The sequence below is a fragment of the Synechococcus sp. CS-1332 genome (genome assembly GCF_025127995.1).
Classification (GTDB): domain Bacteria; phylum Cyanobacteriota; class Cyanobacteriia; order PCC-6307; family Cyanobiaceae; genus Cyanobium.
Map to the genome: position 1 here is coordinate 1 of NZ_JAHLYP010000019.1, position 53,956 is coordinate 53,956.

The following is a 53,956-nucleotide window of genomic DNA, read 5'->3' on the forward strand; positions in this document are numbered from 1 at the left end:
CCGCCGCCGCCACCACCGCCGTAGCCGCCGCCACCGCCGGAGCGGCCGCCGCCGCCACCACCGCCGCCACCGGTGCGGGGCTCAGCCTTGTTGACGCGGATGCTGCGACCCATCCACTCCACATCCTGGAGATCGTCGATGGCCTTGGTCTCGTCGGCGTCGTTCGTCATCTCAACGAAAGCGAAGCCCCTCTTGCGGCCGGTGTCGCGATCCAGGGGAAGGGTGCACTGGCGAAGCTCGCCATACTGGGCAAAAAGATTTTTGACGTCTTCCACTTCGGCGTCGAAGGAAAGATTTCCGATGTAAATGGTCATGAACCTGAAAAAAACTTATGAACCGATCCTTCGACAGCCCTTTTAGAAAGTGATGAGCTTGCTGGAGAGAAATCTTGGAATCCCCCCAACCTTAAGCCCCCACGGGCCCAGAACCGGGGGTCGGGATGACCGTCCCTGATGCCGCCGCCACAGTGCTGCGGATATGCAGCCTCCAGGCCCACAGCGGCCCGACCTGTTGCGCCCTGCCACGGTGGCAGGCAGAGCGATCACCCCACAACAAAAATCCCCAGGCCCGAAGACATGGGGAAACCGAGGCTCAGACCAGACAGAACCTGGATGGGGATGGCCTTGCCCTGGCCCGTGAGCCGCTCTGTGCCAAGCCGATCACGACGCCGAGCATCGCGAGACGCCCAAGAAGTCTGGGGAAATAACTTCACTGAAGTTAACGCCTAAAATATCGTCGAGCGCCATGGGCTTTGAAAGGTAATCCGGCCTTGCCCAGGGCCATGGAGACCCGCCGTTCCATTCACATGCGGGACATGGCCGCAATCTTGGTGAGCTTCTCTTGATCCAGTCCTTCCAGTTCGTCCATCTGCAGCAATCCGTCTTTAACGAGGCTGGCAAACACGAACAGCAGACCAGGAAGACGGAAATCAAAGCGTCCTTCGATTTCGTGGCGTTGAATGCTAAGGAAATCATGAAGTTTCCAGCATTCCTCCACGCACTCCATGCGGCTGGCGTGGGCCTGGGCGGCCCGGATGATGCCCTGGGCGGCTCGGGAATGGGCCTTATCGAAGGCGCGACGGGCCACGTCCTGCTCCTGATCCGTCCACCCCAACACTGCTGTCACCATGGGTCTCAACATCTGATTTTTTGACGTTAACGCGCGACCTTGATCCGCCGCGAGCCGTTCCCCTACACGAGATCAAGAGAAACGCTCCGCCTCAACTCCGGCAGGCGAAACCAGGGCACCGCCGGGTAGGCATGGTGCTCCCAGTGGTAGCCGAAGTGATAACAAGCCAGCAGGGAAAGCAGGTGGGAGTACCCCAAACTTTGGATGGAATGGCTGCCGGCAGCGGCAGGTCCTCCGCTGCGATGGGGCAGATAGGTACCGAAAACGAACAGCTGAAACGAGCTCAGCACCAGCGGCAGGACCCAGAAAGCCATCACATTCATCGACCGCTGGGGTTCCACCACCATCAGCAGTCCTGCCACAGCGAACCAGCTGATCAGGAGCAGGGCCAGCTGGTTCAAGGAGAGGTAGTGGCCCATGAAACGCACATACCAAGGCAGGGGGCCGTCGCCGCTGGCCAGACGGAAATCAGGATCCCGGAGGCTGCCGGGGGAACGGTGATGGCGCAGATGGTGGCGGCGGCAACGGCCAAAGGGAAGGCCGGCGTAAAGCATCAAGGCCAGACGACCAAGACCGTCGTTGAGGCCTGGGATCCCGGGCACCAAGGTGCGGTGCATGGCGTCGTGACCAAGGATGAACAGACCCGTCTGCAGAAACGTGCGCACAGCAACGGCCAACACAATGGCCGACGGGGACCAGTGGGCTGGTTGGGCCAACAACAGGCCGACGAGGGTGGCAAACCACCCCCACAAGATCACCATTCCGAGCCAAAACCCCCTGCCCAGAAGGGCAGGTTGAATGGGAGAGCTCGTCAGCGTGCGAATTGGAGCAGCTCGGCCGGGGAGGCCAGCAGATCGATCGCCACGAAATAGATCTTGCCGTCGGGATCAAGCAGGAAGCGCCAAGCCACGTTCATGCCGACACCAGCGCCGAACCAGGGGGTCTGGACCTTTCCGGTGACTTTGATCTGGGTGAAGCCACCATCGGAGGGCTCGCTAACGCCACTCTCGGGGAGGAGTTTAAGGTTCTGGCAGTCTTCGCGGAAAAAGCGCAGCACAGCGTCGGTGCCGACGATGGGGCGCTGGAAGGGAGGCTGCAGAGCGCCGTCGGGAAGGAACAGCTTGATCAGCTGGTCAAAATCGTTGGCATTGAGAAGATCCATGTAGGACAGGATCGTGGAGTTGTCGATTCCCGCGATCGAGACCTTGGTGCGTTGCTCAGGAGCCGTGGGCAGCACGATCGGCTCAGCGATGCGCTCAGTCCCATCCACTTTGCTGGGATCGAAGCCCATGTCGACGACGAAGTTGCGCAGCACGGTGATCTGCTGACCCGCATCGATTCCCTTGAGGGAGGAGAGCACCGAAGCGGCGTTGGCCGAAAGCTGATAGCCCTCAGGGATAGGGGCGACGAGGCCTTCCTCCATCCACTCGCCCAAGCGATACCAGAATCCCAGCTTGATGTTGACCGACCAGATGGCGTAGGTGCGGCAGGTGTCGGTGTCGGCCCTGTTCGCCAGATCCACCATCACCTGGCTCTGCTCGGCGAAGGTCATGGCCTTGACCCGGTTGAGCACCGGCTCGGCGAACTGCATGCGGGCGGCTCCGGGCGCCGCGATGGTGATGGTCTTGCCCATCTCGAGGTAGGCGAACCAGATCAGCGCCAGCTGATCCTCCGCATTCAGCAAAGCAAAACGAGCGGTGAGGGCGGGCACCACATCGGCTGAAAGGGTGTCCGGAAAGATCTGGGACGCTTTTTCGAGCGTGAACATGACAGGAAAACTCCGGAGGTCAAGTAATCTTTACAAATCCTAATGCATGGTGGCGCCGGCACTGGCGCTGAAACCACCTGCTCCCAAGCCAAGCACGATTCCGTGTCTGTCAGCACAGCGGGCAATAAGCGGATAACCCATTACCAGACTTCGGGAAACGTCCTTGGGGGCGATCGCCCCCAGGGACCCTGAATCAATGCACGGCGGTGCTCAGCATGGCCGCCGCGGTCCAGAGCACCAGGCCCGTGATCGCAAAGCCACCGGCGGTGACCAACCCTTGCCAGAGCTGGCGCGCCAGGGGCGAGGGCTGTTCTCCAAGCCAGGCGGCACGTGGGGTGCCCGGCGACCAGGGACTGGAGCCACGGGGCGCCCGGCTGGCGACCACATCACGCCAGCGGCTGTCGTAGCGAGGAGCCTGCTGGTTGAAGGGGCGCTCGCCCTGCGCCCGACCCGGCAGCACCCGGGAGCGCTGATAGGGCACCGTGTCGTAACCGAAGGCGTCGAGATACTCGGCCGAGTCGAGCAGGGCGTCCACCAGGGTCACAAGTCCATGCTGGGCGATCAGGATCGAATAGCTGATGCGTTCCTGTTCGCCATAGACAGGCCGGCCCAGAAGCCTGCCAACCAGCTGCTCCACCAGGCGATAGTTGCTGTTGCAGTCATAGAAACCCTCACGGAATCGCCTGGAAAGCAGAAGTCCGCGGATGAAATCCCTCATGGTGATCTGTCCACTGCGAAGCTGGGATTCCAGCACGACTTCACGATCCACCTTGAAGGCGTGAAAGAAGATCTGGCGGTAGGCCTGCTCGATCTGAGCATCAAGATCCAGGCGGACCCCGGCGGCCTTGCCGGTCTCCAGGGAGGCGACGGCTTGGCGGGGAGATTCCTCACTGGCGATGGCGAAACTCGGCACCCTGGCGTTGAGGCTCGAGGGTCGGGCGGCGAGCAGGGGAAGGGCCATGAAGGGCTGCAGGGGGAATGACCCGGAAAGATACCGAAGATCAAAAGTGGCCCTGGGCAGGCGGCCCGATCCCTCACACAGCTTTACTTTTCTGGCCAGCCACGGGTGGTTCCTGCGGAGCCCGAGGCAGCAAAGGCGCGGCAAGCTCGGAAGGCTCACACTCCATTCTGAGCACCCGCTCGAGGGTCATGTTGCGGTAATTGCGCAGGCAGTATTTGCAGCCGCCGGTGGTCTGGAGATGGCGCTCAGGAGTGATCACGACCTCCCGGACGGGATGCTCCACGCAACGAATCTTGATTGGAGTGCGGAAGCTCTTGTAGATCATCTGGGAATAGTCGTATCGCGCGCCGAATCGGGAAATGGCTCTCTCCAGAAACGTGGCTTGATCAATCCGTAAACCCATTGTTCAGTGCGCGGGAATCTCTTCGTAAAGCCCAACGTATGGTGGCTCCTGAAACCCATCCCAAGGATGGGTCAGCGATGGGCTCCGTAGGGCGGAACGGTGCCTCTGCCGACTGTCATCGGAACGATCGACGGGTTCGACGGTCCCGGAACTGCCGGGATTCTGCCCCCTCAGCCAGGCGGGCAAGCCCAGCGCATGATTTCTCCACACTTGAACGCCGCCGCCGCTGAGGGCTGATCACTCCAGGCCTCAGTGGTGGGGGCTGTCGGAGGCTGCAAGCTCCTCGGTGACGACGCGAAATCCGGTGAGCTGGTGATCGCCGAAGGAGCGCAGGAAGGGCACATCCGCCGCGTCCCGGCCCCGGGCGATCAGCACCCGGCCGATCCGCGGAGTGTTGTAGCGGGCATCAAAGACGTGCCAGCGATCCTCGAGGAACGCCTCGAACCAGGCCGAGTAGTCAATCGGATCCGGCTGGGCCGCCACGCCCGAGTAACCCAGATAGCCGGTGCAATACCGCGCCGGAATGTTGAGGCAACGGCAGAGGCTGATCGCCAGGTGGGCGAAATCCCGGCAGACGCCGCGACCCTCCCGCAGGGCGTCGTGGGCGGTCTTGTCGCTGCGGGCGGCGCCGTAGTCGAAGCGGAGCTGCTCATGCACCCAGTCACAGATGGCCTGGACCCGCGACCAGCCGGGCCGGACCCCACCGAAGCGCCCCCAGGCGACCTGGGCCAGGCGATCGGTGTCGCAATAGCGGCTGGGGTTGAGATAGGGGTAGGTAACAATCGGCAGCGCCCCCACCGGGCACTCGCCCACATCCGCAGCCACCGGATCGGGATGGCCGTCATCGGCCACCACCACCTCGAACCCCAGCGTGGTGCTGCCGGCGGAGGCCATGAAGCGGCAGGCACGGTTGCCGTCGGCGTCGGTGAGCACCTCGGCGATGCGATCCGGGCTCAGCCACAACCGCTCCGGGCCACGCCGATCCTCCAGGCGGCTGCCATGGGGATGGACCAGGGCCAGCACCGGTGTCGGGGCCCAGCAGGAGAGGGTCAGTTCGCAACCAAGCCGGATCAGCATGGAGAAGGCATGAGGGACGGCAGCACCCCGATGGCTGATTGTGGCCCCCCGACGGAGTATCCGTGGCAGCCCGGCCAAGGTGTGCCAACACAGAGGGGCGCGCACCTTGGCTATGTCCACGGGCGCCGGAAGCAGCTGCTGCCCGGAAACCTCTGACCCCCTCCTTGAAGCGACGCCCTCGATAGGGTGGATTCCGCTCCCAAGCCCGTTCGCATGGCCATCGTCTGCGCGCAGGGCCTCGGCAAGACCTACCGGGTGGCCGACAAGCAACCCGGACTGGCTGGCACCCTGCGTCACTTCGTGAACCGCCGCGAGCGAGCGATCGAGGCCGTGCGGGATGTGAGCTTCTCGATCGAGCCGGGAGAGTTCGTGGGCTTCCTGGGGGCCAACGGCGCCGGCAAGACCACCACCCTCAAGATGCTCACAGGGTTGATCCACCCCACCAGCGGCACAGTGGAGGTGGCCGGTTGCCAGCCCCAGCGCCGCCAGGCGGACTTCCTCGGCCAGATCACCCTGGTGATGGGCCAGAAGCAGCAGCTGATCTGGGACCTGCCGCCGCTGGATTCCCTGCGGGTCAACGCCGCTGTCTACGGCATTCCCCCTGAGGAAAGCCGGCGTCGCATCGCCGAGCTGGCGGAGATGCTCGAGCTGGGGGACGAGCTGCGCCGGCCCGTGCGCAAGCTCTCCCTCGGCCAGCGGATGAAGGCGGAGCTCCTGGCGGCCTTGCTGCACCGTCCGGCGGTGCTCTTCCTGGATGAACCCACCCTGGGGCTGGATGTGAACGCCCAGGCCCGGGTGCGCAGCTTCCTGGCCGACTACAACCGCCGCTTCGGCGCCACCGTGCTGCTGACCAGCCATTACATGGCCGACATCACCGCCCTCTGCCCCCGGGTGCTGCTGATCCACGAGGGCCGTCTCTTCTACGACGGCGGCCTGGAGACGCTCACCCAGCGGCTGGCCCCCTGCCGGGAGGTGCGCCTCGAGTTGCACGCGCCCATGGGGGCCGACGCCTTCGCCAGCTACGGCGAGGTGGAGTCCATCGAGGGCCGGGAGGTGCGGTTGCTGATCCCGCGGGAACGGCTCACCGAGCAGGTGGGACGCCTGCTGGCCGATCACGCCGTGGTGGATCTCTCGATCTCCGACCCGCCGATCGAGGACATCATCGGGCGACTGTTCCATCAGGGGGCCCTGGCATGAGGCGCCCCCTCCTCCAGCGGCTGGCCCACGGCCGCCGCATCGCCGCTGTGCTGCTGTCCAGCCAGTACGCCTACATGCTCGAGTACCGGGCCGAGATCGTGCTCTGGGCCCTCTCGGGGGTGCTGCCCTTCATCATGCTGGGCCTCTGGAGCGCCATTGATGCCGGGGGCGGCCTGGGCATGAGCTCCCTGCAGCTGGCCCGCTACTTCCTGGCGGCGTTTGTGGTGCGGCAGTTCACGATCGTGTGGGTGATGTACACCTTCGAGGAGGACAACCTCACCGGCCGCCTGTCGCCCTACCTGCTCCAGCCCCTGCCCCTGGTGTGGCGCTATGTGGCCGCCCACCTGTCGGAGCAGGTCACCCGACTGCCGTTCGTGGTGCTGCTGGTGGGACTGTTCTTTCTCCTCTATCCCGCCGCCTTCTGGTGGCCCTCGCTGTCGTCGCTGCTGCTGGGGATGCTGGCCACCCTGGCCGCCTTCGCCCTGCGGTTCCTGATGCAGTTCACCCTGACGATGGTGTGCTTCTGGAGCGAGAAAGCCAGCGCCCTGGAACGCCTCCTCTACCTGCCTTACCTCTATCTCTCAGGGCTGGTGGCCCCCCTGGCGCTTTATCCGGAGGGGGTGCGGACCTTCGCCTTCTGGACCCCCTTCCCCTACATGGTCGATGTGCCCGCCAGGATCCTGGCCGGTGAGACGGTGCCGTTCGGCCCAAGCTTTGCGGCCATGGCCGCCTGGGCTGCCCTGTTCCTGCCCATCAACCTGCTGCTGTGGCGCCGGGGACTGCGCCACTATTCGGCGATGGGGGCCTGATGGGCCGCTATCTCTCCACCCTGCGCATCTTCTGGATCGCCTCGCTGACGGCGGAGCTGGAATACAAGGCCAACTTCGTGATTGAGCTGGTGGCCACGGCCGGCAATCTGGTCGGCAGCATCTTCGTGCTGTCGCTCTTCTACGGGCGCGGCCAGTCGCTGGGGGGCTGGAGCTGGGAAGGGGCCCTGGTGGTGCTGGGGGTTTACACCTTGCTGGAGGGGGTCACCAGCACGCTGCTGCAGCCCAACCTCAGCACGATCGTCGCCCACGTGCGCACCGGCAGCCTCGATTTCGTCCTGCTCAAGCCGATCGACAGCCAGTTCTGGCTGTCGGCCCGCACCTTCTCCCCCTGGGGTCTGCCCGGCATCGCCCTGGGGGCCGGCCTGATCGGCTACGCCGCCTGGAGGGCCGGCGCCAGCCCGGCCCCCCTCACCCTGCTGGCGGCAGCCCTGATGCTGGTTGCCAGCCTGCTGATCCTCTACAGCCTCTGGTTTGTGCTGGCGGCCAGCAGCATCTGGTTCGTGAAGATCTGGAACGCCACCGAGGTGCTGCGCAGCGTGCTGGTGGCGGGTCGCTTTCCGGTGAGTGCCTTCCCGGCCGGGTTGCGCGCCTTCTTCACCTTCGTTGTGCCGGTGGCCTTCCTCACCACCGTGCCCGCCGAGGCAATCCTGGGGCGGGCCTCCGGACCCTGGCTGCTGGCCGGGGGGGCCGTGGCCGCCGGCTCCCTGGTGGTGAGCCGTTGGTTCTGGCAGTTCGCCCTGCGCTTCTACACCTCCGCCTCCAGCTGAATGGAGCCGCTCTTCCCCCTTCCCCTGGACGCCCTGCCGGCCCTGCCAGCCCTGGCCCTGGCGGTGGTCGGCCATGTGGAGATGGTCAGCTTCATCGGCGTTGAGCACCTGCCGGCAGCCGGGGAGATCCTCCACGCCAAAGAGTTCTGTGAACTCCCCGCCGGAGGCGGCGCCGTGGTGGCGGTGCAGATGGCCCGCCTCACGGGACAGCGCATTACGTTCTTCACCGCCCTGGGCGACGACGCGATCGGGCGCCGGGCCGCCGCGGAACTCGAGGCGCTGGGGCTGGAGCTGCACATCGCCTGGCGAGAGGCCACGACCCGGCGGGGGATCACCTTCATCGACGCCGGCGGCGAGCGCACCATCACCGTGATCGGCGAGCGGCTGATGCCCACCGGCGCCGATGGGCTGCCGTGGCAGCGCCTGGGTCAGGCCGACGGCGTGTTCGTCACCGCCACCGATGCCGGCGGGCTGCGGCTGGCACGGCAGGCCCGGGTGCTGGCCGCCACCCCTCGGGTGCGGCTGCCCACCTTGAACGCGGCTGGCGTGAGCCTGGAAGCCCTGATCGGCAGCGCCACCGACCCCGGCGAGGCCTACCGGCCGGGGGATCTGGATCCAGCGCCATCGCTCTACATCGGCACCGAGGCCGAGCGGGGTGGTGCGCTGGATCCCGGTGGCCGCTACGCCGCCGTGCCGCGCCAGGGGCCCGTGCTGGATGCCTATGGCGCCGGCGACAGTTTCGCCGCCGGTGTCACCACGGCCCTGGCCGCTGGCTGGAGCCTCCAGGAAGCCATCAGCCTTGGCGCCCACTGCGGCGCGGCCTGCCTGGATGGCCGCGGACCCTACGCCAGTCAGCTGCAGCTCAGCCTGCGCTGACCAGCAGCAGCAAGCGGTTGCCCTCCGGATCGGCCAGCCAGGCCTCGGCGCCGAAGGGTTCCTGCCGCGGTGGCTCCACCGCCACCGCCCCCAGGGCCAGCATGGCGGCGTGCCAGTCGTGGAGCACCTGCAGGGGTGGGAGCGCCCCCGCCGGGCGGGAGAAGCAGAGGGCCAGCCGGCCCTCGCCGCGGGGGCGGGGACGCTGGCGCGACGGGGCATAGATCTCCAGCCGCCCTTCGCCCGGCCCCAGCAAGCGCCAGTGGCGGGCGCTGGAGCCAACGAGGGGGGTGCTCTGGAGCAAGGCGCCATAGAAGGCGGCTAGGCGTTCAGGCTCGTCGGCGGCCAGCACCAGGAAGGGGGGCGGAACGGCAGGGGTCATGGCGGAAAGCGCCACCTCGGGCGCCGTGATTCGCCACCATGGCAGCAGAACGGACTCCCGAGGGCCATGGCGGTGCTGGTGCTGAGCGAGGCGGAGCGGCGCAAGCTGGACGGCTCCGACGACGCCCTCTTCTATGCCGAGCCGCGCTATGTGCAGCACCTTGACGGCGCCTTCCGCCGCCGGCTCACGGCGCTCTACCGCGAGCGGATCCCCCCCTGTGCGGTGGTGCTGGATCTGATGAGCAGCTGGGTGAGTCACCTGCCCGAGGAGATCCGTTACGAGGAGGTGATCGGCCACGGCCTCAACGGGGCCGAGCTGGCGGCGAACCCCCGGCTGGATCGGCACTGGCTGCAGAACCTCAACCAGGACCAGCGGCTTCCCCTGGCGGACGCCAGCGTGGATGCGGTGCTGATGGTGGCGGGCTGGCAATACCTGCAACGGCCCGAACCGGTGGCGGCCGAACTGCTGCGCGTGGCGCGCCCCTGCGGCCAGGTGATCGTGGCCTTCTCCAACCGGATGTTCTTCCAGAAGGCGCCCCAGGTCTGGACGGACGGCAGCGACCGGGATCACCTCGCCTACATCAGCCGGGTGCTGCAGGCCCAGGGCTGGCCGGCGCCGCAGCTGATCGCCGAACCGACCAGGGCCGAGGGCCCCCAGGGCTGGCTGGGGGGACAGGGGGATCCGTTCTTTGCCGTGGTGGCCGAAAAGCCTGCGCCCTAGGCCCGCACCATGCCCGACGCCCTGCCACCCGCTTCAGAGTCCCTTCCCCCGTGGCGCCCGCTGCTGCGCGGCGCACTGGAACGGCAGGGACGCTCCCCCCAGGCCCGCTGGCTGCAGCTGGCCAGCCTGGCCCGGGACGGCACCCCGAGGGTGCGCACCTTGGTGTTCCGCTGCTGGGTCGGGGCGGCGGCGCTTGATCTGCTCACCGACAGCCGCAGCGCCAAGAGTGGTGAACTGACAGGGGAGGCACCGCTGGAACTCTGCTGGGTGCTCCCGAAGGCCCGGAGCCAGTTCCGCCTGCGGGGCCATCGACTGCAGCTTGGCGGCGAGGAGGGACTGCAGGCCCTGGAACGCCACTGGCAGGCCCTGACCCCCAGGGGCCGCGCCCTCTGGGGCTGGCCCGCGCCGGGGGAACCCCTTCAGGCAGAAGCGAACTTCCCCCGGGAACTCAACGACGAGGCGCCGAGGCCGGAGCATTTCGAACTGCTGCGGGTGCAGTTGCAGCGGGTGGAACTGCTGGAGCTGCTGGGTCACCCGCACCATCGCCGCTGCTGGCGAGCCGACACGGGCTGGCAGCAGGAATGGCTCAATCCATGAGTCTTCTCGCCGAAGCGTCGCCCACGTTTAACAGATCTTTACATTAGGCTGGATGAAAGAGAGACACCCATGCTGGAAGCCCTTTTTCCCATCGTCTATATGGTCAGCTTCGCGGTGATCGCTGGCGGCGCCTTTGCCCTGATGACCCAGAACCTACGCAGCGCCTCCACCGGGTCGACCAGGACCAGGCAGCCCTCCCATCCCGAAGCTCCTGCCCCGGGTGAAGAGGTGCTGTACGTAGACCTCAGTCGCGAACGGCTCGAGCAGCTCTACGAACAGGCCAGCTGAAGCGGCCCTTCAGCTGGGAAACACGGTGATGCTGGACGTTTCCAGATAGTTGTCGTCCGCCATGCTGTCGACCCGGAAAGAGGTCCAGGTGGCGAAGGGTTCTGGATCCGTGGCGGCCACCGGCCATTCAATCCGTCGCCTCTGGTACGTGAGGCCGACGCAGGTCAGAGCCTGATCGTCGGCCATCAGTGACCAAAGCAGCCGTAAATCACTGCGTTCATAAGGAATCTTCCCCTGCTGAACGCAGGGGTCGGCCGGATATCCGGGTGAAAGCTCAAGGGATCGCTGGTTCTCCCAGCAGAGATAGTCGCCGTTTTCGGTCGGATAGAACCAGCACGTTTCGTTGTCGGCATCCCTTAACGAGAACTGATCGAGACAGCGAATGGATTCGATGCCCACGCGATCAGCAGGATGGCCAGAGCGTCCTTCCAGTTCAGGACCACTGAGTTCGTAGGCCCCGAGCCAGAGGGAACGAGGCTCCAGATGGGGCACCAAGGCATCACAGATAAGCCTGCGTGGGGGCGCCCCATCCGGGCAGGGGCTCGAAGGGACATCCAGGCAGGGATCACTGCGGAGAGGCTCGAAAGGGTCGGCGCCACTGACATTCGCCTGACCTGAAGCAACAAGGTCGTCGAGACACTGATCGGTAGGCGCTGCCACCCGGAACATGCGCAGGGCGATGCCGCTGCCGATTCCGAGACGTTGAGCCGCCCTGAGCTCGTCCCAGGTGGCGCCATCGCCCGGGAGAGTTCCCTCGGGAGACAGTACGAAGACGAGAGCGTGCGCCATGGGGAAACGGGGGGAACGCTGCAGACATCAAAGCCCGGATGGCAAAACCATCCGGGCTGATGTTGGCGAACCTTCCGACTGATCAGCCGAGGCCGATCTGGGCAAGGATGCCTTGGCCGGTGAGGATCTCGGTGCCGAGGCCGATCACGAAACCGAGCATGGCAAGACGGCCGTTCCAGGTTTCAGCGAAAGCGACGAAGCCGAAGCGGGAGGTGGAGTCGGTCATGGAAGAAGTTTGGTTGCGGAACTTGAAGGGAGTGTAAACGATCGTGAAGCGTTGTGACTGTCGTCAGCGATGCCGTTGACGACCGAGGGGCTCGATCCATTCCTCGAGAACGCCTGGGGCGGTCTCCTCGGGGGCCGGGGCGTCGGCAGACACCAGGCGGCAGCCCAGCTGGATGTCGCCCTGATCGAGCAGACGACCGAGCCTGAGGGCTGTGGCTTCCTCCAGGCGGGAGAAACGGTCCTGCCCATGGGTGAGCCAGGAGAGTTCGGTGGGGGTGATGATCCCGGTGGACAGGGATTCGAGGTAGAGCTCGCCGACCGTCATGGCTGATGTAACGGAACGTAAAGATTCTGGCGTGAGACGAAGGGGACTGTGAAACGGAGCGCGGCTGGGGGCCTACGGGCCTGCAGCAGACGTACCTTTACAATTCGTAAGACGTTCTTCGGGGACGGGTTCGCTGACCCGTCCTTTTTTTTGCCCATCTCCCCTCTCCACACCTGCAGGATGAAACCTCAGTCGGGGGGAAGCTGATGGAGACGGAAACGCTGCTGCCCCTCGCCGGTGCGGCGGTGCTGACCCTGATGGTGGTGGTGGGAGTCGTGGTGGTCGTGCTCCGGCCCAGCGACCTGCCAAAGCGCTGAACGGGATTCCTACCCTGCAGCCATGGCGCTTCAGGTGGTCTGGTTCAAGCGCGATCTGCGCATTCACGACCACCGCCCCCTGGTGGAAGCGGCCCGACGCGGCCCCGTGCTTCCCCTGTACGTGGTGGAACCGGAGCTCTGGCAACGTCCGGACGGCTCAGCCCGCCAGTGGGACTTCTGCCTGGAGGCCCTTCAGGACCTAAACAACGCACTGGCCGGCCTGGGCCAGCCCCTGGTGGTCAGGGTCGGTGAGGTGGTGGCCATGCTTGAGGCCGCCCATGGCCGCCACGGCATCGACGGGCTCTGGAGCCACCAGGAGACCGGCAACCTCTGGACCTACGCCCGGGACCGCCGGGTGGCCGCCTGGGCGAGGGATCGGGGGATCCCCTGGCAGGAATTTGCCAGCTTCGGCGTGATCCGCGGACTGAAGGATCGCCGTGGCTGGGCCAGGTCCTGGGAACAGCGCATGGCCGAACCCCTGCAGGCACCTCCAGCGGCCCTGTCCCCCCTGGTCGGGATCGCCCCCCGAACCCTGCCCACCTCAGGCGATCTGGGTCTGGCGGCAGACCCCTGCCCCCAACGACAGCGGGGTGGCCGCCAGGCCGGTCGGGAGCTTCTGGAGGGATTCCTGCGCCAACGGGGACGCGGCTACCACCGCCGCCTCTCCAGTCCCCTGACCGCCTTCGAGGCCTGTTCGCGGCTCTCGCCCCATCTGGCCTGGGGCACCCTGTCGATGGGGGAAGTGGTGCAGGAAACCCGCGAGCGCCGTTTGGCCCTGGCAGAGCTGCCCGCCAACGCCGCCGCCGGCTGGCCCCGGGCCTTGGACGCCTTCGTCTCGCGCCTGCACTGGCACTGCCATTTCATCCAGAAGCTGGAACGTCAGCCCTTGATCGAAATCCAGGAGCTCCATCCCGCCACCCGCGGGCTGCGCCACACCGATCCCGAGCGGCTGGCGGCCTGGAGCGAGGGGCGCACGGGGGTGCCATTTGTCGATGCCTGCATGCGCGCCCTGCACCACAGCGGCTGGATCAACTTCCGCATGCGAGCCATGCTGCTGTCGTTCGCCAGTCATCACCTCTGGATCGACTGGCGCGACAGCGGCCTCCACCTGGCTCGCCAGTTCGTGGACTACGAGCCAGGCATCCACTGGAGCCAATGCCAGATGCAGAGCGGCACCACGGGCATCAACACGATCCGGATCTACAACCCGGTCAAACAGGGCCTCGACCACGATCCGGACGGCCTGTTTCTGGGACGCTGGTTGCCGGAACTGGCGGCGGTGCCAGCCATCTGGCGGCATGAGCCCTGGCGGATGGATCCGGGCACCCAGGAGGCGTGCGGCTGCCGCATCGGGCTGGACTACCCCGCCCCGATCGTGGATGTGGCCACCGCCGCCAGGGAGGCACGGGAACGGCTCTGGGGACTGCGGCGTCAGCCCGGCTTCGGCGCCGCCGCCGACGCGATCCAGGAACGGCATGGCTCCCGGCGATCGGGACTGCCCCCCTTCGGCAAGGGCAGGGTCCCCAGGCGGCGGATCGCCGATGGCCAGCTCTGCCTGGATCTGGGCCTGGATCCTGCTTCACGTTCCGTTACGTGAGACGGCAGAATCTTCATAATTCTCCCGCTGACATGACCACTACGCTTCTGCTCGAGATCTTTGCGGGCTTCTTCACCGCCTTCATCGCGCTCTGGGTTCTCGCCCTCAACCGGCCCACAGCGTCCGTCACCACCACGTTGGAATCCGGCACCGGCCCATCGGCTTCACCGTCCTCCATTCCCGCCAACCTGCGCCGGGGGCTGCAGACCTACTTTCTTCGGGAGGGGCGCCTGGCCAACACCGGCCTGCTGATCCTGCGGCTGGCGATCGGCGCGATGATGATCCACCACGGCCAGGACAAACTGGCCGATCCCCAGGCGTTTGCGACCAACTACGTGGTGCCCCTGCACCTGCCCTTCCCCCTGTTCTTCGCCCACGTGGCGGGCTACTCCGAGATCCTGGGCAGCTGGCTGCTGATCCTCGGTCTGCTGTCGCCCCTGGGTGCCCTGGCCCTCACCGGCACCATGACCGTGGCCGCCTACCACCACATCCTCACCAGCGGCCTCAACATCTACGTTCTGGAACTCGTTGTGCTCTATCTGGGCGGCAGCCTGGCCCTGCTCCTTGTTGGTCCTGGCCGCTACTCCTTTGATGCCGGCATCGTGGACGGGTTGCTGGCCGATTCCAGCGCTTCAGCGACGAACGCCTCGGCTGCGAGCGAGTCTTCTGTCCCCTACGGCGTGGTGGTCGAAGCCAGCTGAGCCTGCCCACCTTCCAGCAGATGGCCTGAAGCTCAATCGACCGTCTGTTGGGCCGTTCCACTTCACAAAGTACCAGGCCCAGCAGACGGAGCAACCAGTTCCACAGAGCGTTGCTCAGACGACGTGGCTGTGATCTGGCTTCGGGGAGCACCGCCCCAGCGCAACTGGATGCCACCTCCCAGATCCCAGGAGGTCCCACCGCCGTAGAAGCCAGCGCCACCACGCACATAGAAGGTGGTGTTGTCGCGCAAGGTGTAGGCCAGGCCTCCCTGCAACCCCAGGCCACTGCCCTGGATCAGCGAACCGGCGGGCAGGTTCGTGGCCAGGCCGAAGCCGTCGTTCACCCGGTTGGATGGCGCATTGCCCAGGAAACCGGCCCCGAGCCAGCTCAGGCGCAGGGAGGGAGTGAGCAGATTGTGGCCGTCCTTCAAGGTTGCCCTCCAGGTGAGGCCAATGTCCGCCGTGCCCACCGTGCTGTTGGAGGACGGAACATTCCAGAGGCGGTTGGTGGCCAGATCCGGAACGGTGACTCCACCAAGGGACAGGCTTGTCAGGGTCAACAGGGAGCTGGGCTCGAGGATCTGACTCTCCGACAAACTGATCCTGCCGCCAAAACGGGTGGACAGGTTGAAGGCGCTGCCTCCCACCGAAGGAGTGCTGCTGCGGTTCCCGAAGGCGTTACTGCTGCTGATGGCGAAGGGCTGATCCGCCTGCAGTCCATCGCCGCCGGCCGCCAGGCCGACGAACCAGCTGGGCTTGGCCACCTGCACCAGAAGCCCTCCACCCCCCAGCTGCGTACGGGCGGAACGGCCGCTGAACTGGGTGCCACCGGTGGCCGCAAAGGAGCCAGCATCGGCCGAGAAGCTGCCGAATCGTCCAAAGGCGCCGATCACCAGATCGCCGACGGCGTAATTCAGCAGCAGGCCCGTCTGGGCACCACTGAAGGAGGAGGGTCCTCCCGAAGCCCCCTGGATCAACGGGCCACCGAAGCCGCCTCCGAACAGGCGCAGCCGCCAGCCATCCCGTTCACTGACGTAGCCGCCCGACTTGAGGCTGAAACGAACATCCGAATCTGATCCACCGTCCGGCAATGGCTCGGCCAGGGTGGACGTGCTTCGCACCTTTTGGGGAAGGAGCTCCAGGAGTTCCCGGCTGAAGCTCTGCCAGCCGAGGCCCGCCCCCAGCGGAACCACCCGAGCATCAAGCCGATCGACATCGACCAGCAGCGGGCGGGCCGGGGCCACGGCGGCCGGGGTGGGGTCCGGCGTGGTGACAGGCGGTGTGACAGACGGTGTGACCGGGGGTGTGACCGGGGGTGGCAGGCAGAACTCAGCCTCGGTTCCGTCGGGGCACAGAATCGCGTGGGCCTCCCCGGCCCCAAGCATGGCGCCGACAACGACGGGGACAAGCAGAGCGAATCGAAGACCTGGACTCCGTTGGTGACGGCGGGCTGCCGAGCCGGCGCCAGTGGGTGCCGATAGCTCTGAACTACTGAGCCAGGTGCTCCCTGAAACGGAGGCAAGACGCGCTGGAATCGCAGGATGGTTGACAGTTTCAACCGCCGATGAAGAGGCCAACGAGGCTGGACGCAAGGGCGATTCAGCAGACGGTTCCGGAAAGCAACCAGACAGCATTCAGAACAGATAAGGGGTTGGGAATTTATAGCGAGGTTGAGACGCAAAAGACCGGACAGCGGTGGGTTGCTTAGTAGCCTCTAACATTTCTCTAAGGATTCTCCAAGATCGTAGGCCGGATCGGGCTGGCCTCTGATGTGATACGAGCAGGCCGAGTCGCGTGTTGTTCCCCGTACCGCAAAAGGGCCATTGGGCAAGATCGAGCAACCTTCATGAAGTGTGCTTAACATTCACGACATCCTCAGGATCGATGAGCTGATGGCTCACATGGAACAACAGGAGGACCTGCAGGGGCCAGATTCGTTGATTAGACATCAACATTTTTACATCCAGAGAAGTTTTGATCCACCCCTGACCCGCTTTGTCAAGAGCCTGTGGGACTCTGCTGTTGCTCGGGTGAATGAGCAACTCACTATCCTGCCGTTTCGGGATGATTATGGAAGCCTGCTGAACGAGACTTTCGGTTCCGCAGGCACCGACCCGGCCCGTTTCGAAGGCCGCGCCCTTGAACTCAATCAGCTGCTGCGGGGGCCTGGCCTCGGCTTGGTGATCGAACTGCGCAGTGGCACGGAACTCGCAGGGGCCCAGGGCGCCTACATCGCCCTAGACCCGGAAGGGCGCGAGCGGATCTCCATCAATGCCAACTGGTTGTCTCTGGCCACCACGAGCGAGGCCATTCGCCGCGTCCTTCTGGAGGAAGTCGGCCATGCCATCGACCACTGGCTGAATGGCCCCCTTGACTCCCGAGGGGATGAAGGCGCCTTGTTCGCCGCTCTTGTCAGTGGCACCCACCTGAGCCCAGAGCAGCGCACAGCGATCGCCTCAGAAGACGATCGCCGCCAACTGCTGATCAACGGTCAGCCGGTGGCAGCGGAGCTGTCCAGCGCCCCGGTGCTGAGCGACAGCTTCGTGGCCACCCGCATCACCGCTGAAGACACGCCCCTGACCATCACCGGATTCAGTGTGGCCGACGGCGACAACGGTGTGCCGGCACCGATCACGCTGCGGCTGCGGATCACCACCACGGGGGGCACGGCCACGCTGGCCAGCGCCGCCCTCGTCACCAGCGGCAGCAACGGCAGCGCCGACCTCACCCTGGAAGGCAGCCCGGCCGCCATCAATGCGGCGATCGCCAGCCTCCTGTTCACACCGGCGGCCAACGCCAACAGCGTCAACACGCCGGTGGCTCCCAGACTCACCCTGACGGCCACGGATCTCACCAACGGCGACGGCCCCATCAGCCTCAGCACGGGTCCGATCCAGGTCACCCCGGTCAACGACGCGCCGGTGCTGGCCGTTCCCGCTAACACCGTCATCGCCAGCGGCACCTTCATCAACATCAGCAGCGGCTTCGCCATCCAGGACACGAGGGACACCAGCCAGGGAGCCGCGGATGACATTCGGGTGACCCTGAGCGCCACCGACGCCGGCAGCCCCTACGGCACCCTGCTGATCCAGAACGCCAACGGCGCCACCCTGACCACCAACGGCACGGCCAGCGTGCAGGTGCGGGGCACCCGTGCCCAGGTGCAGGCGGCCCTCAACACCCTGCGCTACACCCCGGCCAATCCCAACCTGGATCGGGTGGTGACGATCACCGCCACCGCCTTCGACTTCGACAACGGGGCCGAAAGCGTGGGGGTTGGCGGAAACAACACGGCCACGGCGTCCTTCACCATCAACGTGTCCGCCAGCAACGAGGCCCCGGTGCTGACGGTGCCGGCGGCCCGCACCGTGATCGAGGACAGCAGTGCCAACAGCTTCACCGGCGCCAACCTGATCAGCTTCAGCGACGCCGACGACTTCGGGGCCCTCGAGCGGCTCACCCTGAGCGTCAACCGCGGCAGCATCAACCTGGTCACCCGCACGGGACTGACCAGGACAGCGGGCAACTACGGCACCGGTTCGGTGACGGTGACCGGCACCAAGGCCAATCTCAACGCGGCCCTGGCCTCGCTCACCTACACCCCCACGGCCAACTATCACGGCAGCGCCACGCTCACCGTGACCATCAATGATCTGGGCAGCACCGGCAGCGGCGGCGCCCGGCAGGACAGCAAAACCGTGGCCCTGACGGTGACGCCGCTCAACGACCAGCCCGTCGCCACCACCAACGTCGTCCTCCCCGCCATCTCGGAAGACGTCGCCGCCGCCGCCATCGCCGGCACCACCCTGAGCTCCCTCGCCTTCGGCTTCGCCGACGCCACCGACAACCAGACCGCCAACGGCGGCGGCAACACGGCCACCCCCTTCTCCTTCCTCGCCGTCGTCGGCTCGACGAGCTACACCGCCGCCCAGGGCGTCTGGCAGATCTCCACCTCCGCCGCCCCCAACCCCGGCATCCCCGGCGACTGGATCAACCTCCCCACCACCGGCCTTTCCACCGCCGCCGCCCTGGTCTTCAGCGCCACCAGCCGGGTCCGGTTCCTCCCCGCCGCCAACTTCCACGGCACCCCCGGCAGCCTCCTGGTGCGTTTCGCCGATGCCAGCGCCCCTCTCGCCACCAGCGCCTCAGCCGCCAGCACCTTCAACCTCGCCACTAGCGGCGGCACCACCGCCACCGGTGCGTGGAGTGCTGTCAATCGCTCCATCGCCACCACCGTCACCAACGTCAACGACCGGCCCACCGCCACCGCCGCCAGCCTCGCCGCCACCACAGAGGACAACCCCAACCCACCGGGTGCACGCATCTCCAGCCTCGGCTTCGGCTTCAGGGATGCGGCCGACGATCAGCGCGCCGTCACCGGCGGCGCCAATGCCGCCACCGCCTTCGGGGGCATCGCCATCACCGGCAATGCCGCCACCGCCACCCAGGGCGTCTGGCAGTACAACCTCAACGCCGGCGCCAGCTGGGTCACCATCGCCGTCCCCACCGACAGCGCCGCCCTGCTGCTGCCCACCTCAGCCTCACTCCGTTTCCTCCCCAACAGCCCCAACTTCAACGGCACCCCGGGCGGCCTCACCCTCCGTGTCGCCGACACCCCCCTGGCCTTCAGCGCCGCCACCAACCTCACCCCCCTGCTCGGTCCCACCGGCCGCTACTCCGACCCCACGTCCCTGGCCACCACCGTCACGCCTGTCAACGACGTGCCGGCCTTCATCAAGGGAGCGGATCAGGCCTTGCTGGAGGACGCCGGTGTCCAGGCTGTGGCCGGCTGGGCCACGGGCCTGAGCCGTGGGGGCGGCGCCGACGAGGCCGGCCAGACCCTCAGCTTCCTTGTCACCAACAACAACAACGCCCTCTTCAGCTTCCAGCCCGGCATCGACGCCAACGGGCGTCTCACTTACACCCCGGCGGCCAATGCCAGCGGCACGGCCACAGTTTCCGTGCGCATTCGCGACAGCGGCGGCACCGCCAATGGCGGCGTCGACACCAGCACCATCCAGACGTTCCAGATCACCGTCACTCCGGTCAACGACGATTTCGTCGACGCCAACGAGACCCGCTCAATCGCCGAGGACAGCGGCACCACCACGGGCAGCCTCCTGAGCGGCACCTCCAGCCCCGATGGCCCGGTCTCGATCGCTTCGTTCTTCATCGCCGGCCTGAGCGGTCCCTTCTCCCTCGGCAGCGCCACCAGCATCCCCGGTGTCGGCAGCCTCACCATCGCCGCCAACGGCTCCTATTCCTTCTCCCCGGCCGCCAACTACAACGGCCCGGTTCCGCTTGTCACCTACGTCGTCACCGACGGCTCCGGTCCCAACGACACTTCCACCCTCGCCATCACTGTCACTCCGGTCAACGACGACTTCAGCGACGCCAACGAAACCCTCTCCATCGCCGAGGACAGCGGCACCACCACGGGCAGCCTCCTGAGCGGCACCGCCAGTCCCGATGGGCCCGTCTCGATCGCTTCGTTCTCCATCGCCGGCCTGAGCGGGCCCTTCTCCCTGGGCAGCGCCACCAGCATCCCCGGGGCCGGCAGCCTCACCATCGCCGCCAACGGCTCCTATTCCTTCTCCCCAGCTGCCAACTACAACGGCACGGTTCCCCTGATCTCCTACGTCGTCACCGACGGCTCAGGTCCCAACGACTCCTCCACCCTCGCCATCACCGTCACGCCGGTCAACGATCCCCCCGTGGCCAGCGACGACTTCCTCGGCAGCCTCACCCGCCCACCCGGGGGCTCCACCGTGACGGTCAGGGTCACCGACAACGACAGCGATCTCGACGGACCACTGATCCCGAACGCGATCACCATCGTCGGCACCGCCTCAGCCGGCCAGCCGCTGGTGGTGCCCGGTCAGGGCACCTGGAGCGTCAACCAGGCCACCCAGGAGATCAGCTTCACCCCCATCAACGGCTTCTTCGGGGATCCCACACCCATCCAGTACACGGTCACGGATCAGCAGGGAGCCATCAGTAACCCCGCCACGGTGACCGTCGATTACGACAACCTGGCGATCACGCCCAACCCAACCAGGCCGGAACCACGGCACGTTGACTTCTACCTGCTGCTCGACAGCTCCACCTCGATGAAGGGCAGCGACCCCAGTGGTGTGTCCAGGATTGAGGCCCAGAACCGGCTGGCCTTCGAAACCCTCAAGTCGGCCCTGGCCGCCGCCGGCTACGGCTACACCCTCAAGGGCAACACCACCTTCCAGCCCTTCCTCGACGACACCCATCTGACGAGCAGCCAGACCCTCGCCACCGACATCCTCAACTACGAACTGGTGGACGATCCCACCGACGGCAGCAGCACCAATGCCAAGTCGCTCACGATCCACACCATCGATTTCGGCTATCTCGTCACCCACAGCGAAACCACCTTCACCGGCAGCAATCCCAACTTCGGCGAACGGCTGGCCCGGGATGTGCTCCTCACCCAGACCCCCGATCTCACCTACGGAGCCACCACCAGCCCCGACTGGATCGCCCGCGGTCTGCCGGCACCCAATTCCCTCGATGCCTACACCGCCCCCGGCACCAACGGCAACCGCTACAGCGGCACCGAGATGCTCGGGGCCCTAGTGGCCCTCGACCGGCTGCTCGTGAAAGAGCTGCCCAACGTCGCCCTCGACACGATCGTGTCGGTGGCGATGATCACCGATGGCCGGCCCGAACGGCGCCCCTGGTGGGACAACCGCCCCGACCTCGGCCAGGGCTGGACCGGCACCAACGTCGCCCTGCCCACCAGTTCCTGGCTCGACGGTGATCCGATCCTCAGCTCAGGGCTTCGCTACACCAGCAGCGGCACCCCGATCCGGGTGCCCACGGCCGCCGGCGTCGACATCTGGGCCCAGGCCCAGACCTCCCTCAACAACACCCTCGACACCGTGGCCGCCAGGGCCGGCGCCAGCAACGTGAACGTGCTGGCGATCGGCATGGGCGATGGGGGGATCTCCAACTGGAATGCCATCTACACCGACCTGTTCACCAACCAGACCTTCGATGCCAGCCGCAGCTGGAACTACCAGTTCTCCACCTCCGGTCAGCTGCCGCAGCTGTCGGGGTGATTCGCCATTGCGCGGATCCTCCTTATCGCGGCAGGCTGGACGAACAGTTCCCCGACGGCCATGACCCGCGAGCACGACCCCTTCCGCATCCCCCGCGCCGGCTGGGAGGCCGCGCCCCTGGCCGGTCTGGCCTCGGTGGATCTGAACCACAACGGTGGTGCCGTGAGTGGTGGTGAGTTCTTTTCGGAATCCACCGTTGGAGGGGTGGTGCTGTACGCCACCTACCAGGCGCTGCTCACCGCCTTGCGCACCGAGGCCCTGCGCAAACGCGGCGAGATCGACCGCATCACCCAGGTAAGGCTGGTGCTGGGCACGAGCCTGGAATCCGCTAAAACCGGTGTCGCCGTGGGTGCCGTGCTTTCCGTGGTGTTGCTGGTCTTCCCATGGCTGGCGGCACCGATGGCGGTGATGGGGGTGCTGGGCAGCGCCAAGGCCTCCCTCGATCTGTTCCATGCCTTCTGGGATGGCCTCGATGCAGATCAGAAGCTCCAAGTCACCGTGGCCGCCCACGAAGCCGGCGTGAATCTGCGTCGTTTCTTCAGCAATACGTCCGATGGTGCGGGCACCGTCGCCGTTTGACGACCTCACTGGCCGCCGAACAACTGCTGCAGCAATCCTCCAAGGGCCTGCCCAAGACCCTCGGTATCGCTTCCCTGCAAGACCTGTCCATAGGCATCGACCGGCTGCAGGGCCTGATTCAGCTGGGCCGTGGTGGCCTGGGTGGAGCTTCTGAAGCCCAGGTTGAACACATTGCTCCAGCCCAGCTGAATGTCGGTGCGGTACTGCTCAGCATTGACCTTGGATTGAACGGCGGCCGTGGTGCCGTTGGGCATCTGGATGCTCCATGGGTTGTTGCCCTGGGCCGTAAACCGGATGGTGCGCAACTGGTTTGAAATCGGCAGCCTGTCGAACGTGAAGGCCAACGTCTTGGAGCCGTTGACGTTGTTCTGCACGATCTCGTAGCGGCAGGCACCGTTGTAGATCGAGACCCCCGCATTGGTCCAGGCGCAGGTCCCGCTCTGGCGCGTGCGGGTGAATGGCGGCCCGAGGGAGGTGGTGGGCTGCTGGCCGGGGTTCATGCCGCTGCCCTGACCCCAGGTGGATCCGGAGCCCCCGATCACGGTTCCCTGGCCGCCCTGGTTGCCGCCCCCGGCATTGGAGCCGAACAGCCAGGGATTCAGCCGTGGGTCGTAGGAGGTGCGCTGGCTGTTCGTCCAGCAACCGCGCAGATTGAAGTTGCAATAGCGGCCATTGGCGAAGGTGACATCGACGATCGGATTGTTGACCAGGTTGCTTTCCAGATTGCGGCGCGCACGTCGACCAAACTCTTGCTCGGTTTCGGCCACGGCGGCGCCATTGGCGTTGAAGCAGACGCTCACGGAGCCGTCACAGATCACCCCCTGGATAGGGAACGTAAGGGATCTGCCGCTCGGTCGGCCGTAGCCCGGAGCCGTGGTTCCCCCACCGCCACCCCAGGGAGAATTCCGAGGCTGGGACGGCTGTGTGGGAGACCCCCAGGGATTGCTCTGGGCGAGCGCATCAGGGGATGACGCGAGGACGGGCAGGGCGACAAACAGAACAGACGAATGCTTGAAAGCCCCGGCGAGAGGGCGAGAAAGAGTGTGCTTGAACAATCCACTGAAGAGACTTTTCATCATGCTTTGATCACTATAATTCAGCATAACAGAGTAGGCCATTTACCCTTCAGTTCCCTTGCAATCTGCTGCATCAAAGCAGAAGAAATCTCAACCGATTGGATCAGCAGTCAAGGTGGCTATCCCCTGGCCTGGGCGGCCTGGCTGCCCCTCTCACTCCGCCTCAAGGCTGCCGCGCACCATGTTCATGCCGCAATGGAACGGGTAGGGGCCCGGCCGGCTCGGCAGCAGCTCGATGCTGGTGGTAGCCCCCAGGGGGAGGTCGAGGGTGCGCTGGAAGTCCGGAAAGATCACCTGGGCCACGCAGCCACTCGGATCGGTGCGGTGAAACCGGAGGATCACGGGCCGGCCGACCTTCACCCTGATCTGGGATGGGGAATAACCGCCATCCACGGCGATCGTGATCTCCTGCACCCCCTGTTCCCCTTCGCTGGCCTCCACGCCAGCACCATGGCGGCCCAGGAACCACCAGAGCTCCGCAACGACCAGGGCCAGCCCCACCACCACCACCAACACCTGCAGGGCCAGGGGTTGGGGGATCGTTCGCCAGAGGGGCGTCGCCATCAGAAGAGGCGTTAAGGCCAAGTGGAGTGTCATGCCAAGGCCCCCGCCGGGCGATGGGCAGGCCGGAAGCCACGCAGTCGCAGGGCATTGCTGACCACCGACACCGAGCTGAAGGCCATGGCGGCCCCCGCCAGCATCGGGTTCAGCAGCCAACCCGTGAGCGGGAACAGCAGACCGGCGGCGATCGGGATCCCCGCCACGTTGTAGGCAAAGGCGAAGAAGAGGTTCTGGCGGATGATGGCCATGGTGCGGCGGCTGAGCTCGATCGCTGCGGGCACTCCGTCCAGGTGGCCCGACAGCACGGTGATGTCGCTGGCGGCAATCGCCACATCGGTGCCCGTGCCCATGGCGATGCCCACCTCCGCCCGGGCCAGGGCCGGAGCGTCGTTGAGGCCGTCGCCCACCATCGCCACCGGTCCCTGGCCCTGCTCCTGCAACCGTTGGACGACCGCCGCCTTGTCGCCGGGAAGCACCTCGGCGATCACCCGCAGGATGCCGACATCGGCGGCCACCACCTCGCTGGTGCGGCGGGCATCGCCACTGAGCAGCACCACGTCCAGACCCAGCTTCCGCAGGGCGGCCACGGCAGCATGGGCTTCCGGCTTGATCGGATCGGCGATGCCGAAACAGGCCTCGATCCGTCCCTCCACCGCCACGGCGGCCACGCTGCGGGCGGCCCGCTCAAGGCGCGCCACCACGGGATCCAGGGGGGCGGTGTCCAGCCCCGAGGCTTCCAGCCAGCGGGGGCTTCCCACTCGCACCTCCTTACCGCCCACCGTGGCCAGAATGCCAAGCCCCGTCTTGGCCTCGAAAGCCTCCACATCCGGGGGCTCTTCCTCGCCTCGGCGGTCCGTGGCATAGGCCACGATCGCTTCGGCCAGGGGATGCTCCGAGCGCGATTCCACCGCCGTCACCAGGGCCAGGAGTCTCTGGGCTGGCATCTCACCGCCAGGGAGACGTTCGAAATCGGTCACCTCGGGCTGGCCGGCGGTGAGGGTGCCGGTCTTGTCGAGGACGATGGTGCGAAGCCCCCCGGCCGTTTCCAGGGCCTCGGCGGTGCGGAAGATCAGGCCGTTCTCGGCCCCCTTTCCGGAGGCCACCATGATCGCCGTTGGGGTGGCCAGGCCCAAGGCGCAGGGGCAGGCGATCACCAGCACGCTGACCAGAAACAGCGTCGCCAGAACCACATTGCCGCTGACCAGGAACCACACCACGAAGGTGGCGATGGCGATGGCGATGACCACCGGCACGAACCAGCCCACCACCTGATCCGCCAGCCGCTGCACCTGGGTGTGGGAGCTCTGGGCCTGACGCACCAACTCCACGATGCGGGCCAGCATGGTGTCGGCACCCACCCGGGTGACACGGAACGTGAAGCTGCCACTGCGGTTCATCGAAGCGCCGATCACCCCATCTCCGGGGCCCTTGGCCACAGGGGTCGGCTCGCCGGTGAGCATCGATTCCTCCACCCAGGAGCTGCCCTCCACCAGCACCCCATCCAGCGGCAACTTCTCCCCGGGGCGCACCTGCACAAGATCACCCACCGCCACCTTCGCCACGGGGATTTCGCTGGCGATCCCTCCCCGCAGCACCCGGGCCGTGGGGGGCTGGAGCTGGATCAGCCGCCGGATCGCCTCGGATGTCTGGCCGCGGGCCCGGGCTTCCAGCAACCGGCCCAGCAGCACCAGGGTGAGGATCACAGCGGCGGTTTCGTAATACACATCGGCCGGCAGTCCCTCGGCGGTAAACAGACCCGGAAACAGCGTGGCCACCAGCGAGGCCAGCCAGGCGATGCCGGTGCCGGTGGCCACCAGGGTGTTCATGTCGGCGCTGTGACGGCGCAGGGCTGACCAGGCGCCGGTGAAGAACTCCCGGCCGCACCAGAACAGCACCGGGGAACTCAGCACCAGCTGGCTCCAGGGGCTGGTGAACCACCCGGGCAACCAGTTGATGTGGACGCCGAGCATGTGGGGCAGGGTGGATGCCACCACCAGACCGGTCAGCACCGCCGCCACCGACAGCTTGCGGCGCAGAACGGTGAGTTCATGGGCCAGCTCCCGCTCCATCCCCGTCGTGGTGAAGGAGGCCGTTTCGTCGTCACAACAGGGGGAGCCCATGGTGGGGTTGCTCATCAGGGGCTGACCAGCTCCGAAGCCAGGACATTCACCCTATGGGCTCCTCTCGGCTGGAGAGTCAAGCCCAGGGTGGCCATCCAGCCTGGTCGCCGCTTCAGCCTTGGGCCAGCAGGGCCCCTAGGCCCATCTGCTGCAGGATCCCCGAACCCGTGAGGGCCTCAACAGCGAGACCGAGGCCGAAGCCGAGCATCGCCAAACGGCCGTTCAGCAGCTCGGCGCGGTGGTGGAAGCCCCAGCCGCTGTTGCTGCCAGGACTGGCCATGTACATCCTCGGCTCAATGACTTTTGGGTCAAGGAGCTTGGAACCTTCGGTGTCCCACATCCCGCCTTCCGATTCAGCGAAATGGTTGACGTGGAGCTTTTTCTGAGTCTTTACAGGAGTTGTCATGATGATGCCTTGTATTGGAATTGTTAAATGTTGGGAAGCTAAACGCTTGGTTGGAATCACCTGCGACATCCAGTCAGAGGGGTTCCGGTCGGGTTGGTGGCGATCTCGACCCTGCACCCGGTCGGTGATGGTCAGAGGTCTTCTTCCTTCCCACAGCCTAAGGAGGGAAACAAAGAACCAATCAACTGCAGCAGATTGATCTGAACTTCAGGCGGATGACCCATCCTTCAGATCAGCAAAACGCAGTGGATGGGAGCCGCTCAGGGTGAAACCCGTACGCCTCCAGGGGGTGTGCGGCGATCCACATAAGGTGAGGGGAAAGGCGCTGCGAGACGCCGCACCTAGGCTGAATTTGTGCCTACCTCTCACGACTGGAATCTCCTGGAGGAGCAGGCCCGGACCCTGCTGGATCGGCTCAGCCTGGGCGAAAAACTCGGCCTGCTCGACGGTGACACCCCGTTCTGGGGGGGCTTGGCGGAGATCGCCCTGCACGATGCCTCCCACCGCCGCCCCTGGCCGGCCGGGGTGGTGAGCCGCCTGGGCATCGGTGGGCTGCACTTCGTCGATGGCCCGCGCGGGGTGGTGCTTGAAGGCGGCGCCACCACCTTCCCGGCGCCCATCGGGCGCGGTGCGAGTTGGGACGTCGATCTGGAGGAAAGGATCGGCGAGGCCATGGGCAAGGAGGCCCGATCCTTCGGCGCCAATCTGGTCGGCAGCATCTGCGTGAACCTGCTGCGCCACCCCGGCTGGGGCCGGGCCCAGGAGACCTACGGCGAGGACCCGCTGCATGTGGGCGCCATGGGGGCCGCCGCCACCCGGGGCGTGCAGCACCATGCCATCGCCTGCGTCAAGCATTTCGCCCTCAACTCGATCGACAGCGCCCGCTTCCGGGTCGATGTGGACGCCAGCGAGCGGGTGCTGCAGGAGCTTTACCTGCCCCAGTTCCGCGACTGCATCGAGGCCGGGGCCCTGGCGGTGATGAGCGCCTACAACAGTGTCAACGGGGCCTGGTGCGGCCAGCATCCCCATCTGCTCCTGGACATCCTCAAGGGGCGCTGGGGCTTTCGCGGCTTCGTGCTCACCGACTTCATCTTCGGAATCCGCGATGGAGAGGCCGCCATCGCGGCCGGCCAGGACCTCGAGATGCCGTTTCGGATGATCTTCCAAGCCACGCTTCCGGCGGCGGTGGCCGCTGGACGGGTGCCGATGGCGCGGATCGATGACGCCGTGCTGCGGCTGCTGCTGGCCCAGGGAACGGTGCCCGGGGGCGTCTACCCCAAGGCGCTGCGTCATTGCGGCGTGCATCGGGCACTGGCGCGTGAGGCGGCCACCAAATCGATCGTGCTGCTCAGGAACGAGGGAAGCGTTCTGCCCTTGAATGGGGTCAAGGCGCTGGCGGTGATCGGCCCCCTGGCCGACACCGTCAACCTGGGGGACCACGGGTCCTCTGACACCCGGCCCGCGCCGGGGTCGGTGGTGACGCCCCTGGCCGGCCTGCGGGCGGCGGCGCCGGAGATCAGCCTGCATCACACCGATGGCACCGATCTGGCCATGGCCTCGGCTCTGGCGGCCCGCAGCGATGCGGCGCTGGTGGTGGTGGGTCTGGACTGGCGCCACGAGGGCGAGCACATCCACCCCGGCGACCTCGCTCCGATCCTGGGCCAGGCCCCCCCTCCCGATGCGCTGCTGCGCCTGGTCGGTCGCCGCCGCCTGCTGCCGGTGTGGTCGCGTCTGACGGCCGCGGTCGCCCAGGTGACACGCCTGGGTTCGGCCCGTGCCGGCGGCGCCTTCGCCTCGGGCGATCGCACCATGCTCCAGCTTCCTGCTGAACAGGAGGCCCTGATCCTGGCCGTCGCCGCCGCCAACCCCCGCACGGTGGTGGTGCTGATGGGGGGCGGGGCGATTCTGTGCGAAAGATGGCGCCAGCGGGTTCCGGGCCTGCTGATGCTCTGGTACCCCGGCCAGCAGGGCGGGGAGGCCCTCGCCGACGTGCTCCTGGGAAGGGTGTCACCCTCGGGGCGGATGCCCTATGCGGTGCCCACCGATCCCAGCCACCTGCCGCCGTTCGATCCCCGGGCCCGGCAGATCACCTACGACCTCTGGCACGGCTACCGGAGGCTGGGACGCCACCACCACCCGGCGGCCTTTCCCTTCGGATTCGGGTTGTCCTACAGCAGCTTCAGCCACGGCGACCCGGTGGCCCAGCAGCTTCCCGGGGCCCTGGAGCTCAAGGTGACGGTGACGAACACGGGGACGATGGGCGCTGCGGAGGTGCTGCAGATCTACGCCGAGCCCCCCGGCCAGGCCGTGGAACGGCCGCGACGCAGCCTGGTGGGCTTCCGCCGGCTGAGCCTCCAGCCTGGCCAGAGCGAGCGGGTGGTGATCCAGATCCCGCTGCGGCGTCTGGCCTGGTTCGATGCATCCCGCGACGCCTTCGTGCTGGAGGGTGGACCTCACCGGCTCGTGGTGGCTCTCCATGCCGAGGACGAAGGAATCGGCGTGGACCTCGCACTGGAGGGGGGGGTGGTCGGCCGCTGAGGGACCTGCTGGGCCATCAGGGGGCTGGGGATGAGGAGTGCCTGGCGCGGCTGTCCAGACGCTGCAACGTGCCCTGGACCCGGAGATGGTTGTAGCGCTGCAGCCAGATGAAGGGCAGGTTGAACAGGGTCGCGAAGATCAGGTTGATCAGCACCCCCACCGGCGTCAGCCACAGGGCCGTCACGATCCAGAAGGGCCAAAGCGCCAGATGCACCAGCTCGGCCCGGCGGGTTTCCTCCAACAGGCGCTGCAGGGTGGCGCGATCCCGGCCCACCAGGCTGTTCTTGGCCACACCCCCCGGGAAGGCCGTGCCGGCGTCCGGCAGCAGGGATTTCCAACGATGGATGCCGAGCCGCTGTTCAAACCCCTCCTGACTTTCCGGCCATGGGCGTCTGCCGGTGAGCCAGGTGTCGCGGGCCAGGGCCTGCTGGGGCAGTCGGTGGGCCAGCCAGCCGATCAGCAGCGACCACAGCAACCAACCCAGGCCGCAGGCCAGGACCGCTAGCGCGTCGAGAATCGTCTGCCTTTCCATTCGATTGTTCCCCGCTCAAGATTCAGGATCGCCAGAACGAACACCCCCAGAAAGAACAGTACGGGGATCGGAAAGATCAGGCAGATCCAGCCGAAGTCGCCGATCCGGCGCGTGACCACCATCAGCTGCACGGCAAAGGCGAGGTAGAGGAGCAGGTTGGGCAGCAGCGACGCATCCCCTTGCATCGGCCAGCCCAGGAGGGCGGCCGGCAGGCACCAGGCCGACCAGAACAGACCGGAGATCCACAGGACCACACCGAGCATCCAGAACCAGCGCACTTCCCCAGCGGCGGTCGCGAAGTTCTTGGCGAAGCCCACCACCATGTCCTGGAAGCCACCGGGATACATGCGGTAATCGAGCAGGCCCTGGCCGATGTAGGCGCTCACCCGGAGGCCTGCCTGCTCGTAGAGATGGCCGAGAAACCAGTCCTCCACCACCTTGCCGGCGACCGCCGCATGGCCACCGATGTGGTCGTAATCGGCCCGGCTGGTGGCCATGGCCGGACCGAAGGCCACACCGCACCCCTTTCCCATCGGCACCGCCATCAGCCCCACCAGGTTGAAGAGCACCGAGAGCTGCTCGTAGGGCTTCTCGGTGCGGTGGAAGGGCTGCACCGACACCAGGCCGCCCAGCTCCTGCTGCGCCGCCACGAGACGGTGCAGGAACTCGGGGTGGGGCTCGGTGTCGGCGTCGAGGAAGAGCAGCAGCTCCCCCTGGCTGGCGCGGACGCCATGGTGCAGGGCCCAGGTCTTACCGCACCAACCCTCCGCCAGGGGCGGCGGCTGCATCACCCTGACCCCGGCTTCCGCAGCGATGGCGGCGGTGCGATCGCTGGAGTGATCGTCGATCACGATCACTTCCGAGGGGGTGAGGCTCTGGAGATGCAGGGCCGCCAGCAGTTTTGGAAGGGTGTGTTCCTCGTTACGGGCCGGAATCAGCACCGAAACCGACGGGTGACCCTGAACCCTGGAGGGGGGGAGGCGCGGCATGCGCAGGCACAGGGCCCAGCCGAGCAGCCAGCGCACGAGCAGCGAGATGGCCAACAGATTCACGGTCGGCAAGGCTGCTTAGGCTTCCAAGCTAGGGACGTAGCAGCTCATCGATCAAAGCCTCCAGGGCGGCAGGATGACTCATGAGCTGGTGGTGAAAGCGCACGGGCAGGTTTTTCCCCGGCCCGATCGGCAGCACGGCCCGCCAGGCCGGCATCACCATCAGATCTGGTTCACAGTAAAAGCTGCAGCAATCCACGTCCTGCAGCGTGGTGAGATTTCCGTTGAGCCGATGCAGCAGCGGGCTGCCCGCTTTCAGATCGGCGATCCCGGCCAGGGGCCAGCGGGGCCAGGGCCCGGCCGTGAGGGTGCCCTGCTGGGGGCTGCCCACGCTGATCAGCCGCCGGGTGCGCCGATGGCCGCCCAGTAACTGGATCCAGGCGCGAGCAATCACCCCGCCCATCGAAAAGCCCAGCAGATCGATAGGTTGCTCCAGGCCGAAGGACCCGTCGATGTGGGTGCCGAGCAGGGCGGCCTGCAACTCGATCGGCGTAAGGCCGAACCGGTGGGGCAGGCGGGGGATCAACAGGGGGGCGCGGCGACCTGCCAGCTGACGCTTGAGCGGGTCGAACACGCCGGGGGTGTCCCACATGCCGTGGATCAGCACCAGCGGTGGGAAAGGGTGAGGCCGATCCTGGGTGGACATTGACCTGTCGCGCCGCGAAGTATCGCCTACCAGACCAGCTCCGGCAGCTCCCGGAACACCTGCCGGACGCCCACGCTCCACTCCCTGCTGAGGTCCTTGAAATAGGCATCACCCTCGCTGAATCGGAGCCGCTGGGTGATCTCGAGGCGATCCCGCTCGTAGAGGAGCAGGTCGATCGGCATCCCCACCGAAAGGTTGCTGCGCATGGTGGAGTCGAACGATACCAGCACACACTTGGCCGCTTCCGCCAGGGTGGTCTCGGAATGGATCACACGGTCGATGATCGGCTTTCCATACTTCGCCTCGCCCGTTTGCAGGAAGGGCGTGTCCTCGCCGGCTTCGATGAAATTCCCCTCGGCATACATCCGGAACAGCCTGGGTGCCTCGCCCTTGATCTGCCCACCCACCAGAAAGGAGGCATTGAAACTGGAGCCGGACGCCTTGAGGTAGGGGCCATCCCGCTCCTCGATCGCCCGCACCGCATCCGACACCAGACCCATCACCTCAAACATGGTCTGGGCCGTCCAGACAGTGGGCTCCCCATCGCCGGCTTCGGCCCGCTGGCGCAGCAGGCCGATCACCGCCTGGGTGCCGGCCAGGCTGCCGGAGCTGAGCAGCACGAGCACCCGATCGCCCTTGCGCTCGAACACGGTCATCTTGCAGAAACTGGCGAAATCGTCCAGACCCGCATTGGTGCGTGAATCAGAAGCGAAGACCATCCCCCCCTCCAGCAGCACGGCCACGCAATAGGTCATGCCGTCCACACCTGAAACGATTCCAGCTCCGACGGGCCGAAGGTGGTGGTGAGTGCCACATCCGCCGCATCGCGACCACGGGCGATCAGGATCCGGCCGATCCGGGGCGTGTTGTTGCGCGGGTCGAACACATGCCAGCCATCGCCGAGATAGGCCTCGAACCAGGCATGGAAGTCCATGGCCGTATGGGGCGGCGGCACCTTGATGTCGCTCAGGTATCCGGTGCAGTATCGCGCCGGGATGTTCATGCAGCGGCACAGGGCGATGGCCAGATGGGTGAAGTCCCGGCAGACCCCTTCCCGGCTTTCAAGGGTCTGCAACGCCGTTTTTGTCGGGCTCGAACGGCCGTAGCCGAAGCGAACGTGCTGGTGCACGAAATCGCAGATCGCCTGCACCCGGCCCCAGCCGCCAGGAATCCCCTCGAAGCGCGACCAAGCCATGGGCGAGAGCAGGTCCGATTCGCAGAAGCGGCTGGCCAGAAGGAACAGCAACGCCTCTTCCGGCAGGTCCTCCACCGGCCGCTGTTCCAGCCAGGGCAACACCGGATCGGGCCGGCCGGAATCGGCCACCAGCCCGCTGCCCCGCAGTCGCAGCACGCCAGCCGGTGCCACCAGCCGTTGGCAATGGTTGCCGAAGGAATCCACGTACAGGCGCAGGGGCACCTCCGGCTCCACCTGGAGCGGGTCGGCCTCCAGCAGATCCGCGGAGCGGCTCGAATGCACCCCCAGGGTGACGATCATGGGCGTCGGCGCAGGGAAGCTCAGCGCCACATCGAATCCCACCCGGATCTCGATGGGCTGCGTCGGCAGCGGCGTAGCGCTCTGGGATTGATCCATACATCACCCTAGGAACCGTGGGCGACCCTGCAGCGGCGGGATTTCCTCCGCCAGGGCATTCTCCAGCACACCGGCGAGGCGCTGCGCCCATTCCTTCTGGCCGGCCTCGGTGGCCAACAGGTCCTGACGGATCTCCAGCTCCACGTGGGGAATCCGGCGCCGCTCGCCGTGTGCCACCAGCGTGTAATCGCTCGCGTCGCTGACGGCATAGGGCTCGTTGTCCCCCACAGGCAAGCCGCACTCGCGCTCCAACTCCTGGCGGATTCGCCGGGCCAGACGGCCATCGCGGCCGTACAGCACCCCCACGTGCCAGGGGCGCACGTCCGCGCCGAGTACCGGCGTGAAACTGTGCAACGTCACCAGCACGCTGGGCTGGCCGCGCACGCGTCGGGCCTCCAGCTCCGCCCCGATACGGCGGTGGTATGGGTGGAAGATCTCCTCGAGCCGCTGCTGCCGCTCCGCCGGGGCGAGATTGGCATTGGCGGCGATGGCGCCGGCCTCGCTGTGGCAGACGATCGAATCCGGCGCGTCCGGCGGCCGGTTGGCGTCGACCACCAGCCGTGAGTAATTGTGCAGGATCAGAAAGGCGTCGAGCCGCGCTGACAGCAGCAGGGCCAGCCCGGCCACGCCCAGATCCCAGGCCACGTGGGTGTCGAGCACCCGATCGTCCAGGCCAAGGCCGGCCAGCCGACGGGGAATGGCGCGACCGGCATGGTCGGCCGTGAGCAGCACGGCGGAGCGCCCGGTGGGGCAGACGATCCGGAAGACGGCCGGATCAGCGGCCCCCAGCAGGGGTTCTAGGGGCACCGTTGCAGCCTGGATCGAAAGGGTCAGGCAGACAAGCACGGCCGCCTGACAGTCAGGGCTCAAGCTGGCTGGTGAAGCCCTGGAGCTCAGTGATCCAGACGCCCACCTGCATCGACAGCAGCGAGGCTCCGCCGAAGCTGCCGGCGATGGGTGGCACCGACTCTGGCCTTCGGGCCACAGCGACGGGGATGTGGGTGTCGCCGACAATGCCGGCATGGGTGGGATCGAAACCCTTCCAGCCAGCCCCCGGCAGAAAGACCTCCGCCCAGGCGTGCATGCTGCCGGCTTCCTCCGGTGGCAGCGCCGTGAAGCTGTAACCACTGACGAAACGGGCGGCGAATCCGAAACACCGGGCCGCCTCCATGAACAGAAAGGCCATGTCACGGCAGGAGCCCCAGCCACTGTTGAGCGTTTCGGCGCAGGTCTGGACGCCAGGCTCATCGCGCTTGCGGTAGGAGACGCGCTGGTGGGCCGCCAGATTCAGACGTTTCAACAACGTGTAGCTCTGGATGATCTCTCCTGGCTGCCAGACGGTTGACATCCATTGCAGTAAGGCTTGACAGGGTTGTTCTGCGTCAGTTTGTGTCAGATAGGCCTCCAGGATTGGGCGGTCTTTGGATGCATAGCGAAAGGGATAGTGGACGGCCCCATCATCGACAAGGAAGTCCAATGGAACGCGGTCATATTGCTGAATGATCAGATTGCTTTCGATCAGCAATCTGTCAGCAGCCTCACTGAAGGACGCCGTGGCAAGACAATTGCCCTCGACATCGCGGTGCCAGCGCAGCTTTGCCGCCGGGCTGATCGATAACGATGAGGTTTCGATGCGCAGGTCGTGGCCTTCCCGAGGACGGAGACGCAGTGTATGGGTGCCGAGTCGGACAGGGGCGCTATAGGTGTAGGTGGTGAGGTGATGGATGTTGAAGCGCCGCATCGGCTCGCCTTGCACAGGAAGGGTGGGTCACTGGGAATAGATCAGAACGCTGTAGGGCCCCACCCCAAAAGAGCCGTGACAGGGGAACCCGTCCCGCTCCCCTGGTACGGCTGCAAGATCAGCGCTAGGAAAACCATCAAAGGATTCACTGTAACCGTGCCAATCACTGTTGAAGCGAAGTGTCCAGCCATTGGCCGCCGGCAAACCAACGATGTAGTTCTCCTGGGGCTCGTGAGAAAAGTTGGCGATCACCACCACATCATCTCCGGGGCCCCCTTGATCCCAACGGTGAAAAGCGATCACGTTGCGCTGGGTATTGAGGTGAAACACCTGGGTGAACTGACCACAGAGCCCACGGGAGACGCCCTCCCGATCAAGGCGAAGGCGAATCAGATCCCGGTAGAGGCGCACGATGCCACGAAACTCCTGGCGCTGGTCCCAGTCGACGGGAACCGTATCGCGAAACCAGCCACCTTCAAGAAACTCCTGCCCCTGAAACAGCATGGGAATTCCTGGTGCCGTGAACACCATGGCGGCCGCCAGGGTGGAACGCTTCTGGGCATGCCAGCCGGTGGGATCCGAGGGGTTGACGTCCTGGGGAATCCGGGACTGGCCATTGGCAACGTCGTCATGGGATTCGCTGTAGATCACCCGTTCAAAGGCGTCGTCGTTGTAGCGATAAAGAATGGCATCACGGATCTTCTCCAGAGCACGATCTTCATCCCTGGGCGCAATCACGGCCTGACGGATGGGTTGGATGAAGTGGGGATCCCATTGGGATCCAAAGCCCGCGCCCCCAGCCCCCACATCCTTGGTCAACCAGTCATTGCTGCGCAGGTCTTCGGCGATCGTGATGTGGCCCGAGTCATGCCGGGCCACGGTTTCATTGATGGCCTGAAGGAGACTCCAGCCATCGGGAATCTCCTCAGTTCCAGCATCTCCGACACTTCGAATGTAACCCGTGCTGTCGAATCGAAGGCCATCAAGATGATACTCCTTGAGCCACATCGTGACGTTATCCAGGATGTACTGACGAACCTCCCCCCGGCCATAATCGGGCCGCGTCTCCCCCCAGGGCGTCAGGGCACGATCATCGTTGTAGAAATAGATTCCCCCCTTGTCATTCTCAGACCAGCCATCGAATCTCCAGAGGTCAAGGTCACTGGGTCCAAAATGATTAAAAACCACATCCAGAATGACCGCAATGCCAGCTTGGTGGGCGCGCTTGACGAAGCGCTTGAAGCCCAGGGAACCGCCATAGTCTGAATCGACGGCAAAAATGTGAGATGGGTTGTAGCCCCAGGAGCGCTGACCTGCAAACTGACCCACCGGCATGATCTGAATGGTATTGATACCCAGCCGGTTCAGGTGCTCCAGTCGAGCAGAGATGGAATTGAATCGGCCTGGTTGACTGAGGTCATCGTCATTGAACGTGCCGACATGTAACTCATAAATCACAAGCTCATTCCAGCACTTCATGGAGAAGTTATCATCATCCCAATCAAAGTCAGGATCATGAATGATGGCATTGCCCACTGAGCTGGTCACCTCGTGGGCATAGGGATCAATGCGCTTGATCACCCCCCATGGAGTAGAGAGCTGAAACTTGTAGTGGTCGCCGATCCTGGCACTTTCAACACTGGTGGACCAGAAGCCGTGCGGCTCGGGGTCCATCGGATGGGCGGCACCATCCCAGTCGTTGAAGGAACCGATGACGGAGACCTGATCGGCATGGGGCGCCCAGACCCGGAATGCCACCCCGGCAGGAGAGGGCATGGATCCCATGCCAGCAATGATCGGCGGCTTCACCATGGTTCAACCCCTTCTAACCACTGTTTCACAGCCATACCTTTTCTGGTCAAGCGTTTAAAAACATTGAACATGAAGCCCGCGATCGAGGCGAATCCGCCTCCATGGCAATGCAGGCTGATGCAGAAGGCTGCATCAACGCCCTGTGCTCCGGTGGAGATTTCAGACGCGGGGCGATCCCACAGGACTAGGCTGGGAGGGCAGACCAAGAGAGGAACGAATGATGTGAATTGAGTCGACTTCGTCTGCGATGCTGTCACCACAAAGGCGACCCATCGCCAACTGCTGATTCCCATCGCCACCCGAACCATGTCCAACAAAATCGACGCTGTCGCCAAGGATGCCGAGGGCAAACTTGAAGCGGCCCTGGGTGAACTGACCGGCGACACGGGCCACCAACTCAAGGGCAAGGCCAAACAGGTTCAGGCCTCTGCCATGAACGCGGCAGAAGATCTGAAGGGTAGCGCCAGGTCCATGGCCCGAAAGGTCAGCGACGCTGCCGCGAAACTGGCTGACGGCTAGGGCTGAGCGTGCCCGAAGGCCCGGAGACTCGCCGCAGCATTCGCCAGGCTTGGCTGCGGCGATGTCCCCACCCAACAACACCCTCAGAGGCCGTGACACCGATGAATCCCTTCTTCATTGTCCACACATCCAAATCCTTTGAGCAGGCGAGCACCGACCTGCAGGCCGCCATTGTGGCTCAGGACTTCGGCGTGATGGCGGTTCATGACCTCGGCCAGACCCTGCGCAGCAAGGGGATCGACTTCTCCGAGGACTGTCGGATCTACGACGTCTGCAACCCAGGGCAAGCGGCCAGGCTGCTGAAGACCGACATGACGTTGAACATGGCCCTTCCCTGTCGCATCTCCGTGTTCACGGAAGGCCATCAGACCCGGATCGGCATGATCCGGCCTGAGGGAATGCTGCAGACGCTGTCCTCCGATCCTGACCTGATGAAGGTGGCCCGCGATGTCGAATCCGCCACGACGGCCATCATTGAGGCGGCGGCGTCCTGATCGATCCTTACGGTGGATGAGGGGCTTCGTCGGGTGCGGCGGCCAGAGCCGCCACTAAAGTCTCCACAACAGTGGAGCTTCCTGCCCATGGCGGCCGTCAGCGTCAACACCGGCATGAAGATCGGCGTGCTGGCTGGGCGCAGCGGATTGCCCGTCAAGACCTTGCGTTATTACGAGGATCTGGGCCTGTTGCCGGCCATCGGTCGCAGCGAGGGTGGCTACCGTCTGTTTGCAGAGGAGAGCCTGCGGCGCCTCGAGTTCATCCGCCGGCTGAAGACCCTGGGACTCAGCCTGGAGGAGATCCAGGGCTGTCTGGCGGTGCATGACGCCGGCGACCTGCCCTGCGGCGACATCCACATGCAGCTGGAGCGGCAGATCGAGCGGATCGATATCCAGATCAGGGAGCTGGGTCAGCTCAGGCAGGAACTGCAAAGCCTGCTGGCCGGCTGGCAAAGCGACCCGGCCAAACAAGGGGATGTGATCTGCCCCAATCTTCAGGTCTGAGGCTTAGCAGCAGCGAACGGCCAAGGCGTTGGGCCCCAAGGTGAAGCCCTGTGCCGGACCACCACCGGCGCCCTGCGGCCTTCCCATGCTGAAGACAGCCACAAGCAAGGGAGCCGAGCTGATGGACCATTCCCGAACCACCTGCGGCCGGACCCGGGCGGCGTCGCGCCGGTTTGCTGCCGTCGCCGGTCTGGGGGCGCTGGTCCTGGGGCTAGGAACGCCAGCGCTTGCCGCGTCGCCCACCGGTGCGGCTCCCATGGGGAGCGGTATGGGTGCCGGCCCGGCAGGTCAAGGCCGCATGGGCGCCCAGTCGATGGATCAGCACTTCATCGTGATGATGATTCCCCACCACGACGGGGCCATCGCCATGGCGGATCTGGCCCTGAGCCGGGCCAAGCGGCCGGAGATCAAGGCCCTCGCCCGCAGCATCAAGGACAGTCAGACGCTGGAGAACGCCCAGATGCGCAGCTGGTACCGCCAGTGGTTCGGTGGCGCTGTGCCGGCGTGGGGCGGCGGGATGGGCCACGGCGGCGGCATGGGAATGATGGGGATGGGAGGAACCGGCACCGATGTCGCCTGGCTGAAGAACGCCTCGGATTTCGATCGCGCCTTCATCGAACAGATGATTCCCCACCACCGCATGGGCGTGATGATGGCCACCATGGCCCAGACCAACAGCCAGCATCCCCAGTTGCAGGCCATGCAGCAGGTGATGGTGAAGGCCCAGAGCCAGGAGATCGAGCAGATGGCCCAGTGGTATCGCAGCTGGTACGGAACCCCCTGAGTGGCGAGGCCGACCCTGCCAACTCAGTCGAGGCGACCCTGACGCCCCCCGTGCTGCAGTCCCCAGGCACAGAGCGACTGAATCACCGGGACCAAGGTGCGGCCGTGGTCGCTGAAGCGGTAGCTGACCTGGGGCGGCCTGGCCGGGGTCACCTGCCGCAGCACCAGCCCATCACGCTCCAGGTCGCGCAGGCGCTGGGTGAGCACCTTGTCGCTGATCTCCGGGATCAGGCGACGCAGATCGCCATAACGCTGGGGGCCCTGCCGCAGTTGCCAGAGGATCGGCAATGTCCACTTGCCCTCCAGCACCTGGAGTGCGGCGCGCACGAAAGCGGTGGCTTCGATGGGATCCGCATCCCTGGTCGGCGCCAACGCACCCGCAGGTAAGTCCTTCCGTTCCAGGGCCGGGGGCCATAGGTTGCTGGCCCATTCTTGTCCTCGCCGAGGGGCCTGCCGACGATGACGCGACTGCAAGGCAAGGTGGCCCTGGTCAGCGGCGGATCCCGCGGCATCGGCCGGGCCATCGCCGAGCGGCTGGGGCGCGATGGCGCCGACGTAGCCCTCACCTACGCCGGCAACCGCGACAAGGCGGAAGCCGTGGCCGACACCATTCGCGCCGGTGGGGTGCGGGCCCTGGCCCTGCCCTCCGATCTGCGAGAGGTGAGCCAGACCCGAGCCCTGTTCGCCGCCGTGCTCGAGCAGTTCGGCCGCCTCGACATCGTCGTCAACAACGCCGGGATCTCGGTGTTCAAACCCACCACCGACATCGACGAAGCGGACTACGACCGGGTGATGGACACCAATGCCCGCGGCACCTTTTTTGCCCTCCAGGAGGCGGCCCGCCACGTGGCCGACGGGGGCCGGATCATCAACCTGGCCAGTGGCGCCACCCGCCAGGCCCTGCCGGCGGCGGGGGTGTATGCCGCCAGCAAGGCGGCGGTGGAGCAGTTCGGCATGGCCCTGGCCAAGGAACTCGGCCCCCGCGGCATCACCGTCAACCAGATCGGCCCCGGGGTCACCGACACCGACGGACTGATCATGCCGGCCGAAGCCCTGGCCCATCTGATCGCCTCCACGCCCCTGGGTCGCCTTGGCCAGCCCGCCGATCTGGCGGATGTGGTGGCCTTCCTGGCCTCCGATGACGCCCGATGGGTGAACGGCCAGACCCTCCAGGTGAATGGCGGCATCCTCTGAGCCAGTCCTCTGAACCACCCCCCTGCGCCCCCTCCATGAGTGAATCCCCCACCAGCTTCAGCAACGGCTTTCCCGTCAACACGATCCGTGTCGGCGACGGGGTCGTGCTGATCAACGTTTTTCACCTCGATCCGGATCGGGCCGAGGCCTTCGTGGCCACCCAGGTGGGCGAATACAAACGCCTCCAGGGCGTTTTTCCGGGAAGCCTCAGCGCCAATCTGCACGTCAGCCTCGATCGCACCAGGGCCGTCAACTACGCGCACTTCAGCTCCCTGGAGGCCTATCTGACGATGCGAGACAGCCCTGCCTTCGCCGAGCACCTCGAGCGGCTCAAGGGATTGGTCCTGAAGGCCGAGCCCCAGCTGTACACCGTGGCCTACACCCAGAACGCCACACAACCCGTCTCTGAGGCCTCCTTGGCGCCCCTGGGAGATCCTGCCTTGGCGCCGCGGCTCGGCCCGGTGCCTCTGGCCTGATCACGGCGTGCCTGAACCCTTGACTCTCCAGACAAGTGGAGACCATACTGTGAAAGCTCCTCCTGAGTCCCCATGCGCCCCAGCCGATTCTCCCCCGCCCTGCTCGGGACCCTCTGCGCCCTGGGCCTGACGCTCCCCGCCCTGGCGCAGGACCGCGGCGGCATGAACCACGACCACCACGCCATGCCGGTCAAGCCCACCCCGGCCGGAGCGACTCCTGGGCACAGCGGCCACGCCCATGACGTGGGCCCCGCCGGTGCCACCTACGACCTGCGCTTCATCGACGGGATGGTGCAGCACCACACCGGCGCCCTGCGGATGAGTGAATTCGTCTTCGGGATCGGTGCGCCCGGTGTGGGGGCCCTCGGCAAGACAATCTGGCGCGATCAGGCCAATGAGAACCGGGCCATGGGCCTCTGGCGGAAGGCCTGGTATCCCCAGGCGCCCGTCTATCCCGTGGCCCTGGCGAGCGGCGGTGATCCGAACAGCCTCGCCGGCCTCACCCGCATGAGCCAGGCCCAGATCGACGGGATGCGGATGATGGGCGACGCACCCACCCCGGACAAGCGCGTTGTCTGGTTCCTGGAAGGGATGCTCCACCACCACGGCGGGGCGCTGATCATGGCCCACGACGCCCTGGCCAAGAGCACCAATCCCACAATCCGGCGCTTCGCCAGGGGCGTGATCGTGGCCCAACGCGCCGAGATCATCGAACTGCGGCGGATGCTGGCGGTCGAAGGCCTGCGCAAGCCGGAGTACGGCCGCTATGACGCACTGTTCGCGCTCTGAGCCGCCAGCCGGACTGACCATGCCAGCCTGGCAGGACTGAAGGATAGGGATGAGAATGATTCCCGTTCCTTCCATTTATCCCGGGGGAGCTTCCATGAACAGACGTGGTGTCGTTTCCAGGTTCAGGCAGGCCCCTGTGGGCCTGGTCCTTCTGGCCGCCCTGTCCCCGGCCGCCACGGCCGCTGAGCTCAATCTCGACACCATCAACCGCTACGCCAGGTCTGCGGCGGGCCAGAACCAGGAGCAGGTCACCAGCCTCAACCAGTTTTCCGACGTCAAGCCCACCGACTGGGCCTTCCAGGCCCTCTCAAACCTGATCGAGCGCTACGGCTGCGTCGCCGGCTACCCGAACGGCACCTACAAAGGCGGCCAGGCCATCACCCGCTATGAAGCGGCGGCCCTGCTCAACGCCTGCCTCGACCGGATCACCGAGGTGACTGACGAGCTCAAGCGCCTGATGGCCGAGTTCGAGAAGGAGCTCGCCGTGCTGCGCGGCCGGGTGGATGGACTGGAGGCCAAGGTGGGTGAGCTGGAAGCCATCCAGTTCTCCACCACCACCAAGCTGAGTGGCCAGGCCACCTTCGTGATCGGTGCCAATGCGTTTTCGGGCAGCGACACCCCCAACGTTGATGCCGCCCGGGCCGCCGTGGGGGCAACCACCTTCAGCTACGACATCCAGCTGAGCTTTGACACCAGCTTCACCGGCAAGGACCTGCTGCGCACGATCCTGCGGGCCGGCAACTTCGCCGATTCCGCCTTCGGCGGCGCCGGTCCCACCGGCTCCCTCTCCACCCTGGAAGCGGCCTTCCAGGAAGACTGCGGTGGAGCCGCCGACTGCGGCGATGTGGTGGCGATCGACAAGCTCTTCTACCAGTTCCCCATCGACAGCCAGTTCACCGCCACCTTCGGCGGCCGGGTGGGCCAGGAGGACATGCTCGCCCTCTGGCCGAGCGCCTATCCCGCCGACACGATCCTCAACCTGTTCACCCTCAACGGCGCTCCGGCGGCGTACAACAAGAACCTCGGACCCGGTGCCGGCCTGTGGTGGCAGCAGGGGGGGCTGAGCATCAGCGCCAGCTATGTGGCCGCCAACGGTGACGTGGGCGATCCCAACCTCGGCGGCATCGGCACCAAGGCCTCTGCGGGCACCGGCACCGTGCAGATCGGCTATGCCAAGGAGCGGTGGGGCCTGGCGGCGATCTACTCCCGCATCCAATCGGGCGTCGATGTGCCTGGCACCACCCCCTTCACCGGCCTCACGTACGCGTTCAACCCCAACAGCCGCACTGATGCCTTCGGCGTCAGCGGCTACTGGCAACCGGCCCGCTCCGGCTGGATTCCCTCGATCAGCGCCGGCTGGGGCCTCAATGGCACCAACTACGACTCCCCCCAGGCCCCCGGAGCGTTGCGCACCAGCCAATCGTGGATGGTGGGCCTGCAGTGGGACGACGCCTTCATCAAGGGCAACGCCCTCGGCATGGCGGTGGGTCAACCCATCTTCGCCACGGCCCTGACGGGCGACCAGACGCCCCAGGACGGCAACGTCGCCTGGGAGTGGTGGTACAAACTGCAGGTCACCGACAGCATCAGCGTCACTCCGGCCCTCTTCTACCTGAGCCGGCCCCTGGGGCAGGACACCACGCCCGTCACCACATTCCGCCAGCTGGGTGGACTGGTGAAGACCACGTTCCGCTTCTGATCGGGGCCACGCCAGGGCCTGCGGCGAACTACCCCCGGATGGGGATAGGTACAAATCCCTTGAGATCCGTATGTTGTATTCATGACGCGAAGGGACCCCGCCATGGTCAGAACGGAGGACGTCAAACCTGAAGAGGCCCTGGGCCACCTGACCTGTCTGGGCCGCACCTGCATGAAATGGCGTGAAAACGGCGAGCTCACCGAGCTCGATTTTCAGCTGATCCTGCAACGGCTGGTCAACGTCGACGAGCAGGCCGGCGGACTGCTCGACTGACCCCCGGGAGCGGCGACGGTCCAGGCCCACAGGGTCGGATGATGGCTGGCAGCTGGATGGCCCGCAGGGCCTCAGGGGTCGTCGCCATGGATCTCACGCCGTTCCTGAAAAACCTGGAAGGAAACACCATCGACGAGGTGCTGCTCTCGGTGGCCGTGAAGGGCAAGGTGGCCATCGCCATGAAGGGCCGCTTTCTGTTGCGGGCGATCTGCGAAAGCATCACCGACCGCAGCCTGATCGGCTGCGCCATCACCGATGAGGCGACCTGCCTCGACTATCTGCGCCGCGAACCCTACGAGCTGCTGATCTGCACCGATCATCTGGAGAGCGGCAATGGCTTTGAACTGACCCGCAAGGCCAAGGAACTGCGGCCCAATCTCAAGGTGGTCATGCTTGCCCTGGGGGACGTGATTCCCGCGGAATACGAACACGCCCCCTGGCTGGAGGCCGTGGTGGCGGAGGCCGACATCGTCGATGACCAGCGGCCCCTGCAGGCCGCCGTGATCGCGGTGATGGGCCATCACTCCTACCGCAGCCCTTCGCTGCGCTCGGGCAAGCTCCCCTATCTCAGCTGTCCGCGGCTGACCACAAGGGAATACGAAGTGCTGGACCTTCTGGCCAGCGGCCTCAGCGACCGGGAGATCGCCCGCAAGTTGGTGGTGAGCGATGAGACGGCCCGCACCTACACCAAACGCCTGCTGCAGACCCTGAGCGTCAACAACCGCCTGCAGGCCGTGCTCAAGGGCGTCCGCTGCGGCATGGTGCAGCTGGGTTGAGTCCAGCTCGTCCCGGAAAGAATGAGGGTGAATACACCCATTCAGATGACTGCATGGCCACCTCCGCTCGCCTGGACCCAGCGACAGAGGCGCGGCTGGATCGGCTGGCCTCCGAAACGGGGCGGACCAAGGCCTTCTATCTGCGGGAGCTGATCGAGCAGGGTCTGGACGACCTGGACGATGCCTACCTGGGCGCCGCCGCAGTGGAACGGATTCGCCTGGGCCAGGAACGTACTTACAGCCTCGACGAGATGGTGGCAGAGCTTGGCCTGAACGCTTCGGATCTCTGAAACGGCCAGGCGGCAGCTTGAGAAGCTGGATCGGTCAACCGCTCAGGGCCTGCTTTGGGACATGAACCGGCTGCTGCTGCAGACCGTGGATCCGCGCCAGCGAGGGAAGGCTCTGACGGCCAACCTGGCCGACTTCTGGCGCTACCGGGTCGACGACAACCGGGTGATTTGTCAGATCGAAGCTGACCACCTTGTCGTGCCGGTGGTCGGGCTCGGCCACAGCAGCGAGGCCTACCGCTGACGACACCGCCGTAGGAAGGAGCAGCGTTTGGCTGAAATCCCAAGCGGTGGTTGGGATGGGTCGCCTGAGATTCGAACTCAGGACCAGTCGGTTAAAAGCCGAATGCTCTACCGCTGAGCTAGCGACCCGTCGCTTGGGAAGCTATCACCCGGCGGCGACCCTCTCCAAGCCCGCCGACGACTGCACAATCAGCACAGCCCACCGCCACGCGCCATGACCAGCCCCGAGGCCTGGCCCACTCGCTGGGAGGAGCCCTGCATCAACGCCGCCGCCTGGGTGGCCCCCTCGGCGGTGGTGATCGGCGATGTGCGGCTGGCGGCGGGGGCCAGCCTCTGGCCCACCGCCGTGGCCCGGGGGGATGTCTGCACGATCGTTGTGGGGGAAGGCAGCAACGTGCAGGACGGCGCCGTCCTGCATGGGGATCCGGGCCAGCCGGTGACGATCGGCGCCGACGTGACCATCGGCCACCGGGCCGTGGTCCATGGCGCCACGCTGAAGGACGGCTGCCTGATCGGCATCGGCGCCATCGTGCTCAACGGCGTCACGGTGGGGGCCGGGGCCCTGGTGGCGGCCGGCTCGGTGGTCACCCGCGACGTGCCCGCCGGCGCCCTGGTCATGGGGGCCCCGGCCCAGGTGAAACGCCAGCTCGATGCCGCCGCGATCGAGGCCCAGCGTCAGCACGCCCGCCGTTACAGACAGTTGGCGGAGGTTCACGCTGGACTCCGTTAGGATCCCGCCATCGTTTTCCCCTCCCCCGCCATGGACCTCCGGCTGCTGCTCGTCGCTGCTCCGATCCTCCTGGCCGTGGGTTGGGCCGCCTTCAACATCGGCCGCGCCGCCGTGGGCCAGCTGCAACTGATGCTCAAGCGCGCCCGCGCCTGATGGTCGTCGTCATCGGTGCTGGCCTGGCCGGCACCGAAGCCGCCTGGCAGATCGCCGAGGCCGGGATTCCGGTGCGGCTGGTGGAGATGCGGCCGGTGCGCCCCTCCCCGGCCCACCACAGCGGCGATTTCGCCGAGCTCGTCTGCAGCAACAGCTTCGGGGCCCTCTCCCCCGATCGGGCCGCCGGCCTGCTCCAGGAGGAGCTGAGGCGCCTGGGATCGCTGGTTATCGGCACCGCCGATCTCCATGCGGTGCCCGCCGGCGGCGCCCTGGCGGTGGACCGGGGCCGCTACAGCGCCGCCCTCACGGCCGCGCTTGAGGCCCACCCCCTGGTGACGGTGGAGCGGCGTGAGCAGCTGGCGCTGCCCGACCCTTCAGACATTGCCGTGCTGGCCACCGGCCCCCTCACCGGCGCCGACCTGGCCGAGGACCTGGGCCAGTTCACCGGACGGGAGTCCTGCCACTTCTTCGATGCCGCCAGTCCGATCGTGGAAGGCGAAGGCATCGACCTGTCGTTGGCCTTCCGGGCCAGCCGCTACGACAAGGGCGACGCCGACTACATCAACTGCCCCATGGACCGGGAGCAGTACCTCGCCTTCCGTACCGCCCTGCTGGAGGCCGTGAAGGCGGAGCTGAAGGATTTCGAACAGGAGAGCGCCACGTTCTTCGAGGGCTGTCTGCCGATCGAGGAGCTGGCCCGCCGCGGCGAGGACACGATGCGCTATGGCCCGCTCAAGCCGATCGGCCTCTGGGATCCCCGCTGGGGCGACCTGCACGACCGTGACGTGCGCCGCACCAAACGGGCCCACGCGGTGGTGCAGCTGCGCCAGGAAGACCGGGACGGCCGCCTCTGGAACCTCGTCGGCTTCCAGACCAACCTGAAATGGGGCGAACAACAGCGGGTGCTGCGGATGATCCCCGGACTGGAGAACGCCTCCTTCGTGCGTTTCGGGGTGATGCACCGCAACACCTTCCTCGACTCCCCCGAGCTGTTGCAGGCCACCCTGCAGTTCCGCCAGCGCCCCAGCCTGCTGGCCGCCGGCCAGATCACCGGCACCGAGGGGTATGCGGCCGCGGTGGCCGGTGGCTGGCTGGCCGGCACCAACGCCGCCCGCCTGGTGCGGGGGCTGACGCCCCTGAGCCTGCCGCCCACCACCATGGCCGGCGCCCTGCTCGCCTTCATCAGCGATGCCGAGCGCAGCCACGGCGCCCGCAAGGGGGGCTTCCAGCCCATGCCTCCAAGCTTCGGGCTGATGCCGGAGCTGCCTGAGCGCATCCGCGACAAACGCCGCCGCTATGGCGCCTACCGCGACCGGGCCCTGGGGGATCTGGCCGCCTGGGACAGCGAGCGCCAGGCGTGGAGGCCAGCCGCGGTGCCCGTAGCCGCAGTCGGCTGAGGGTGGCCGCTTCCTAGGGTCAGATCGCTTCCGTTTGCCTGGTTCCGGTGACCGTCACGGCCCGTTCGTCCGCCGCCGCCCCCCTCGCCGCTGACGATGGCCGCCCCTGGGACACCGTCGTGATCGGCTCGGGCATCGGCGGGCTGGTCACCGCCACCCAGCTGGCGGCCAAGGGGGCGAAGGTGTTGGTGCTGGAGCGCTACCTGATCCCGGGCGGTTCGGGCGGCAGCTTCAAGCGTGAGGGCTACACCTTCGATGTCGGCGCCTCGATGATCTTCGGCTTCGGCGAGACGGGCCACACCAACCTGCTCACCCGGGCCCTGGCGGACGTGGGCGAGCACTGCGACACGATTCCCGACCCAGCCCAACTCGCCTACCACCTGCCCGGCGGCCTCCAGGTCGCGGTGGATCGCGACTACGAGCGCTTCCTGGCCGATCTCACCGCCCTGTTCCCCCAGGAGGCGGTGGGCATCCGCCGCTTCTACGACACCTGCTGGCAGGTGTTCCGCTGCCTCGACGCCATGCCCCTGCTGTCGCTGGAGGACCCGGCCTACCTGGCCAAGGTGTTCTTCAAAGCGCCCCTGGCCTGCCTGGGGCTGGCCCGCTGGCTTCCGGTGAACGTGGGGGCGGTGGCCCGCGCCCACATCAGCGATCCGGATCTGCTCAGGTTCATCGACATGGAGTGCTTCTGCTGGTCGGTGATGCCGGCCGATCGCACGCCGATGATCAACGCCGGCATGGTGTTCTCCGATCGCCACGCCGGCGGCATCAACTACCCCCGCGGCGGTGTCGGGGTGGTTGCCGAGAAGTTGGTGGCAGGCTTGCGCAAGCACGGCGGCGAGATCCGCTACCGGGCGCGGGTGGTGAAGGTGCTGCTGGAGGGCGAGGGAACGCAGACCCGGGCCGTGGGGGTGACGCTGGCCAGCGGCGAGGAGATCCGCGCCCGCCGGGTGGTCAGCAACGCCACCCGCTGGGACACCTTCGGCTCCCTGGTGGACGCGGAGCACACCCCTGAGGCCGAGCGCACCTGGCGGCGGCGCTACAAACCCTCCTCCTCCTTCCTCTCCCTGCACCTGGGGGTGAAGGCGGAGGCGATCCCCCCGGGCAGCCATGTCCACCATCTGCTGCTGGAGCGCTGGGAGGACATGGAGGCTGAGCAGGGGGTGATCTTCGTGTCGATCCCCACCCTGCTCGATCCCTCCCTGGCCCCGGCCGGCCACCACATCGTGCACACCTTCACCCCGTCGGCGATGGCCAACTGGCAGGGGCTGGCGCCTGGGGCCTACAGGGCCGCCAAGGAGGCCGCCGCCAGCCGGCTGATCCGCCGCCTGGAGGCGATCCTGCCGGGCCTGGAGGGGGCCATCACCCACCAGGAAATCGGCACCCCCCGCAGCCACCGCCGCTTCCTGGGCCGCCACGGCGGCAGCTACGGACCGGTGCCGGCCCTGCGACTGCCCGGCCTGCTGCCGATGCCCTTCAACCGCACAGCCATTGCGGATCTCTACTGCGTGGGTGATTCCTGCTTCCCCGGCCAGGGGCTGAATGCGGTGGCCTTCAGCGGCTTCGCCTGCGCCCATCGCATCGGCGCCGACCTGGGCCTCAATCCCTGGACCCTGCCGGCCTGAGCCCACGGGCGAGGATCGATCCTTCCGCTTCCCCGCCCAGCATGGTTCCTGAGCATCGCCTGCACTGCGTCGTACGGCCCGGGGTGCCGGCCTTCGGCGAGGGGCTGCGGCTGGGGATCTGGCAGGGCACCGGCAAGGCTGGCAGTCCAGTGGCGATCGCCGAAAACCTGGAACGGCTGGAGCTGGTCTGCGGCCAAGCGGCGGGCCACGGGGTGCAGCTGCTGGCCTTTCCAGAGCTCTACCTCACCGGCTACATCGTCACGCCCGCCATCGTGCGGCAGCTGGCGGAGCCGGTGGACGGCCCCAGCCTGCAGCGGGTGGCCGCCGCCGCCCGCCACCACGGGCTGGCCGTGGCCTGTCCCTACGCCGAACGGGCCAGCGTGTCCGGGCAGGAGCGCTTCTATGACGCCATCGCCCTGTTCGACCGGGACGGCACCCTGCTGCGCAACTACCGCAAGACCCACCTCTGGGGACCTGATGAGAAACGCTGCTGGAGCGCCGGCTATCGCTATCCAGAAGAGGGACCAGCCTTCACGGTGCAGTCGGTGAATGGGGTGGGGGTGGGCCTGCTCAACTGCTACGAAGCGGAATTCCCCGAACTCACCCGGCGTCTGGCGCTGGAGGGGGCGACGCTGGTGCTGATTCCCACGGCCGCCGATGCCTGGGCCGAGCTCAGCACTGGAGAGCGCACCGACAGGCCCTACCCGGACGTCTCCCGCACCCTGATCCCGGCCCATGCGTTCCAGAACGGCTGTTTCGTGGCCTACGCCAACCGCTGCGGCGAGGAGACGGTGAACGGGCGGGTGATGGCGGCCTACCTGGGCAACAGCCTCATCTGCGGGCCCCATGGCGATGTGCTGGCAGCTGCCCGGCCAGAGCCGACCCTGCTGATCGCCGACTGCCGGCCCGGCGAGTACGGGCCCACCCATCCCGCCGCCACCCGCTACCACGAGGACCTCCGGCCCGATCTCTATTGAGGGCTCCGCACCCCCCTGGCAGGCCCAGGCGGCGCACCACGCCCACTCGCCGGCGCCTGTAGGGTTTGTAAATATTTGTTTCGTGTCCATGGCGGCTCCGATTCCCAGCTCTTCCGACCTGGCGCACTACCTCGAAGCCCGCGGCGAGATGGGTAAGCCCTGGGTCTGGCACCTGCTGCGGCTCAGCAAACTCAAGGAGGCCAAGGACACGATGGAGCCCAACGAGTACGTCGAGCGACTGGGCGAAGCCCACGCCGATCTGATGCGCCTCGGCAACTTCTGGAAAGGTCGGGAGGCGGAGGTGTTCGGGGGCCGCTACCAGCCCTCCCAGGTCATCGAACCGCTGCCCGGGTCCCCCGAGGACCGATGAGCGCCGAGCCGTCGTGCCATCGCTACCCGATGGCACCACTGATCCGCTTCACGCTGCTCGGCCTCTACCTGGCCCTGGTGCTGCCCCTCCCCCTGCTGGCACCGGAGCCGCTGCGGCTGCCGCTACTGCTGGCTTGCATCGCCGGACTGGCGCTGGTGCTGGCCATCACCAGTGAGCGGGTGGAACTCGATGGGCAGGAACTCCGGGTGGGCCATCCACCGTGGTGCTCCTGGCTGCTGCGCCGTGGCTGGCGCTTGTCCTGGAACCGCATCACCGCCCTGACGCCCGTGACCACAAGCCAGGGGGGCCGGGTGTATTACGTGCGCAGCGTCGCTGCGGAGGATGGCCGCAGCTCAGAGTCCTGGCTGCTGCCCCAGCGAGTCGCTCACTTCGACGATTTCCTGGAGCGCTTCTCCAGCACCACAGGCTTGTCCACCAAGGGAATCAGCAGAATCAGTCCACCGTGGACCTACCAATTGCTGGCCGTGCTTTCGGCCCTGCTGCTGGCTGGAGAAATTTTGGCCCTTCTACCTGGGGTGGGTTGATGTCCGCCCTAGTTGAGGCGGGAGGAACTGCTGGGTGAAGTGAGCAGGAGTCCGGCGCTGGTGCTTCCTGTGGCCTCCTCACTCAGTTCGGGAAGGGTGTCGAGGCTGAATCTGTACCCTTGTTGCCGCATCGTTTCGATGGCACCCCCCTCGCCGAGGCCGGCTTGCTCGAGCTTGCGGCGCAGGGTGAGGACCTGGGTATCGACAGAACGGGGCCCGCCACTGAAGGGAGGCCAGGCCATGCGCAGCAGTTCCTGGCGGCTGCGCACCACGCCGGGAGGCATCAGCAGGGCACAGAGCAGGGCGAATTCCCGGGGGCTGAGTTCCACCGGCTGGTCGCGCAGGGTCACCTGGCGCAGCAGCAGGTGCACTTCCAGCGGGCCGACGCAGACCCGCTCCTGAAGGCCGCTGCCACTGCGACGCAGCAGGGTGCGGCAACGGGCCGCCAGCTCCTCGAGACCGAAGGGCTTGCGCAGCACGTCGTCAGCTCCGGCATCCAGCAGAGCCACCACGGGCTCGGAGCCAGCACGGGCCGTGAGCACCATCACCTGGCAATGCAGCTGGGCCGCCAGCCGCAGCGCCGAGGTTTCCTCGAGGAGCTCGGCGCTCACCAGAAGGTCGGGCGATTGCTCCTGGCAGATCTCGAGAGCTTCACGGGCCGTGGCCACCGCCGCAGCCAGATGGCCGTCCTGGCGGAGGCGCTGGGCCAGCACCGTGCGAAGGGTCGCGTGGGGGTCGACCACGAGCACCCTGCGTGGGGTACCTCCGGGGTCGGTCAGTATGTCCTGGGCCACGGCCATCTCCTCGGCATCACGATGAAATCAGAAGCGGAAGTGCCGGCAGCCGATTAAGTGAGCCAACGCTAACTGGGAATGTGCGTGGACGCCGGTGACGGGCGATGCCTTGTCAACTGTCTGCTCCCGAAAGGCGGTCGCGGCACGGCAGGATGGGACCATCTGCCGGCTCTCGCCGCCACAAGGACGCCAGGGGCCTGACCCCAGCCATGACAGCACTTCAACATCCCGACGCGATCCGCCACTTCCAGTCCCTGTGCGATGCCTGCCAGGACCTTTCCGATCGTCATCACGGACCCTCCGAGCTGCGGCTGTACGCGGATGGTTACCTGCATGCATTACGCCGCACGGCCGTGCTGGACCACCACTCCCAGCGGCGGCTCGAGGAACTGATCGACCGCTGGATCCAGGACCCATCCAGCTTCATGGGGCCCGACGGCCAACCCCAGCTGCTCATGGAGACAAGCCGCTACTGAGTGGTTCGTTGGGCCGGGCAGGCCAATCCTGGCCTAGGAAGCCAGGACCACTTCCAGCTTCTCGCGCAGTTCACCGCTGTTGTACATCTCGATCAGGATGTCGGAGCCGCCGAGAAACTCCCCTTTCACGTACACCTGGGGGATCGTGGGCCAGTCGGAGAACTCCTTGATTCCCTGGCGGATCTCCGAGTCGGAGAGCACATCAAAGGTCTCGAAGGGCACACCCAGTGACTGCAGGATCTGGACCACATTGTTGGAGAACCCACACTGCGGCATCAGCTTGTTGCCCTTCATGAAAACCACGACCGGACTGGTCGTGATCAGGTCGTCGATGCGTTGACGGGTGCTGGCGTCCATGGTGACGAAATCGGGAAAGAACTTCAGGAGGGAAGGGAGGTCTGCACAGCCAGGGCATGGATGGCCTCGCTGGCCAGTTCGCTGCGCAGGGCGCCGTAGACAAGCTGGTGCTGACGCACCCGGTTAAGGCCGGCGAAAGCGCCGGACACCACCTTGACCTGGAGGTGGTCGCCACCACCGGTGAGATCCTCCACCTCCACGGCGGCATCGGGAAGCGCGCGACGGATGGCGTCCTTGACCTGCTCCGGTTGCACCATGGTCGCGGGGATCGGGGGGATGAAGGGAAGCTGGAATCTAAGGACGATCAGCCACCGGTGGACGATCCAGGCGCGGTGTAGGGGGTGACAACGAAACCCAGTTCCACCAGTTGCTGGTAAGCCTTGCGACCACCCTCGTTGGTGGGGGTCATGATCTTGACCACCTCCACCAGCAGGGGAATGGCCACCTCCGGCTGGTTCTGGCGGCGGAACAGGGCCGCCAGCCTCAGGTTGGTCTCGGCCAGCAGTGTCAGGGCCTCCCGCCCCTTGTCATCCATCTCCCTGGGGATGCGGGCATCAAGGCCGCGGAAGGAACCGCTCAGATCGCGGTAGAAGCCCAGCAGACGCCGGCTGGCATCCCGGGCCAGGTCGTAGAGGCGCCGCCCTTCGGCCAGGTTGCCGCTGGCCACCGCCGCGTCACCGCGTGCAAGCAGGGTCTTCACCGAGGACAGGTTGAGATCGGTGCCGGCGGGTTGCACCGTCTGGGGTGTGGCCTGGGCCCGCGCCGGGGGCTGGAGAAGCGGCTGTGCCAGGGCGAACAGGGCAAGGACGCCTCCGCAGACCCCGGCGAAGCCCGATGGTCGAGCGGATCGAAGGGAAGGAATGGCGGAAGGCCTGATCACGTCGGCGCCTGATGGGTAACGGCGGAACTTTACGGGGAGCCGATCGGACGGCCCACCACGGCTCGGGCCGCTTGCTCGGCCGACTCCATCGCGGCGGCGACTTCAGCTCCGAAGGCCAGGGCCGCCTGACGACCCTGGCCCGCCGCCCGCAAGGGGGCCCCGAAACACACGGCACCTTCATCTCCCGGGCGAGGATCGGCGTGGCCGTAGGCGATGCCCACTGGCACCACCGGCACATCCACACCCTGGCTGGCGGCCAGCAGGGCCAGGCGGGCGAGCCCCTGGTGCAGCCGGATGGGGCCGTCCTCGCGCCGGATGCGGCCCTCGGGAAACACGACCAATTGCTGGCCTGCGGCCAGCAATTCCACGGAGAATCGCAGGCTGGCCAGGGTGGGGCGACCCTGATCGACAGGGAAACAGCCGAGCCGATGCAGGAACCAGCCCTGCAATCCCTTCATTTCGTCCGCTGTCACCATGAAGCGACAATCTCTGCCACTGACACGGCGCCCGGCGGCCCAGGGCAGCATCAGGGCATCCCAGCGGGCCCGGTGGGTGGGGGCCAGCAGCACCGCCCCATCCGTGGGCAGATTCTCCCGATCGAGCACCCTCAGCGCGCCGAAATAGCCCTTCAGGACCAGGTCAATGGTGACCACCATCGCCAGCGGCGACAGCCAGGGGCTGATGCCATTGCAAAGCGAACTTTCCCGCGAGCTGATCGCCGGAGAAAGGCCTGATCCGGGGGGCGTCTGCGCCGCCAACACTCTTGATTCAGCAAAACATCGAAATCGAAACTAAGGGCTGAATCCCCCTGCTGCAGGGCCTAGGCAGGCAGTTGGCCCTGCGGCCGCGGCCCCGACGACCGATACGGTTCGGTCAGGATTGCTCCAACCACCTGCCGCCCATGGCCAGCCTCGGGGTCAACATCGAC

The 53,956-nt window shown here is 66.3% G+C and carries 63 protein-coding genes and 1 tRNA gene (1 of these 64 cut by a window edge); 33 read left to right on the top strand and 31 right to left on the bottom strand.

All coding sequences use genetic code 11. The features are described from left to right. The 7 genes from KQ305_RS03675 to KQ305_RS03705 form a co-directional block, all read right to left on the bottom strand. Positions 1–314 (bottom strand): RNA-binding protein (locus tag KQ305_RS03675; protein WP_259724085.1); only part of this gene is annotated, 314 nt, incomplete at its 3' end. 487 nt (positions 315–801) lie between these two features. Further along, positions 802–1,140 (bottom strand): hypothetical protein, encoded by a 339-nt coding sequence (locus KQ305_RS03680; protein ID WP_311134314.1) that lies wholly within the window; start codon positions 1,138–1,140, stop codon positions 802–804. Positions 1,141–1,190: 50 nt separating this feature from the next. Then, complete coding sequence (locus tag KQ305_RS03685) at positions 1,191–1,889, bottom strand: fatty acid desaturase (protein ID WP_399230497.1); 699 nt, start codon at positions 1,887–1,889, stop codon at positions 1,191–1,193. Between the two features lie 50 nt (positions 1,890–1,939). Then, entirely contained in the window at positions 1,940–2,896 is a 957-nt protein-coding gene (locus KQ305_RS03690) for an orange carotenoid-binding protein (protein ID WP_259724087.1), read from the bottom strand. Positions 2,897–3,089: 193 nt separating this feature from the next. Continuing rightward, positions 3,090–3,857 (bottom strand): phycobilisome rod-core linker polypeptide, encoded by a 768-nt coding sequence (locus KQ305_RS03695; RefSeq protein ID WP_259724088.1) that lies wholly within the window; start codon positions 3,855–3,857, stop codon positions 3,090–3,092. Between the two features lie 73 nt (positions 3,858–3,930). Beyond that, complete coding sequence (locus KQ305_RS03700; protein ID WP_259724089.1) at positions 3,931–4,260, bottom strand: hypothetical protein; 330 nt, start codon at positions 4,258–4,260, stop codon at positions 3,931–3,933. 249 nt (positions 4,261–4,509) lie between these two features. Then, a complete protein-coding gene (locus tag KQ305_RS03705) occupies positions 4,510–5,337 on the bottom strand; it encodes a transglutaminase family protein (protein WP_259724090.1) in 828 nt (275 codons plus the stop codon). Between the two features lie 213 nt (positions 5,338–5,550). Between KQ305_RS03705 and KQ305_RS03710 the strand changes: the two genes are divergently transcribed. Genes KQ305_RS03710 through KQ305_RS03725 form a run of 4 tightly spaced genes read left to right on the top strand, consistent with a single transcriptional unit; the run spans position 5,551 to position 9,007 of the window. Continuing rightward, on the top strand, positions 5,551–6,534 hold the full coding sequence (locus KQ305_RS03710) for an ATP-binding cassette domain-containing protein (protein WP_399230502.1): 984 nt from the start codon (positions 5,551–5,553) through the stop codon (positions 6,532–6,534). Next, positions 6,531–7,343, top strand: coding sequence for an ABC-2 family transporter protein (locus KQ305_RS03715; protein WP_259724091.1), 813 nt, complete (start codon positions 6,531–6,533; stop codon positions 7,341–7,343). Before KQ305_RS03710 ends, KQ305_RS03715 begins: the two co-directional genes overlap by 4 nt. Then, positions 7,343–8,131: an ABC transporter permease gene (locus KQ305_RS03720; RefSeq protein ID WP_259724092.1), complete on the top strand. Its 789-nt coding sequence runs from the start codon at positions 7,343–7,345 to the stop codon at positions 8,129–8,131. Before KQ305_RS03715 ends, KQ305_RS03720 begins: the two co-directional genes overlap by 1 nt. Then, positions 8,132–9,007: a PfkB family carbohydrate kinase gene (locus KQ305_RS03725; RefSeq protein WP_259724093.1), complete on the top strand. Its 876-nt coding sequence runs from the start codon at positions 8,132–8,134 to the stop codon at positions 9,005–9,007. On the opposite strand, the gene KQ305_RS03730 is transcribed toward KQ305_RS03725, so the two are convergent. Further along, positions 8,994–9,386, bottom strand: a complete 393-nt coding sequence (locus KQ305_RS03730) for a VOC family protein (RefSeq protein WP_259724094.1) — start codon at positions 9,384–9,386, stop codon at positions 8,994–8,996. The two genes, KQ305_RS03725 and KQ305_RS03730, sit on opposite strands and share 14 nt — an antisense overlap. A gap of 66 nt (positions 9,387–9,452) precedes the next feature. On the opposite strand from KQ305_RS03730, the gene KQ305_RS03735 reads away from it, so the two are divergent. The 3 genes from KQ305_RS03735 (at position 9,453) to KQ305_RS03745 (ending at position 10,991) form a co-directional block, all read left to right on the top strand. After that, a complete protein-coding gene (locus tag KQ305_RS03735) occupies positions 9,453–10,106 on the top strand; it encodes a class I SAM-dependent methyltransferase (RefSeq protein WP_259724095.1) in 654 nt (217 codons plus the stop codon). A gap of 9 nt (positions 10,107–10,115) precedes the next feature. Then, complete coding sequence (locus tag KQ305_RS03740) at positions 10,116–10,703, top strand: pyridoxamine 5'-phosphate oxidase (RefSeq protein ID WP_259724096.1); 588 nt, start codon at positions 10,116–10,118, stop codon at positions 10,701–10,703. A 69-nt stretch (positions 10,704–10,772) separates the two neighbouring features. Continuing rightward, positions 10,773–10,991, top strand: a complete 219-nt coding sequence (locus tag KQ305_RS03745; protein WP_259724097.1) for a DUF2973 domain-containing protein — start codon at positions 10,773–10,775, stop codon at positions 10,989–10,991. 9 nt (positions 10,992–11,000) lie between these two features. On the opposite strand, the gene KQ305_RS03750 is transcribed toward KQ305_RS03745, so the two are convergent. The 3 genes from KQ305_RS03750 to KQ305_RS03760 all read right to left on the bottom strand — a co-directional run bounded on the left by KQ305_RS03750 (position 11,001) and on the right by KQ305_RS03760 (position 12,330). After that, a complete protein-coding gene (locus KQ305_RS03750; RefSeq protein WP_259724098.1) occupies positions 11,001–11,486 on the bottom strand; it encodes a hypothetical protein in 486 nt (161 codons plus the stop codon). A gap of 376 nt (positions 11,487–11,862) precedes the next feature. Beyond that, positions 11,863–12,006, bottom strand: a complete 144-nt coding sequence (locus tag KQ305_RS03755; RefSeq protein WP_254957045.1) for a chlorophyll a/b-binding protein — start codon at positions 12,004–12,006, stop codon at positions 11,863–11,865. A gap of 63 nt (positions 12,007–12,069) precedes the next feature. Beyond that, entirely contained in the window at positions 12,070–12,330 is a 261-nt protein-coding gene (locus tag KQ305_RS03760) for a hypothetical protein (RefSeq protein WP_259724099.1), read from the bottom strand. A gap of 339 nt (positions 12,331–12,669) precedes the next feature. Between KQ305_RS03760 and KQ305_RS03765 the strand changes: the two genes are divergently transcribed. Together KQ305_RS03765 and KQ305_RS03770 are read left to right on the top strand one after the other, a co-directional pair. Next, positions 12,670–14,244 (top strand): deoxyribodipyrimidine photo-lyase, encoded by a 1,575-nt coding sequence (locus KQ305_RS03765; RefSeq protein WP_259724100.1) that lies wholly within the window; start codon positions 12,670–12,672, stop codon positions 14,242–14,244. Positions 14,245–14,276: 32 nt separating this feature from the next. Next, the gene (locus tag KQ305_RS03770) at positions 14,277–14,945 is read left to right on the top strand and encodes a DoxX family protein (RefSeq protein WP_259724101.1); all 669 of its coding nucleotides are present in this window, start codon (positions 14,277–14,279) and stop codon (positions 14,943–14,945) included. 62 nt (positions 14,946–15,007) lie between these two features. Here the strand turns inward: KQ305_RS03770 and KQ305_RS03775 are convergent, their stop codons facing one another. Further along, entirely contained in the window at positions 15,008–16,189 is a 1,182-nt protein-coding gene (locus tag KQ305_RS03775; protein ID WP_259724102.1) for a hypothetical protein, read from the bottom strand. Positions 16,190–16,975: 786 nt separating this feature from the next. Here KQ305_RS03775 and KQ305_RS03780 point away from each other — a divergent pair. Further along, positions 16,976–22,036 carry a tandem-95 repeat protein gene (locus tag KQ305_RS03780; RefSeq protein WP_259724103.1) on the top strand — a complete coding sequence of 1,687 codons (5,061 nt, stop codon included), beginning with the start codon at positions 16,976–16,978 and terminating at the stop codon, positions 22,034–22,036. Between the two features lie 60 nt (positions 22,037–22,096). Beyond that, positions 22,097–22,615 carry a hypothetical protein gene (locus KQ305_RS03785; protein WP_259724104.1) on the top strand — a complete coding sequence of 173 codons (519 nt, stop codon included), beginning with the start codon at positions 22,097–22,099 and terminating at the stop codon, positions 22,613–22,615. A 5-nt stretch (positions 22,616–22,620) separates the two neighbouring features. Here KQ305_RS03785 and KQ305_RS03790 read toward each other — a convergent pair whose 3' ends face one another. The 4 genes from KQ305_RS03790 to KQ305_RS15415 form a co-directional block, all read right to left on the bottom strand. Then, entirely contained in the window at positions 22,621–23,415 is a 795-nt protein-coding gene (locus KQ305_RS03790; protein ID WP_259724105.1) for a hypothetical protein, read from the bottom strand. 429 nt (positions 23,416–23,844) lie between these two features. Beyond that, on the bottom strand, positions 23,845–24,255 hold the full coding sequence (locus KQ305_RS03795) for a cupredoxin domain-containing protein (protein WP_259724106.1): 411 nt from the start codon (positions 24,253–24,255) through the stop codon (positions 23,845–23,847). Between the two features lie 29 nt (positions 24,256–24,284). Further along, the gene (locus KQ305_RS03800) at positions 24,285–26,387 is read right to left on the bottom strand and encodes a copper-translocating P-type ATPase (protein ID WP_259724107.1); all 2,103 of its coding nucleotides are present in this window, start codon (positions 26,385–26,387) and stop codon (positions 24,285–24,287) included. Positions 26,388–26,484: 97 nt separating this feature from the next. Then, entirely contained in the window at positions 26,485–26,847 is a 363-nt protein-coding gene (locus tag KQ305_RS15415) for a hypothetical protein (RefSeq protein ID WP_399230514.1), read from the bottom strand. Between the two features lie 285 nt (positions 26,848–27,132). Between KQ305_RS15415 and KQ305_RS03810 the strand changes: the two genes are divergently transcribed. Beyond that, a complete protein-coding gene (locus tag KQ305_RS03810) occupies positions 27,133–29,316 on the top strand; it encodes a beta-glucosidase (protein ID WP_259724108.1) in 2,184 nt (727 codons plus the stop codon). Positions 29,317–29,332: 16 nt separating this feature from the next. Here KQ305_RS03810 and KQ305_RS03815 read toward each other — a convergent pair whose 3' ends face one another. From KQ305_RS03815 to KQ305_RS03850, 8 genes are read right to left on the bottom strand one after another with little or no spacing between them, the layout of a single operon-like run. Next, on the bottom strand, positions 29,333–29,848 hold the full coding sequence (locus KQ305_RS03815) for a hypothetical protein (protein WP_259724109.1): 516 nt from the start codon (positions 29,846–29,848) through the stop codon (positions 29,333–29,335). Further along, positions 29,818–30,900, bottom strand: coding sequence for a glycosyltransferase family 2 protein (locus KQ305_RS03820; RefSeq protein WP_259724110.1), 1,083 nt, complete (start codon positions 30,898–30,900; stop codon positions 29,818–29,820). Before KQ305_RS03820 ends, KQ305_RS03815 begins: the two co-directional genes overlap by 31 nt. A gap of 28 nt (positions 30,901–30,928) precedes the next feature. Continuing rightward, complete coding sequence (locus KQ305_RS03825; protein ID WP_259724111.1) at positions 30,929–31,543, bottom strand: triacylglycerol lipase; 615 nt, start codon at positions 31,541–31,543, stop codon at positions 30,929–30,931. A gap of 26 nt (positions 31,544–31,569) precedes the next feature. Then, on the bottom strand, positions 31,570–32,298 hold the full coding sequence (locus tag KQ305_RS03830; RefSeq protein WP_254951954.1) for a peptidase: 729 nt from the start codon (positions 32,296–32,298) through the stop codon (positions 31,570–31,572). Next, positions 32,295–33,134 (bottom strand): transglutaminase family protein, encoded by an 840-nt coding sequence (locus tag KQ305_RS03835; protein WP_259724112.1) that lies wholly within the window; start codon positions 33,132–33,134, stop codon positions 32,295–32,297. Before KQ305_RS03835 ends, KQ305_RS03830 begins: the two co-directional genes overlap by 4 nt. Before the next feature lie 3 nt (positions 33,135–33,137). Further along, positions 33,138–34,004: an N-formylglutamate amidohydrolase gene (locus KQ305_RS03840; protein WP_259724113.1), complete on the bottom strand. Its 867-nt coding sequence runs from the start codon at positions 34,002–34,004 to the stop codon at positions 33,138–33,140. Then, on the bottom strand, positions 33,994–34,875 hold the full coding sequence (locus KQ305_RS03845; RefSeq protein WP_259724114.1) for a transglutaminase family protein: 882 nt from the start codon (positions 34,873–34,875) through the stop codon (positions 33,994–33,996). Before KQ305_RS03845 ends, KQ305_RS03840 begins: the two co-directional genes overlap by 11 nt. A gap of 27 nt (positions 34,876–34,902) precedes the next feature. Next, entirely contained in the window at positions 34,903–36,687 is a 1,785-nt protein-coding gene (locus KQ305_RS03850; RefSeq protein ID WP_259724115.1) for an alpha-amylase family glycosyl hydrolase, read from the bottom strand. Between the two features lie 306 nt (positions 36,688–36,993). Here KQ305_RS03850 and KQ305_RS03855 point away from each other — a divergent pair, with 306 nt between their 5' ends. The 4 genes from KQ305_RS03855 (at position 36,994) to KQ305_RS03870 (ending at position 38,988) form a co-directional block, all read left to right on the top strand. Continuing rightward, positions 36,994–37,206 (top strand): CsbD family protein, encoded by a 213-nt coding sequence (locus KQ305_RS03855; protein WP_259724116.1) that lies wholly within the window; start codon positions 36,994–36,996, stop codon positions 37,204–37,206. Positions 37,207–37,307: 101 nt separating this feature from the next. Further along, complete coding sequence (locus tag KQ305_RS03860; protein ID WP_259724190.1) at positions 37,308–37,700, top strand: DUF302 domain-containing protein; 393 nt, start codon at positions 37,308–37,310, stop codon at positions 37,698–37,700. Between the two features lie 87 nt (positions 37,701–37,787). Then, the gene (locus KQ305_RS03865) at positions 37,788–38,204 is read left to right on the top strand and encodes a heavy metal-responsive transcriptional regulator (RefSeq protein WP_259724117.1); all 417 of its coding nucleotides are present in this window, start codon (positions 37,788–37,790) and stop codon (positions 38,202–38,204) included. Between the two features lie 85 nt (positions 38,205–38,289). Continuing rightward, positions 38,290–38,988 (top strand): DUF305 domain-containing protein, encoded by a 699-nt coding sequence (locus KQ305_RS03870; protein ID WP_259724118.1) that lies wholly within the window; start codon positions 38,290–38,292, stop codon positions 38,986–38,988. A gap of 23 nt (positions 38,989–39,011) precedes the next feature. Here the strand turns inward: KQ305_RS03870 and KQ305_RS03875 are convergent, their stop codons facing one another. Continuing rightward, complete coding sequence (locus KQ305_RS03875; protein WP_259724119.1) at positions 39,012–39,359, bottom strand: helix-turn-helix domain-containing protein; 348 nt, start codon at positions 39,357–39,359, stop codon at positions 39,012–39,014. Positions 39,360–39,446: 87 nt separating this feature from the next. Here KQ305_RS03875 and KQ305_RS03880 point away from each other — a divergent pair, with 87 nt between their 5' ends. The 8 genes from KQ305_RS03880 (at position 39,447) to KQ305_RS03915 (ending at position 44,725) form a co-directional block, all read left to right on the top strand. After that, a complete protein-coding gene (locus KQ305_RS03880; RefSeq protein ID WP_259724120.1) occupies positions 39,447–40,181 on the top strand; it encodes a glucose 1-dehydrogenase in 735 nt (244 codons plus the stop codon). A 35-nt stretch (positions 40,182–40,216) separates the two neighbouring features. After that, positions 40,217–40,657, top strand: a complete 441-nt coding sequence (locus tag KQ305_RS03885; protein WP_259724121.1) for an antibiotic biosynthesis monooxygenase — start codon at positions 40,217–40,219, stop codon at positions 40,655–40,657. A 72-nt stretch (positions 40,658–40,729) separates the two neighbouring features. Further along, positions 40,730–41,446, top strand: a complete 717-nt coding sequence (locus KQ305_RS03890; RefSeq protein WP_259724122.1) for a DUF305 domain-containing protein — start codon at positions 40,730–40,732, stop codon at positions 41,444–41,446. 94 nt (positions 41,447–41,540) lie between these two features. Then, complete coding sequence (locus KQ305_RS03895; RefSeq protein ID WP_259724123.1) at positions 41,541–43,145, top strand: iron uptake porin; 1,605 nt, start codon at positions 41,541–41,543, stop codon at positions 43,143–43,145. 102 nt (positions 43,146–43,247) lie between these two features. Beyond that, positions 43,248–43,418, top strand: coding sequence for a hypothetical protein (locus KQ305_RS03900; RefSeq protein ID WP_259724124.1), 171 nt, complete (start codon positions 43,248–43,250; stop codon positions 43,416–43,418). An 86-nt stretch (positions 43,419–43,504) separates the two neighbouring features. Continuing rightward, positions 43,505–44,194, top strand: a complete 690-nt coding sequence (locus KQ305_RS03905; RefSeq protein WP_259724191.1) for a LuxR C-terminal-related transcriptional regulator — start codon at positions 43,505–43,507, stop codon at positions 44,192–44,194. A gap of 53 nt (positions 44,195–44,247) precedes the next feature. Further along, on the top strand, positions 44,248–44,484 hold the full coding sequence (locus tag KQ305_RS03910; RefSeq protein WP_259724125.1) for a DNA-binding protein: 237 nt from the start codon (positions 44,248–44,250) through the stop codon (positions 44,482–44,484). Between the two features lie 25 nt (positions 44,485–44,509). Continuing rightward, the gene (locus KQ305_RS03915) at positions 44,510–44,725 is read left to right on the top strand and encodes a type II toxin-antitoxin system RelE/ParE family toxin (protein WP_259724192.1); all 216 of its coding nucleotides are present in this window, start codon (positions 44,510–44,512) and stop codon (positions 44,723–44,725) included. Between the two features lie 56 nt (positions 44,726–44,781). On the opposite strand, the gene KQ305_RS03920 is transcribed toward KQ305_RS03915, so the two are convergent. After that, positions 44,782–44,853, bottom strand: a tRNA-Lys gene (locus tag KQ305_RS03920). An 85-nt stretch (positions 44,854–44,938) separates the two neighbouring features. Here KQ305_RS03920 and KQ305_RS03925 point away from each other — a divergent pair. The 7 genes from KQ305_RS03925 to KQ305_RS03955 all read left to right on the top strand — a co-directional run bounded on the left by KQ305_RS03925 (position 44,939) and on the right by KQ305_RS03955 (position 50,521). After that, positions 44,939–45,454 (top strand): gamma carbonic anhydrase family protein, encoded by a 516-nt coding sequence (locus KQ305_RS03925; RefSeq protein WP_259724126.1) that lies wholly within the window; start codon positions 44,939–44,941, stop codon positions 45,452–45,454. Between the two features lie 30 nt (positions 45,455–45,484). Further along, entirely contained in the window at positions 45,485–45,607 is a 123-nt protein-coding gene (locus KQ305_RS03930; protein ID WP_015108528.1) for a photosystem II protein Y, read from the top strand. Next, on the top strand, positions 45,607–47,004 hold the full coding sequence (gene trmFO / locus KQ305_RS03935; RefSeq protein ID WP_259724127.1) for an FADH(2)-oxidizing methylenetetrahydrofolate--tRNA-(uracil(54)-C(5))-methyltransferase TrmFO: 1,398 nt from the start codon (positions 45,607–45,609) through the stop codon (positions 47,002–47,004). The genes KQ305_RS03930 and trmFO overlap by 1 nt, the downstream gene beginning before the upstream one ends. Positions 47,005–47,051: 47 nt before the next feature. Continuing rightward, positions 47,052–48,629, top strand: a complete 1,578-nt coding sequence (gene crtH, locus KQ305_RS03940; protein WP_259724128.1) for a carotenoid isomerase — start codon at positions 47,052–47,054, stop codon at positions 48,627–48,629. A gap of 41 nt (positions 48,630–48,670) precedes the next feature. Then, the gene (locus KQ305_RS03945; RefSeq protein WP_259724129.1) at positions 48,671–49,606 is read left to right on the top strand and encodes a carbon-nitrogen hydrolase family protein; all 936 of its coding nucleotides are present in this window, start codon (positions 48,671–48,673) and stop codon (positions 49,604–49,606) included. 88 nt (positions 49,607–49,694) lie between these two features. Further along, entirely contained in the window at positions 49,695–49,976 is a 282-nt protein-coding gene (locus tag KQ305_RS03950; RefSeq protein ID WP_259724130.1) for a hypothetical protein, read from the top strand. Further along, on the top strand, positions 49,973–50,521 hold the full coding sequence (locus KQ305_RS03955; RefSeq protein WP_259724131.1) for a hypothetical protein: 549 nt from the start codon (positions 49,973–49,975) through the stop codon (positions 50,519–50,521). Before KQ305_RS03950 ends, KQ305_RS03955 begins: the two co-directional genes overlap by 4 nt. Before the next feature lie 8 nt (positions 50,522–50,529). On the opposite strand, the gene KQ305_RS03960 is transcribed toward KQ305_RS03955, so the two are convergent. Then, on the bottom strand, positions 50,530–51,321 hold the full coding sequence (locus tag KQ305_RS03960) for a response regulator transcription factor (RefSeq protein WP_259724132.1): 792 nt from the start codon (positions 51,319–51,321) through the stop codon (positions 50,530–50,532). Positions 51,322–51,524: 203 nt separating this feature from the next. On the opposite strand from KQ305_RS03960, the gene KQ305_RS03965 reads away from it, so the two are divergent. After that, positions 51,525–51,791, top strand: coding sequence for a DUF6761 family protein (locus KQ305_RS03965; protein WP_259724133.1), 267 nt, complete (start codon positions 51,525–51,527; stop codon positions 51,789–51,791). 33 nt (positions 51,792–51,824) lie between these two features. Here the strand turns inward: KQ305_RS03965 and grxD are convergent, their stop codons facing one another. Genes grxD through KQ305_RS03985 form a run of 4 tightly spaced genes read right to left on the bottom strand, consistent with a single transcriptional unit; the run spans position 51,825 to position 53,684 of the window. Then, positions 51,825–52,148, bottom strand: a complete 324-nt coding sequence (grxD, locus tag KQ305_RS03970; protein ID WP_259724134.1) for a Grx4 family monothiol glutaredoxin — start codon at positions 52,146–52,148, stop codon at positions 51,825–51,827. A gap of 23 nt (positions 52,149–52,171) precedes the next feature. Continuing rightward, positions 52,172–52,405: a BolA family protein gene (locus tag KQ305_RS03975; protein ID WP_254951994.1), complete on the bottom strand. Its 234-nt coding sequence runs from the start codon at positions 52,403–52,405 to the stop codon at positions 52,172–52,174. 47 nt (positions 52,406–52,452) lie between these two features. Beyond that, positions 52,453–53,028 (bottom strand): hypothetical protein, encoded by a 576-nt coding sequence (locus KQ305_RS03980; protein ID WP_259724135.1) that lies wholly within the window; start codon positions 53,026–53,028, stop codon positions 52,453–52,455. Positions 53,029–53,057: 29 nt separating this feature from the next. After that, complete coding sequence (locus KQ305_RS03985) at positions 53,058–53,684, bottom strand: lysophospholipid acyltransferase family protein (RefSeq protein ID WP_311134316.1); 627 nt, start codon at positions 53,682–53,684, stop codon at positions 53,058–53,060. Positions 53,685–53,929: 245 nt separating this feature from the next. On the opposite strand from KQ305_RS03985, the gene KQ305_RS03990 reads away from it, so the two are divergent. Beyond that, positions 53,930–53,956 carry the beginning of a pyridoxine 5'-phosphate synthase gene (locus tag KQ305_RS03990; protein WP_259724137.1) on the top strand. The gene runs 723 nt beyond the window's last position, so only the first 27 of its 750 coding nucleotides appear in the window; the start codon lies at positions 53,930–53,932; its stop codon lies off the right edge, out of view.

Bases quoted from the DNA above. Each gene is read 5' to 3' on its own strand.
- KQ305_RS03850 (WP_259724115.1), bottom strand. From the start codon at position 36,687: ATGGTGAAGCCGCCGATCATTGCTGGCATGGGATCCATGCCCTCTCCT.
- KQ305_RS03700 (WP_259724089.1), bottom strand. From the start codon at position 4,260: ATGGGTTTACGGATTGATCAAGCCACGTTTCTGGAGAGAGCCATTTCC.
- KQ305_RS03730 (WP_259724094.1), bottom strand. From the start codon at position 9,386: ATGACCCCTGCCGTTCCGCCCCCCTTCCTGGTGCTGGCCGCCGACGAG.
- KQ305_RS03705 (WP_259724090.1), bottom strand. From the start codon at position 5,337: ATGCTGATCCGGCTTGGTTGCGAACTGACCCTCTCCTGCTGGGCCCCG.
- KQ305_RS03710 (WP_399230502.1), top strand. From the start codon at position 5,551: ATGGCCATCGTCTGCGCGCAGGGCCTCGGCAAGACCTACCGGGTGGCC.
- KQ305_RS03965 (WP_259724133.1), top strand. From the start codon at position 51,525: ATGACAGCACTTCAACATCCCGACGCGATCCGCCACTTCCAGTCCCTG.
- KQ305_RS03960 (WP_259724132.1), bottom strand. From the start codon at position 51,321: ATGGCCGTGGCCCAGGACATACTGACCGACCCCGGAGGTACCCCACGC.
- KQ305_RS03885 (WP_259724121.1), top strand. From the start codon at position 40,217: ATGAGTGAATCCCCCACCAGCTTCAGCAACGGCTTTCCCGTCAACACG.
- KQ305_RS03955 (WP_259724131.1), top strand. From the start codon at position 49,973: ATGAGCGCCGAGCCGTCGTGCCATCGCTACCCGATGGCACCACTGATC.
- KQ305_RS03800 (WP_259724107.1), bottom strand. From the start codon at position 26,387: ATGAGCAACCCCACCATGGGCTCCCCCTGTTGTGACGACGAAACGGCC.
- KQ305_RS03925 (WP_259724126.1), top strand. From the start codon at position 44,939: ATGACCAGCCCCGAGGCCTGGCCCACTCGCTGGGAGGAGCCCTGCATC.
- KQ305_RS15415 (WP_399230514.1), bottom strand. From the start codon at position 26,847: ATGTCGCAGGTGATTCCAACCAAGCGTTTAGCTTCCCAACATTTAACA.
- KQ305_RS03785 (WP_259724104.1), top strand. From the start codon at position 22,097: ATGACCCGCGAGCACGACCCCTTCCGCATCCCCCGCGCCGGCTGGGAG.
- KQ305_RS03815 (WP_259724109.1), bottom strand. From the start codon at position 29,848: ATGGAAAGGCAGACGATTCTCGACGCGCTAGCGGTCCTGGCCTGCGGC.
- KQ305_RS03835 (WP_259724112.1), bottom strand. From the start codon at position 33,134: ATGGATCAATCCCAGAGCGCTACGCCGCTGCCGACGCAGCCCATCGAG.
- KQ305_RS03870 (WP_259724118.1), top strand. From the start codon at position 38,290: ATGCTGAAGACAGCCACAAGCAAGGGAGCCGAGCTGATGGACCATTCC.
- KQ305_RS03745 (WP_259724097.1), top strand. From the start codon at position 10,773: ATGCTGGAAGCCCTTTTTCCCATCGTCTATATGGTCAGCTTCGCGGTG.
- KQ305_RS03950 (WP_259724130.1), top strand. From the start codon at position 49,695: ATGGCGGCTCCGATTCCCAGCTCTTCCGACCTGGCGCACTACCTCGAA.
- KQ305_RS03735 (WP_259724095.1), top strand. From the start codon at position 9,453: ATGGCGGTGCTGGTGCTGAGCGAGGCGGAGCGGCGCAAGCTGGACGGC.
- KQ305_RS03855 (WP_259724116.1), top strand. From the start codon at position 36,994: ATGTCCAACAAAATCGACGCTGTCGCCAAGGATGCCGAGGGCAAACTT.
- KQ305_RS03685 (WP_399230497.1), bottom strand. From the start codon at position 1,889: ATGGTGATCTTGTGGGGGTGGTTTGCCACCCTCGTCGGCCTGTTGTTG.
- KQ305_RS03905 (WP_259724191.1), top strand. From the start codon at position 43,505: ATGGATCTCACGCCGTTCCTGAAAAACCTGGAAGGAAACACCATCGAC.
- KQ305_RS03830 (WP_254951954.1), bottom strand. From the start codon at position 32,298: ATGACCTATTGCGTGGCCGTGCTGCTGGAGGGGGGGATGGTCTTCGCT.
- KQ305_RS03770 (WP_259724101.1), top strand. From the start codon at position 14,277: ATGACCACTACGCTTCTGCTCGAGATCTTTGCGGGCTTCTTCACCGCC.
- KQ305_RS03860 (WP_259724190.1), top strand. From the start codon at position 37,308: ATGAATCCCTTCTTCATTGTCCACACATCCAAATCCTTTGAGCAGGCG.
- KQ305_RS03910 (WP_259724125.1), top strand. From the start codon at position 44,248: ATGGCCACCTCCGCTCGCCTGGACCCAGCGACAGAGGCGCGGCTGGAT.
- KQ305_RS03725 (WP_259724093.1), top strand. From the start codon at position 8,132: ATGGAGCCGCTCTTCCCCCTTCCCCTGGACGCCCTGCCGGCCCTGCCA.
- KQ305_RS03755 (WP_254957045.1), bottom strand. From the start codon at position 12,006: ATGACCGACTCCACCTCCCGCTTCGGCTTCGTCGCTTTCGCTGAAACC.
- KQ305_RS03880 (WP_259724120.1), top strand. From the start codon at position 39,447: ATGACGCGACTGCAAGGCAAGGTGGCCCTGGTCAGCGGCGGATCCCGC.
- KQ305_RS03680 (WP_311134314.1), bottom strand. From the start codon at position 1,140: ATGTTGAGACCCATGGTGACAGCAGTGTTGGGGTGGACGGATCAGGAG.
- KQ305_RS03865 (WP_259724117.1), top strand. From the start codon at position 37,788: ATGGCGGCCGTCAGCGTCAACACCGGCATGAAGATCGGCGTGCTGGCT.
- KQ305_RS03765 (WP_259724100.1), top strand. From the start codon at position 12,670: ATGGCGCTTCAGGTGGTCTGGTTCAAGCGCGATCTGCGCATTCACGAC.
- KQ305_RS03900 (WP_259724124.1), top strand. From the start codon at position 43,248: ATGGTCAGAACGGAGGACGTCAAACCTGAAGAGGCCCTGGGCCACCTG.
- KQ305_RS03740 (WP_259724096.1), top strand. From the start codon at position 10,116: ATGCCCGACGCCCTGCCACCCGCTTCAGAGTCCCTTCCCCCGTGGCGC.
- KQ305_RS03760 (WP_259724099.1), bottom strand. From the start codon at position 12,330: ATGACGGTCGGCGAGCTCTACCTCGAATCCCTGTCCACCGGGATCATC.
- trmFO (WP_259724127.1), top strand. From the start codon at position 45,607: ATGGTCGTCGTCATCGGTGCTGGCCTGGCCGGCACCGAAGCCGCCTGG.
- KQ305_RS03690 (WP_259724087.1), bottom strand. From the start codon at position 2,896: ATGTTCACGCTCGAAAAAGCGTCCCAGATCTTTCCGGACACCCTTTCA.
- KQ305_RS03975 (WP_254951994.1), bottom strand. From the start codon at position 52,405: ATGGTGCAACCGGAGCAGGTCAAGGACGCCATCCGTCGCGCGCTTCCC.
- KQ305_RS03695 (WP_259724088.1), bottom strand. From the start codon at position 3,857: ATGGCCCTTCCCCTGCTCGCCGCCCGACCCTCGAGCCTCAACGCCAGG.
- KQ305_RS03930 (WP_015108528.1), top strand. From the start codon at position 45,485: ATGGACCTCCGGCTGCTGCTCGTCGCTGCTCCGATCCTCCTGGCCGTG.
- KQ305_RS03890 (WP_259724122.1), top strand. From the start codon at position 40,730: ATGCGCCCCAGCCGATTCTCCCCCGCCCTGCTCGGGACCCTCTGCGCC.
- grxD (WP_259724134.1), bottom strand. From the start codon at position 52,148: ATGGACGCCAGCACCCGTCAACGCATCGACGACCTGATCACGACCAGT.
- KQ305_RS03845 (WP_259724114.1), bottom strand. From the start codon at position 34,875: ATGCGGCGCTTCAACATCCATCACCTCACCACCTACACCTATAGCGCC.
- KQ305_RS03945 (WP_259724129.1), top strand. From the start codon at position 48,671: ATGGTTCCTGAGCATCGCCTGCACTGCGTCGTACGGCCCGGGGTGCCG.
- KQ305_RS03895 (WP_259724123.1), top strand. From the start codon at position 41,541: ATGAACAGACGTGGTGTCGTTTCCAGGTTCAGGCAGGCCCCTGTGGGC.
- KQ305_RS03985 (WP_311134316.1), bottom strand. From the start codon at position 53,684: ATGGTGGTCACCATTGACCTGGTCCTGAAGGGCTATTTCGGCGCGCTG.
- KQ305_RS03825 (WP_259724111.1), bottom strand. From the start codon at position 31,543: ATGTCCACCCAGGATCGGCCTCACCCTTTCCCACCGCTGGTGCTGATC.
- KQ305_RS03715 (WP_259724091.1), top strand. From the start codon at position 6,531: ATGAGGCGCCCCCTCCTCCAGCGGCTGGCCCACGGCCGCCGCATCGCC.
- KQ305_RS03795 (WP_259724106.1), bottom strand. From the start codon at position 24,255: ATGGCGACGCCCCTCTGGCGAACGATCCCCCAACCCCTGGCCCTGCAG.
- KQ305_RS03720 (WP_259724092.1), top strand. From the start codon at position 7,343: ATGGGCCGCTATCTCTCCACCCTGCGCATCTTCTGGATCGCCTCGCTG.